We start from the raw sequence: 57,671 nt of genomic DNA on the forward strand, positions 1-57,671 counted from the left end.
CCGAGAAAAAAGTTACTCGCCTCGGATTGATAGTAATGCTTCTGGCCAGTATAGTAGGAATAATATTCGCCATAGATCCTCCTCAATTGATAGCTGTAATGGTCGGATGGGTGAGTGGCGCTATGCTTTCAGCTTTTGGATTTCCACTCGTTCTCGGATTATGGTGGAAACGAACAAATGTCCAAGGAGCATTGGCAGGAATGATCGGTGGAACTGTAGCATTTATAATTATGGCACTTCTGCCGTTTGCCCTGGTCTCTGAACACCTCGTGTCTGCACCTGTTTCCGCTGTGCTTACTATTGGAGTCAGTCTACTGACCGCTCCTCCTGCTGAAGCTGTCCAGCAGGAAGTGGATCGTTATCACACAAACATTGACGGGTAGGCAGGTGAGAAGATGAAAGCTGTTAAAGTTTTAGGCGAGGATACTATTGAAGAAAACGAAATAGCCGGGTGGGTGTACAAAAATTTAAAACCTGTGTTGAAAATGAATCGTTCTTTAAATACGGAAACAGTACAAAAAGGGATAAAACAACTGGAGAAGCTGTATTATCCCTTGTGGGCGATAAAAATTTTGGTCATCGCCGAACGGAAACCATTTCCGCCTAAAATTACGCCGAACATGATTTTTGTAGACGGAATCTCAGGTTATAGAGGTGTATTCACAAGTATACCTCCGACAGGTGAGAAAAACGCCCAGGAAGCATCGGTGCTTTCTCCTGTACTGTATGAGAAAGAAGTTAAAACTAAGTACGTGAAAGATGTGCAGGAGAAGCAGATAAACAGGAAGTACGTACTGAAAAAACCGAAATATCAAATGGAAGATATAGAACTTTTGTACCTACCCATATGGAAAACAAAGGTGGAGACAAGCTTCTTTTCGGATACATTCTATATCAATGGAAATACAGGGGAATCGGAAGATCTGCTTATGAAGCTGGCGGAATCTAAGGAATGGCTCATTTAGCGGATTTCCATTGGTAAGAAGGGCTTGTTTTACGTATCCAGCTTGGTAGAAAAAGGAAGAGCCTGAAGCTGTAAACAATGATAAAGAGATTATAACTTTTAAAAACGGAACTCTCGTGTCTGGAGAGTTCCGTTTTTAAAGTTTAATATTAATCTTTCTCAAAGAAGAAAAATTAAATAGTTTTGTATAAATAGAGTTTTATTCTTTGAAAGAAGTTAAAATAAAGGAAGGGGGGTATCGAAATGATTGAACTGAATGGAATAACACATAAATTCGGAAAAGAAAAAGTGCTGGAGGATGTCGACATATTCATCGATCGCGGGGAAATATTCGGATTACTGGGCCCCTCAGGATCCGGAAAGACGACACTCGTGCGCATTATGACGGGATTGATCATCCCTCAGGAGGGGGAAGTGAAGCTGAGGAACCAGCGAATGCCGAAACGTTCGCTTATGAAACGGTACGGTTATATGGCTCAGGAAAATGCTCTTTATTACGAACTGACCGCCTGGGAAAATCTTGATTTCTTTTCTTCCTTCTATCTCAGAAAACAAAAAAAAGAAAGAATGAAATATGTACTTCGTATTACCGGACTACTGGAATACAGAAACCGTTCCGTCGGCTCTTTTTCCGGGGGGATGCGACGAAGGTTATCCCTGGCGATAGCGATGGTTCACGATCCGGAAATTCTGATACTGGATGAGCCGACCACGGGACTTGACCCTGTAGTACGCCGCAGCATCTGGAAGGAATTTTACCGGTTGAAAGAACAGGGGACGACTATTCTGATCACTACTCACTCGATGGAAGAAGCCGAGAAATGTGACCGGCTGGCAATGCTGCGTGGGGGGAAAGTAATAGCTGCCGGAAGCCCGGATGCATGGAAGAGAGAATATCATACCCAGACTCTCGAGGATGTATTCCTTCATTTCGGAGGTGAGGAAGCTTGAACATTCTTATTGTAGCCAAAAGGATTTTACGCCAATTCCTGAGAGATAAGCGGAGTGTGGCCCTGATGGTAGTGGCGCCTGGACTTATATTATCCCTCTTATGGCTTGTACTCGATAATGACAGCCGGACGGCTGAAGTGGCTGTGGTGGAAGCACCGGAACAAATCTACGAACAGCTGGCTTCCGGAAAAATGGAAGTATCAATCCTCGACGAAAAGACAGCACAAAAACAGCTGAATGATGCGGAGATCGATGCTTTACTTAAGTGGGATGAAAATAGACCTCTGTTAATTCTTGAAGGTTCGGACCCGACAGACCATCAAATGATACGTACCTCTATTCAGGAGGCGATGGGAGTAGATAGAAAAGAAGCAGTGAGTATTCAATATTGGCATGGTTCAGAGGACATGAATTTCTTTGATTACACCGGTCCTGTACTTATCGGATTCTTTATATTCTTCTTTGTATTTCTCGTAGGGGGAGTTTCTTTTCTCCGGGAACGGACCCAGGGTACTCTCGAAAGGGTCCTGGCCACGCCAATCCAAAGGTACGAGCTGGTGGGAGGATATTTGCTCGGGTTTGGATTATTTACGCTCCTGCAATCTGTTCTGATTGTTCTCTATTCAGTATATGTGCTGGATATGTACATGGTCGGTGAGATGTGGATGGTATTGTTTATTACGATGCTTCTTGCCCTTACTGCTCTCAGTCTCGGTACTTTGTTGTCCACATATGCGAAAAATGAATTTCAGATGATCCAGTTCATACCCCTTGTTATCGTACCTCAGCTATTTTTCTCGGGACTTTTCCCGATAGAAGGATTAAGCAGCTGGGTGCAGGTGCTCGGCAAATTGATGCCTCTTACCTATGGTGCGGAAGCTCTGCGTGGGATCATGCTCAGAAATGAAAATCTCGGTGATCTTCAATGGCAGGTCTTTATGCTCCTTATGTTCTTCGCTATTTTCACACTCTTGAATGTCAAAGCCTTAAGGCGCCACCGTAATCTTTGATGGCGTCTTTTTTACGAAAACATATTCGGAACAGGAAGAAAAGGAAATGAAATATATTTCAGGTTTATTGACTTTATCGACCTGAAGTATTATCATTATCGTTGATAATCATTCTCATCGCTTCATCGAAAGGAGTGCCTGGCTGTGGGCCATATGCACATTAATAACCTGGACGCAGGTTATAGCGACGTTAATATAATCGAGGATATGAACGTAGATATTCCGAGTGGTCAGATTACTACAATTATAGGGGGAAACGGCTGCGGGAAATCGACTCTTTTGAAGACCATCGCCCGGATTCTTCCTGCTAAAGGGGGAGCGATAACCCTCGATGGTAAAAATATCAGTAAATACCCGACCCGGGAACTGGCAAAGCGAATGGCCATTTTGCCGCAGTCTCCCGAAGGGGCTCCGGGGCTTACGGTAGGAGAACTGGTCTCTTACGGAAGGTTTCCCCACCAGAAGGGATTCGGAAAGCTTTCGAAGAAAGACCATGAAGTTATTGACTGGTCCCTCGAGATGACAGGTGTGCTCGCTTACAAGTATGACGGCATAGACAACTTGTCGGGAGGTCAGCGTCAGCGAGTGTGGATAGCGATGGCTCTGGCTCAGGAAACGGAGACGATTCTGCTGGATGAACCGACGACGTATCTCGATATGGCGCACCAGCTCGAAGTACTCGAGCTTCTGGAACGGCTTAACAGGGAGGAAGGGCGGACAATCGTAATGGTTCTGCATGATATAAACCAGGCCGCCCGCTTTGCGGATAATATCATCGCACTGAAAGACGGAAAAGTTGTTAAGTCAGGGAATGCTCATTTTGTCATCCAGGCTGAAACGCTCCGGGACGTATTCAACATTGAAGCAGATGTCGTGCCGGAACCCAGAACAGGAAAGCCGATTTGCTTTACTTACAATTTATCCAGAGGAGAGAATACCATTGAAAAAAATAATACTGATGCTTCTGTTGATGGCGCTCGTCGCGCTTAGTGCCTGCAGTTCAGGAGAAAATAAGGAAAGCTCCGGGGAGAAAGAGCAGGGGGGAGAATCGTCTTCCGAAAGTTCTTCCATGCGTACGTATGAAAACGAAAATGGAGAGGAAGTAAAAGTTCCTGAGAATCCTGAACGTATCGTCGTACTTTCCACTTATGCAGGGAATGTTCTGAAATTGGATGGAAACGTAGTCGGAGTCGATTCATGGTCAAAAATGAATCCGAACTTCGAAGGTCAGCTTGAAGGTGTGGAAGAAGTATCCGCCGATAACCTCGAAAAAATTATCGAACTCGACCCGGATCTGATTGTAGGGCTTGCGAGCACTGAAAACGTAAGCCAGCTGAAGGAAATTGCTCCGACCGTTACATATACTTATGGAGAACTCGGTTATCTGGAGCAGCACGTGGAAATCGGAAAACTCCTGGGCAAAGAGAAGGAAGCTCGGAAATGGGTGGATGAATTCAAGGCTGAGGCCAAAGAGACCGGTGAAAAGATCAAAGAAAAAATAGGAGAAGACGCTACGGTGACCGTCATCGAGAATTTTGAAAAGGAATTGTACGTATTCGGTGATAATTGGGCCCGCGGTACAGAAATTCTCTATCAGGAAATGGGACTTAAAATGCCTGAAAAAGTAAAAGAAATGGCAATGGAACCGGGATTTTACGCTATCTCCCCCGAAGTGCTGCCTGAATATGCTGGTGACTATATTATTTTCAGTAAAAATTCCGATAATGAAACTTCGTTTGAACAGACGGAAACTTATCAGTCGATACCGGCTGTTAAGAACGGTAACGTTTATGAAGCGGATGCGAAAAAATTCTACTTTAATGACGCTATTTCTCTGGAATATCAACTCGATTTCTTCAAAGAGAAATTTCTTGGAGAGAAATAAAGGATTTCCCGTGCAATAGTTCGGACTTTGGAACAGATGATCGGGCCGGGTCATCTGTTCTTTAGTCTTTGAATTACCGGGTAACAAGTAGAACTAATACAGAAAAGTTGGGACAAATATGCGAATTGTGACGTGGATTTCAAGCGTCGTCTTGATGCTCATATCTTTTTTTATAGCGATGACCTTTGGCGCTGCTGACTCCGGTTTAAAAGAAGCTTGGCTTTCAATAACAGGATCTTCTTTAGAGGGTACGGCGCTGATTCTCAGAGAAATCCGTCTGCCTCGGGAAGTGGCCGCTATGCTTGTCGGTGCGGCACTCTCCGTGTCAGGGGCTATCATGCAGGGGCTGACCAGAAACCCTCTTGCCGACCCGGGGCTGCTCGGTTTAACTGCAGGAGCAAACGCAGCTCTTGCTTTTACCTATGCTTTCTTCCCGGATGCAAATTATCTGGGAATCACTTTCGGTTCTTTTATTGGGGCAGGTGTCGGTATGGCTCTCGTCTTCGGTGTGGGTACTATGAATAAAGGCGGGTTCTCCCCCTTCAGAATTGTTCTGGCCGGAGCGGCGATTTCTGCATTTCTATTCGGAATAGCCGAAGGGGTAAGCCTGATGTTCAAGATATCCAAAGATGTCTCCATGTGGACGGCCGGAGGACTGTCCGGAACGAGCTGGGGACAGGTGCAGATTCTTGCTCCCATTGTACTGCTGGGAATTTTCGTCGCTATGTTTTTTGCGAAACATTTAACGATTATGAGTCTGAATGAGGAACTTGCTATCGGCCTCGGTCAAAGAGTAACAAGAGTCAAATGGGCATTGTTTGTCATTATAGTACTTCTTGCAGGAGCAGCAGTAGCTCTTGTAGGAAATATGGCATTTCTCGGTCTTATGATTCCTCACATTGTCCGCCCGCTCATCGGGCACGATTACCGGAACGTGCTTCCGGCCTCCGCCATAATCGGAGCCGGTTTTATGCTGATTGCCGATACGCTCGCCCGTACGGTGAATGCTCCCTATGAAACGCCGGTCGCAGCAATCGTTTCCTTCATAGGCCTGCCCTTTTTCTTATTTATTGTACAAAGAAAGGGGCAGAGTTTCACATGATCCATCCATCCGTACTGCGCAAATTCAAAATTTACCTGACAGTTTTCAGTGCGCTGATCATCATTACAGCACTGCTCGGCATGGCTCTCGGCTATTCCTCGGTACCGTTTGCAAGGCTTCCTTCCGTAATAGCCGGCGAAGGTACTTTCAAAGAGAATTTCGTTTTCTTTCAAGTACGGCTGCCACGAATAATCGTTACGGTGCTTGCTGGTATGGCGCTTGCTCTGTCCGGTGCCATTTTACAGTCCCTGTCCAGAAATGATCTGGCAGATCCCGGTATTATCGGTATTAATGCAGGGGCCGGAGCGGCAGTAGCTCTGTTCTTTCTGTTTGCTCCACTTGAACCGGGCAGCTTCATTTACCTGTTACCGGCAGTGGCATTTCTGGGGGCGCTTGCGACAGCGGTTGCCATTTATCTGTTTTCGTTCGACAGACGGGCAGGATTCCAGCCGATTCGACTGATTCTGGTCGGTGTCGGGTTCTCCATGGCACTCTCGGGACTGATGATTATTCTGATATCATCAGCGGAAAGAGAAAAAGTTAACTTCATTTCCCAATGGCTTGCCGGAGATATATGGGGAGCGGACTGGCCCTTTATATTGGCACTGCTCCCATGGCTTCTGCTTTTAATACCCTTTACTTTTTATAAAGCGAACAGAATGAATATACTGAACCTCTCGGAGCCTGTGAGTATTGAACTGGGTCTCCCGCTCGGAAAAGAGAGATTCTCGATGCTTATGGCAGCAGTAGCTCTGGCCGCTTCCGCAGTTTCTGTAACGGGAGGTATATCTTTTATAGGCCTGATGGCCCCTCACCTGGCAAAAACTCTCATTGGTCCGAGAACACAACTGTATATGCCTCTGACTCTTCTGCTTGGAGGCTGGCTCCTGCTCACGGCAGACACAATCGGGCGGAACGTTCTTGAACCGGACGGTCTTCCGGCCGGGGTCATGACGGCTCTGATCGGAGCTCCATACTTTATATACCTTCTTACAAGAAAATAGGAAGGACGTTTGAATAAGTACAGGGAAGCCTCGAAGAAAATTTGGAAAGCCCGATCGATGTCGGTAAAGTCGGTCGGGTTTTTGCATTTTGAAGATGGAATTAATTTACTCAACTGGAACTTTCCGTTTTCTCTTCATGCCAATTAGGGTAATGAAAGAGAAAGGAGGGGCAACTATGAGTGAATACGAGTACCAGGCTTTACGGTCTGGACAGGACAATTACATATACAAAGGTACGTGGCTGCAATTGAGCAGACCCCTGACATGGAGCGGTACAATAGCGCCGGTGCTGGCAGGGAGCATTTTGGCAGCCGGGGATGGAGCATTTCGAGTGGACATTATGCTGGCGCTTCTAACAGCCACTCTTCTTATTCAAATAAGTGCCAATATGCTGAATGATTATTTTGATTTCAAAGGAGGTCAGGACAGGGAACGCTGGAGGGAAGCAACAGGTAAGGGGAAAGAAGGTCCTGCACACTCCCGGATACCGGTAGTGGTCAGTATCCTGCTGGCGGTATCCGTAGCGATCGGTTTATGGCTCGCCTTTTCCGTAGGCTGGTGGGTAATAATCGTAGGTACAGCCGGTATCACTGCAGCGATTTTTTATTCTGCCGGCAACAGGTCTCTTGCGTCTCTAGGATTTGGAGAATGCACCGCTTTTCTTTTCCTCGGAGTAGCTACGACTCTCCTGGGATACGCTGTTCAGACAGGAAGCATAAACTATGCTGCTACAGCTACGGCAGTAATTTTCGGTCTGCTGATCAGTATGATGATTCTGACTAACAACGTGCGTGATATCAAAAAGGACGAACAGCACAGGAGGACGATTGCAGTCAGATTAGGGAAGAAAAGAGTGACGAGAACGCTTTCGATTCTGGCCGTTCTCCCTTACGTTGTATTGTTGTGGATGGCAATTTCGAATGCTGCGACTCCATTTATTCTGCTCGCTCTCCCGGCCGTTTTTCTGGCTTTTAAGCTACCCCGGGCATTCGGGCGTAGTGGGACGAGGGAGAAAGAAATAGCAGTGATGAAGCAGGCGGCCCTCCACCACTGGAGTTTCGGATTTTTGTTTATAGCCGGATTACTCGTAGGGATAGTTGTACATTGAGTGGAGAAGAGCCGAAGAAAAATATAAATAGACACAAACACCGAAGGATTTGAAATCCGGTATTTGTGTCTATTTTTTAATAAATGAATAAGCTCGAAGGAAAGAGAGCAAAAAAGATTCGTTTTTCCAGTAGATCTATTTTTAAATTAAACAACGATTCTGGCCGTTTTTTTTACGTGTCAAAACATTCTTTTTACAGCCTTTTTCATGTCGGGAAGGTCCATCGTTCCGGTCTCGAAGAAGTTCTTGATGATATATTGAGAGTAATTCACGGCCGAAGCGTAATCAATATGACCCGGGAGCGGTGCCATATCCTCAATACAAACATCTATGACTGCAGGCTTGTCGGAGATGAACGCCTGCTGCATTTTCGTCTCCATCTCTTCGAATGTTTCAATACGATATCCTTCCCCTCCGCAGCTTTCTGCAAATTTAGCAAAGTTCATGGAACCGAGGTCCGTCTCTGCGTTCAGGTGTCCCATTTGCTGCTGTTCGTATTTGATCATACCAATTTTCTCATTGTTCAACACAATTACTTTTATCGGAAGCTGATACTTCACGGCTGTAACGAAATCCTGCATAGCCATGGAGAAACCTCCGTCTCCACAAATAGCGAGTACCTGCTTATCGGGGTGTGTGATCTGTGAAGCAATAGCTCCCGGGAGGCCGGCTCCCATAGTTGCCAACTGACCGGACACCAGGAATTTCTGATCGATAAACGGCAGAAAACGGGAGGTCCATACGGTGACGTTACCTACATCCGTTGAAACCACCGCTCCCGGTTTCATGTTCTTTTCTATCTGGTACATTACCTGAGGAGCCTGAATAGGAGTTTTCTCTTCGCGTTTCTCTTTTTGCAGGGCGATACGCCACTCATTCATCCTCTCCTGTTGTTTCTTCAGATAGGCGGTATCTTTCGTGCCGGTCAGAGAAGACGTCAGTTTATGAAGCGTGTCTTTAGCATCACCGGCCAGTCCTGCGGTAACGGGATAATACTTTCCGATATTTTCAGGCTTATTGTCTATCTGAATACCGGGCACGCCTTCTGGAAGAAACTCCGGATAAGGGAACTGGGTACCGATGAGAATGAGAAGATCCGTTTCTTTCATGGCGTGGTAGGCGGGTTTCGTACCTATTTGTCCATGGTGTCCTAAACAGTAGGGATGATTATCCGGGATAAGCCCTTTGCCGTGTAAACTTAGTATAATAGGTGAAGAAACTTTTTCAGCAAAAGAAAGAAGCTCTTCCTGAGCGCCCCTCGCTCCTTTACCAGCCAGAATAACGGGTTTTTCTGCCTGTTCTATAAGTTTCCTGGCTTTATTCATATCTTCCTGAACCGGAGCCATGTTAGGCCGGAAATAACCTGGAGCGGTAAGATGTCCTTCCTCTTTCTGTTTTTCGGCAAATAGATCGTCGGGAACAATTAAAACGGAGACCCCTTTCTCTGTATAAGCAGTGCGGATAGCCCGGTTCAGCAGGTCGGGAATTTGTTCTGCGGACTCAGCACGTTTATTGAATACGGCTACGTCTTCAAACATACGTTCCAAATTGATTTCCTGAAAAGCATCTGTCCCTACAGAGGTGCTGGTCACCTGTCCCACAATGGCAAGAACCGGAGCGTGGTCCCCCCTTGCATCATAAAGTCCGTTCAGCAAATGAATGGCTCCAGGACCAGTAATAGAAAGGCAGACGCCCAGATTGCCAGTCAGTTTCGCTTCTGCCGAAGCGGCAAGTGATCCGGTTTCTTCATGTCTTACCTGTATAAACCCGAGCTCATCTTCCTTTCTTATATCATCAATCAACTCATTAATAGAGTCCCCAGGAAGTCCGTAAATATGTTTCACTCCCCAGTCCAGAAGCTGGCGGGTCATTATTTCTCCTGTCCTTTTACTCATCTAATCTCTCCTTTTCGTCTTCTGTAACTGTTCATTCCCTGAAGAAAGGTTTATAAACGAAGAACCCCCTGCGCTGAGGGGGGGTTACTTTATGAGGCTTTCACCCAATAGGCGGCTTCCTGTTCGGAAGGCGCCGGGGGAAATGTGTCCCCGAGGGCCATTTCGACCATGGCATTGTCTTCACAAACATAACCATTTACCAGCCCGTCGATTTTATAAGTGCCGGGCAGTGGTGCTTTTTCTCCGGTTTTGTACCGTGTTTCCTTACTCATATCTTTCTATTACCTCCTTAAAATTTCCTTTGTTTTCAAATTTCCTTACCCGGAGAAGTTAAAACTTCAACAAGTAAAATGTAATGGAAATGAAATAAAATAAAAAATATTCAATCTTCACAATTTCTGCACAAAGTAAAGTTATAAAAGTTCATAGAGCCTCTCCATAAGTGCTCTGAATTAAATTTAAAGGAGGAATAACGAATGGCTGAAAAGCATTACGAAAACGCAATGAAAGCTCTTCATGAGTGTATGGAAGCCTGTAACTACTGTTTCGATTCCTGTCTGAAGGAAGACGACGTGAAGATGATGGCGGGGTGCATCCGTCTGGATCGCGAATGTGCAGACATGTGTGGATATCTCGAAGCAGCTATCTCAAGAAATTCACCTTATATTTCCGAACTTGCTTCCGTATGTGCGAAAATATGTGATGATTGTGCAGAAGAATGTGCAAAACACGATCACGATCATTGTCAGAAATGCGCTGAGGCTTGTCGTAAGTGCGCGGAAGAATGCCGTAAAATTGCCTGAACAAAATATATATCAGAAAAAGATCGGTCCCTGGCCGGTCTTTTTTAGATTAAATGGAAATATTCATAAATTCTGCACAAAAGGCAGGTAAAGTATTAATGGGTAAAGTTATAAATTTCATATGAAAGTCTCTTAAGACAGGAAAGGAGTGTGAAGTATGGGTGGAATGATGAACGGATACGGTATGGGGGGAGGCTTTTTTGGACTCGGGCTGATTTTTCTGCTTTTGATTATAGCTGTAATTCTTATTGTGGTCTGGATGGTAAGGCCTTCCGGGAGGAGAAGCGACGATGATCAGACCTCCGGACGTAATCATGAGGACATATTAAAATCCCGGCTGGCCCGGGGAGAAATCTCCGAGGAAGAGTATGACAGGTTGAAGAAGAAACTGGACGAGTAGTGTCTCTGAGAAAAATAGTTACCAAAAATTCGCACGGAAAGGGGAGAGAGGATTGACTGCACATAACCACGATTCCATGAATGAAGAGCATAAGCATTATGAACATGACAGCGGTGGGGAAGAGCATAGTCACGATCACTCCGGACATGACCACGGAGCCATGGTGGAAGACTTCAAAAAACGGTTTTACATCTCACTCATTATTACACTGCCTATTTTACTGTTATCACCGATGATCCAGGATTTTCTTGGCTTCAGTATTACATTTCCTTTTGATAAGTACGTGCTGTTCGGACTTGCCACTCTTATTTTCTTCTACGGGGGATGGCCCTTCATAACAGGAGCTATCGATGAGGGAAAGAATAAGAGTCCTGGTATGATGATGCTGATCGGGCTTGCTATCGTTGTAGCATACGTGTACAGTTCCATGGTCGTTTTCGGTTTTGAAGGTCGAAACTTCTTCTGGGAACTGGCTACCCTGATCGACGTCATGCTTCTCGGTCACTGGATCGAGATGAAATCAGTGATGGGAGCTTCGAATGCTCTTGAGGAACTTGTGAAACTGATGCCCGACAAGGCCCATAAAGTAAATGAAGATGGTTCAACGGAAGATATAAAAGTGGGGCAGCTTGAACATGGAGATCATGTCCTGGTAAAACCGGGGGAGAAAGTGCCGGTGGACGGTACGATAATTGAAGGAAAATCAGCCATAGATGAATCGATGCTCACCGGAGAATCCGTCCCTGTCGAAAAAGGTACGGAGGAAGAAGTTATCGGAGGGTCTATCAACAAAGAAGGCAGCCTGACGATTGAAGTGAAAAAACTGGGAGAAGATTCCTACCTGTCACAAGTAATTACACTTGTGGAAGAAGCACAGAATTCAAAATCACGGGCTCAGGATTTTGCGAACCGTGCTGCCAAGTGGCTGTTCTACCTGGCACTCGGTGCGGGGATTGCAACATTTGCAGTCTGGCTGGCACTTGGAAATCCGATAGATATGGCGATAGAACGTATGGTTACTGTAATGGTTATTACCTGCCCGCACGCTCTTGGCCTGGCAGCACCTCTGGTAGTCGCTGTGTCCACTTCCATTTCCGCCAAGCACGGTCTCCTTATAAGAAACCGTACTCAATTTGAAAATGCCAGAAACGTTGATGCTGTTATTTTCGATAAGACGGGTACGTTGACAAGAGGAGAATTCGGTGTTACGGAAGTTATAGCGAATGGTACGGAAGAAGAAGAGGTCCTGTACTGGGCGGCAAGTATTGAACAGAAATCCGAGCATCCTCTCGCCCAGGGGATAGTCGGCGAAGCCGAAAAGCGCGACATCACACTTGAGAACGCAGAGGATTTCGAATCGGTGACCGGACGCGGTCTCAGTGGTCAGGTAAAAGGAAGGAAAGTCCAGGTTATGAGCCCGGGCTATATGAGGGAGTATGGAATTGAATACGATACGAAAGCTTTTGGACGTATGTCGGAAGAAGGAAAGACTGTAGTATTCGTGCTCGTAGATGAAGAATACAAAGGAATGATCGCTCTTGCCGATATGGTACGAGAATCAGCGAAAGATGCCGTGGCGGATCTCAAAGAACAGGGGATACGTTCGGTTATGCTTACCGGAGATAACCGTAAAGTGGCTGACTGGGTGGCCGGACAAATCGGAATAGATGAAGTCCATGCAGAAGTAATGCCGGATCATAAAGCGGAAAAAGTGAAGGAAATTCAGGAAAAAGGATTGAGAGTAGCAATGACCGGTGACGGTATTAATGATGCGCCCGCTCTCGCCACAGCTGACGTGGGTATCGCTATCGGAAGTGGTACCGATGTGGCGGTAGAAACGGCCGATATTGTTCTTGTGAAGAGTGATCCGAAAGATATTGTCTCGATAGTTTCTCTCTCGAAGAATACGTACCGGAAAATGGTGCAGAACTTGTGGTGGGCTGCCGGGTATAACATTTTCGCTATCCCGTTGGCTGCCGGAGTGCTTGCCCCTATAGGTATTTTGCTCAGTCCGGCGATCGGGGCGGTCCTTATGAGTCTGAGTACGGTAGTCGTAGCTGTTAATGCCAAAATGATGAAAGCACCACAATAGAGTCAGGTGGTATATAGAATGGAAAGGTATTCAAGAGAGCCTGGGGAGAGATCCCCAGGCTCCCTGTATAGTGTATGAAGGTAACATAGGTTTTCGAACTATAATCAAAGATGGGAGAAGGGAAAGTTTATGAAAAAAATCACTGCATTTCTGACTGCTTTAGGACTGACATTCATTCTTTCGGCCTGCGGAGGGGAAGAAACGAAAGAAGGGATATCAGAAACGGAAAACAGCAAAAGTGAAAAAGACCAATCAGAGCAGGGGGAGCTAGAAAAATTTGAGGGTACTGTGGAACATGTTCACGGTTTAGGCTACACGGATGTAGACGGTGTGACATTTGCATCCCACGAGGGGTTGAAAATCTACAGGGAAGGACAATGGTGGGAAACTCCCTACCATAAAAACGATTATATGGGATTTAACGCCGTTAAAGGAGGAATGTATGTCTCCGGCCACCCGGGAGAAACATCGGATCTGCCTAATCCTGTCGGTCTTCAAAAAGGAAGAGCCGGGGAAGAAGGCCTTGATAACCTTGGCTTCCAGGGAGAAAGTGACTTTCATCTGCTCGGAGTCGGATATGTGAATGAAGCGGTTTATCTGATGAATGACAGACCGGACGAGGAACTTGACACAGGCTTTTATCGCAGTTTTGATAAAGGAGAGACATTTGAACCGTTTCGAGCTGAAAATCTTCCGGAAGATCTGTTTCAGTTGGCAGTCCATCCTACCCGGGAAAAAGTGGTGGCTGCCGCAGCGAAAACCGGAGTGTTTTTAAGTGAAGATGCGGGGGAGACGTTCAATAGAATTTCTGAAAAAGGTCAGGCTTCCGGTCTTACTTTTACGGAAAACAGCTTATACTTCGGTTTACTGCAGAATGGTGCCGCTTTTAAAAAATACGGACTTGCTTCCGAAGAAATGCAAACGGTACCTTTGCCTGAATTTGGAGAAGATGCAGTACTGTATTCTGCTCTCTCTCCCGGGGAGGATGTTATAGTAATATATACAATGAATGGAAGCAGTTACAGTACGGAAGAAGAAGGGGAGACGTGGAAACAATTTCTTGAAGAAGGGACGGTTACCCGCTAAAAGGACTGTTCCGCGGAACTGCCACAGGAATATGAATAAAGCTGTTTTCGAAGATATACAGGGGTGTGGAGAACTTATATGAGGGGAAAATTATCGGTAAAACTGGGTTTGTTGTTTTTTGTACTGATGCTCGTTATTGAAATAGCTTTGTTCTTCATTCTTTATATTACGATATCAAACCACAGGGTTTCGGAAGTGATGGAAGGGCTCCTCGCCCGCGGGGCCGGTCACAGGGACGTACTCGAAAACAACTACGATTACACTACACTTGAGCACGTCGTACTGATGGAATCGGAAGCCTCTACAGACGTTATCATTACAGATGAAAATGGAAACATCAAAGGTCGTTCCTCAGAGGAAGACGTAGAATTTCAGAGTAGCGTGGTCCGGGATATTGCCCCTGTGAAAGATAATGAAGATCGGATTATAGAGGAAAAATGGGCGGAACTGCCTTATGTAGCTACCGTCTCTCCGATATTTGTAGATGGCGTCCACAAGGGTGAAGTATTTATGTTCTCTCCTTCAGGGACGATCAGAGATACGCTCACTCACCTCTCCGAGCAGTTTTTACTGGTAATGTTGCTGATAGGAGCCGTTACCCTCGTAGTCGTTTTTGCTTTATCCCAGATCATCACCCGACCGCTTATCCGAATGCAGCAGGTGACCGAAAAACTGAGTGCAGGGAAAGCGGATCGTAAACTTGATGAGAGGCACAACGATGAACTCGGCTCGCTTGCTGTGTCTATAAATAGCCTTTCCGAAGACCTTGAACGTCTGAAAAAAGATCGCAATAACTTCCTTTCTTCAATAGCTCACGAATTGAGGACTCCTCTTACTTACATTAAAGGCTATGCCGAAGTGGCTTCGAGAAAAGGCACGAGTAATGAGGAACGGGTAGAGTATCTTGCTATTATAAGGGAAGAGATATACCACTTGACTTCCCTTGTGCAGCAATTGTTTCAACTTGCAAAAATGGAAGAAAATTCGTTCGTTATCGATCCTTCCGTGATAGAACTCACCACCCTCCTCGTGGATGTACGAAGTCAGATGCAGCCTCTTTTTGAAGAAAGGCAAGCCGGGCTCTCTATTTCCGTCCCGGAAGAAGTTTTCGTTTACGGAGACGCTGTGCGATTAAAACAGGTTTTTTACAATCTGCTGAACAATTCTGTTTTTTATGGTTTCGAAAGCCCTCAAGTCGAAATAAACGTCACTGTCATCCGGGGAGAGGTACATATTCTTGTAGCGGATAATGGGCCCGGAGTTCCGGAAGAAACTCTGCCTTATCTGTTTGAAAGACTGTATCGTGTGGAAAAAGCGAGATCTCGGAAATATGGAGGCAGTGGGCTCGGCCTTTCGATCGTGAAGGAAATTATAGAGAAACATGAAGGTACGGTCCAGGCTTTCAATGATAACGGATTATCAATACTTATTAAATTACCGGAGGAAAAAAACTATGGCTAAACTTCTAATGGTTGATGACGAGGAACGGATGCTGAATCTTTTGGAACTGTATCTCCGTCCTCACGGGTACGAGATTACGAAAGTTTCAAGCGGCCAGGAGGCGCTCCGGATGTTGCGGGAGAGGCCATTTGATCTCGTTCTTCTCGATATCATGATGGAAGGGATGGACGGTTTTGAGACGTGTCGGAGGCTCCGGACTTTCAGCGATCTTCCTGTACTTATGCTGACAGCAAAGGATCAGAAAGAAGATGTAGTGAAAGGACTGAAGATAGGAGCAGACGATTACGTTACGAAACCATTCGATGAAGATATACTGGTCGCCCGCATCGAAACGCTTCTTCGGAGGAACACACCGGCTTCCATAGAGATGAATGGTTTAATCTGGAAGGAAGAAAACTACGAGTTATCGTATGGAAAAGAAGCGATCGTGCTTACTCCTAAAGAATTTCAAATAATAGGTCTTCTGCTAAAACGACCTAACCACGTTTATGATCGTAATGATCTTCTGGATCTTGTCTGGGGGGTGGATTCGGATACGGGAGGCCGTACTGTGGATTCTCACATGCGTAATGTAAGGGAAAAGATAAGAAAAGCCGGGTTTCCCGTCGACGATCATCTGAAGACCGTGTGGGGAGTAGGGTATAAATGGATAAAATAATAGAACAACAACCTTTCCTCTGAAGGGATGAGCTGAACGGGAAAGAGCGGTGTTAACGGTTTTTGAAAAAAAAGGAAATTCGCGTTTCCGTTACGTCCACAGCGGGAAAAGATTTCAGAACCGTCCCGGCCGAAAAATGCTACCTGTAATGAACGGAAGGAAAGGAGGGCTGCTATGTGAATCAGGACGGAAAGAAAATAGGGATAGTCACTGCTCCGGGTTATACGAAAAGAATCGGGGAAGGACTGTATTATTCCCTACCCGGACTGCTGAGAGAGTACGTCGATGAAGGAGAGACGTGGGAAGTGGAGTCTCTGGAAAGTCCTTTGACCGGCTATACAGAAGAACCGGAGGAAGTATTGGAAGCCCTCCTGGAGAAGAAGCAGATACACGGCTGGGATATGGCTGTCTGTTTAACGGACCTCCCGCTTTTTCGGGGTAAAAAACTGATAGTGGCCGAAGCGAATTCTGCGAAAAGAGTCGGTCTTCTCAGCCTGCCCGGACTCGGTGCGGCTCCCTTGATTAAACGCATCCGTGAGTCCATTCTGCAGCTTTTGAGTGAAATGCATCACGGTTCTTCTTATGAAGACAGGGATAGAGTTCAGCTGAAAGCCGGTAGAAAAGGCAGAAAAAAAATAAATGCAAGGGAACTCGTGAAAAGACGGGGGATCGACAGATTTTCTCCTATTGTCAGGGAGAATTCGGAATCCGAAAAAGTGTCGGAGGTAAGGTTTACGGTGGATTCGAGACTGCGGGGAGCCCTTCGGCTTATCACCGGAATGGTGAGAGCGAACCGTCCATGGAGGTTATTTGAACAGTTTTTAAAAATACTGGCAGTAGCATTCACGACCGGGGCTTTCGGATTCATCATATTCTCGACTTTGTGGGAGGTAAGTAACCAGTATTCTCTCTGGCGGATGATTATGATTAATATTTTTGCCATTGTTCTCCTCGTGTTCTGGATTATGGCTGCACACAAGCTGTGGGAACGAAAAAGTGACCATTCAAGCGCCTATATTCGAAGGCTTTATAATAGCACGACCATTGTGACTCTGCTGACAGCGGTCAGTTTCTATTATACCCTTCTATTGATCTTCTTTCAGCTGCTCGTTCTCATACTGTTGCCGATCGGTGCTATAAACAGTCAACTGAACTCGGAGATGAATAATATCGGGTATTTCTACATTGCCTGGACCGCTACAAGCATTTCGACAATCATAGGAGCTCTCGGAACAACGATGGAGGACGAAGAGGTTGTGTTGTCAGGTACATATGGAAACCGGCAGCGCCAGCGTTACGAATTGATAAATGAAGCGGAACAGGAGAAAAAAGAGGCTGAAAAAGAGAAAGAGGAAGCAATTCAGGAGAAAAGGGAAGCAAGAAAGAATGGATAACAGGGAGACTTTATTACATTAATAAGGAATTCAATAAAAGATTTTTCTTTTTATTGGCGGCCGTACGTTTTCTTTTTTAAGCAGGGGGAATTTATTAACTATGCCAGCAAGGAAGGGAACGGAGGCTTATGCCCACTAAACGTGTGAAGAAAAGAAAGTGCCGAAAATGCCAAAAAATTTATCCCGCTGCTCATTTTCAGGAAAACAGGGTTACTCATCTATACTGTAATTTTTGCAGACAGTCCTCTTGGAAGGGTTGATTGTCCGTGGAAGGCCCCTGTATAAATCGTATATGTAATACATGGTTATAGCCCCCTGGCACTGCTAAGGGGGCTTTTTAATAGAGAAATATCTTCAGATGGTTTTTTCCAAAAGAAAAAGCCAGTATCGTGGCTCCTGGCCATGACACTGACTGTTCCCGCATTTCTTCAAAGAACCTGTACTTGTAGCTACTGTATTCTATTTTTTGGAATTTTTCTTTTTAGTGAAAAGCTTGCCGCTTCTCTTTTGTTTCACGTCTGTTTTTGGCTGCTCATTGTTTCGAACCGGAGATTTTTTGAAATCTTCATCGAAACCTTCGCGCGCTTTTACATACAGTAGTGTCAACAATTGTCCCTCCTTTAATTAAGTTCCAGGCGAAAGGGGGAACGTCGGCGTCATGACAATCCTAGGGGGGAGAAACATAATGCCGATCAGGACAACTCCCTTTCGTAATTAAAGTTTTCCTCGTGAACCTTCAGCTAAAACATAAAACGCCGATAAAATGGAAGAATGAGGATAAAGATTCACATTTTCGGGACTATAAACCCGCCTTTCAGTAAAGTTGATATACAATGACAGCACCGAAGTTTTTCCCGGTTCATAAGAGTAAGCGTTTCATCGTAAACATACATACAAATCATGGTAAAATGAAATCTTGAAGTCCATATCATCGAATGAAACATAAGTAGTAGAAGGAGGTATACATATGGCAGATTCCCATCCTGCACTAATGAACAAACCGGTTCGGAATGTTTTTTTTCAATATTTCTTCCCTTCTCTTGCCGGCATGATGCTTATGTCAGTAAATATTTTAACTGACGGGATTTTTGTCGGGAACGGAGTAGGAGAGGAAGCTTTGGCCGGAGTAAACCTCTCGATGCCCGTCTTCTCTCTCATATTTTCCATGGCACTCTGGATAGGTATCGGAGGAGGTACATTGTTTTCCGTACATATGGGAAGAGAAGAGAAGAAAGAGGCGAGGAGCGTTTTTTCTCTATCTGTCGTTTCTCTCCTCCTCATTCTCGGTCTCATAGGAAGCGTCGGGTACTTTTTTATCGAGGAAACCGCACGACTACTGGGCGCTAATGAAGATACTCTTTTTCACACGATGGAATATCTGAAAGTCCTTATGCTGTTCGGATGGGTTGTAGCGGTTCATGAAGCTCTAAGTATTTTCGTCCGCAACGATGGGAGCCCGATTCTGTCGATGGTTTCTCTTGGAGTAACCGCAATCGTCAATATTATCCTCAATTACTATATGATTTTTATACTCGGCCTCGGCGTGTTTGGAGCGGCACTGGCCACGGTTCTTGGAAGTGTCGCCGGACTTTTCGTTTTACTTATACACTTTCTGAATAAGAATTCGAATTTGAGTCGATTTGTTTTCGGCTGGTCCTTTGCATCTTTCAAAAAAATATTCAATATAGGGTTTCCGAGTTTTACGGCAGAAGCAGGGATGCTCGTATTCGTAGCGGGTTATAACCTGTCTCTAGTCCAGCTTCTCGGCACGGAAGGAGTAGCCGCTTTTTCCGTAGTGAATTACCTGCACGGATTTATGTTCCTTTCTTTCTTCGGAATTGAAACGGCACTGCAGCCGATGATCAGTTTTTATCACGGAGCCGGAGAAAAAGAAAGAATAAGACAGAGTGTGAAAATCGGGGAGAAAACCTCGGTCGTTCTTGGCGTACTTCTGCTTGGCATCGGAGCGGTTGCAGCTCCGGCACTCGTATCCCTCTTCGGGCTGGAGTCAAATGACGTGAGGGAACTGGCGATCGAAGGGATTCGTCTGTTCTTTTTCGCCTATCTGTTTATCGGTTTCAACTTCGTCTATATGACTTATTATCAGTCGATCGGCAATATCCGCTCTGCCATGATCATTATACTGCTGCGCAGTTTTGTGTTTATAGTGATTCTGCTGTGGGCGCTCCCTGCATTATTTGGAGCTTCTGCGGTATGGCTTTCCCTGCCGCTTGCAGAAATGCTGGTAGCAGCTCTTCTTTTCTTTTTGGCAAGGAAGAATGTTGTCCGTTAAGGCTGCAGGACATTATAAATATAGAGGTCCGGGATTCTCAAACAGAATTCTTTCTTCTTCCCTGTTAATCTGTGATAATCATAGGCATCGCTTATTTAGGGGGTAAAGAAATGACGAATGAGTCAACAGCAAAACCATTGTTTAAAACATTCAATAGTGATAAATTGAATCTTCCTAACCGTACCGTAATGGCACCTATGACCAGGGGATTCTCGCCAGGTAATGTACCTGACGAAAACGTCGCTGCGTACTACCGCCGACGTGCAGAAAATGAGGTGGGGCTGATTATTACAGAAGGTACAGGCATTAATCATCCATCTTCCGTTTCGGGTGCGGGGATTCCTTTGTTCCACGGAGAAGAAGCGTTGAGTGGATGGGCTGAAGTAGTGAAGGAAGTTCACGAAGCCGGCGGAAAGATCGCTCCGCAGCTTTGGCACGTAGGAATGACGCGCAGTAAAGGGGACGTGCCGAATGAAGAGGCGGAGCCTGTCGGGCCGAGTGGTCTGAATCTGGACGGAGAACAGGTGAATGAACCTATGTCTATCGGGGAAGTGGAAGAAATCGTCCAGTCTTACGCGGAAGCGGCAGCAGAAGCGAAACGTCTCGGTTTCGATGCTATCGAGATTCACGGGGCACACGGCTATTTGATTGATCAGTTTTTCTGGAAGCAGACGAATCAACGCACCGACCGTTATGGAGGTGACTTTACCGACCGGATGCAGTTTGCCGTGGAGATCGTAGAAGCGTGCAGACAGGAAGTTGGAGAAGATTTCCCTGTCATATTCCGATTTTCCCAGTGGAAAATGAATGACTATAAGGCAAAACTGGTTGATACCCCGGATGAACTCGATCGTTTCCTGAAAAGACTTACAGAAGCAGGGGTGGATATTTTCCACTGTTCGACCCGCCGGTTCTGGGAACCCGAATTCGAAGGGTCTGATCTGAATCTTGCAGGCTGGACGAAGAAATTATCCGGAAAACCGGTCATTTCCGTAGGTTCCGTAGGGCTAGACGGAGTATTTACGGATTTCTCCGGTGCAGGAAAAGCGAATCTCGACGGTCTGGTTGATAAAATCGATAATGAAGAATTCGACCTTGTAGCTATCGGTCGTTCCTTGCTGATGGATCCGGAATGGGTGAAAAAAGTACAGGAAGGAAGAACAGACGACCTGTTAGCTTTCAGTAAAGATGCATTGCATAAACTTTATTAATGACTACCTGAAAGAGGAATGGTGAAAGAATGGAAAAACACCACGACGCTGAACTTTACGTTCGGTGTCGTGGTGTTTTTTATTCATATTTCTGATAAGAAGTCAGTAAGCAAACTGCACTTAATTCAGAAGGAGAGCCTCAGAACTTGCAGCGCTGATTTCAGCAAGAAGATCCGGATGATCCTCAAGATCAATGCCATATGAAGGAATCATTTCTTTGATTTTCGGTTCCCACTGCTCCAGGTAGTGAGGAAAACATTTCTCTATAACCTCCAGCATGATAGAAGCTGATACGGATGCGCCCGGAGATTCTCCGAGGAGAGCGGCGAGAGTCCGATCTCCGGAGTGGATCAGTTTTGTCCCGAACTGAAGGGCACCTCTGCCGCCTTCTTCGGTATCTTCAATAAGCTGCACCCGCTGTCCGGCCACGAGAAGTTCCCAATCTTCATCTTTTGCCGTAGGAACAAAATCGCGCAACTGCTCCACCCGTTCTTCTTTGGACATTGTCAGCTGTCCGGCCAGATATTTGATCATAGACATATTCTTCGAAGCTGCAGCAAGCATGCTTATTAAGTTATCCGGTTTCACGGAACCGGGAAGGTCCAGATAAGATCCGGCCTTCAGAAATTTCGGTGTAAATCCGGCGAATGGCCCGTAAAGTAAGGTGTCCTTCCCGTCGATATGCCTTCTGTCCAGGTGAGGAACCGTCATGGGAGGAGTTCCTTCCGGTTCTTTTCCGTAAACTTTGGCGTGGTGTCTTTGTACTGTTTCAGGATTATCACAGACGAGAAACTCTCCGCTGATCGGGAAGCCGCCGATGTGTTTACTTTCGGGAATCCCCGTTTTTTGAAGCAATGGCAGTGCGCCTCCTCCGGCTCCGATGAACGCGAAGGAAGAAGCATGCTCTTCGAGGGTATCCTGTTTGAAATTCCGGACTTTTACTTCCCACGTTCCATTTTCTCTCTGTTTGATGTCTTTCACGTTACAATTATAATGCACGGTTACGTTATCTTTACCAGAAAGGTTTTCCAGCATTTTTCTGGTCAGTTCTCCAAAGTTTACGTCTGTCCCCTTGTCCGACTTGGTCGCGGCTACCGGCTCTTCTTCACTGCGTTCCTTCATCATTAAAGGAATCCATTCAGCGAGATGTTCGGGATCTTCCGAGTATTTCAAATCGGTGAACTGGGGATGTTGCGTCAGCGCATCGAAACGTTTCTTCAGAAAGTTCACATTCCGTTCCCCGTGGACGAAACTGATGTGGGGGAGGGAGCGTATGAATTTTTCGGGATTTTGTATATCACCGTTCTTAACTAAGTATGACCACAGCTGGGTGGAGGTGTGGAACTGTTCGTTTATTTCTACAGCTCTTCTTATACTTATGTCCCCGTTTTCATCTTCAGGAGTATAGTTCAGTTCACAGAGCGCTGCGTGACCGGTTCCGGCGTTGTTCCATTCGTTGGAACTTTCATTTCCTGCGGAATCCAGTTTCTCGAACAGGGTAATACTCCACGTGGGTTCGAGTTTGTGAAGAATCGTAGCCAGTGTGGCGCTGACGATCCCTGCCCCCACGAGGATAACGTCCGTAGTCGTTCCCTCTCTTTTCTTTACATCTTCGGCAGTTGTTGTGTGATTATTCATGGAAACTCTCCTTTCTGCAAATCCAATCTTCCTCAATTGTACACTTCTTTCTATTAAAATGCTCCCCCTGAAGTTATTTTAACTTATTCAGCAGAGTTATTTCACGGATGGGTCTGCCAGTCTCCTCCTCCGTGAAAAGCGGGTAGCCTGTTTTACACGAAAATGAGGAAAGTGATGACCGACAGAACTACCGAAGTGGCAGTCATAGCCAGTAGAGGTTTCCAGGCTTTTCTTCGCAGCTGTTTCAAGTCCACTTTCAATCCGAGTCCTACCATGGCAGCCGTCAGAAGGAAAGTGGTGAGCACGTCTGTTGCGTTCAGTATTCCATCGGATACCGGGAGAACAGGTCCGATTACGTAAGTTCCGACTATACTCATAATAATGAAACCGAGCAGGAACCAGGGGAAAGTGACTTTTGCTTCTCCGGTGTCTTCTCCTTTATATTTTCGTTTCATTACATATATAAGAACGAGACAGAGAGGGATAAGCAGAAAGACACGGCCCAGTTTCGCGAGCAGGGCCATCGCAAGGGGCCCTTCTCCAGCAGGAGCAGCAGCCAGTGCCACCTGGGCCACTTCATGGATGCTTACACCTACCCAGCTTCCGTAAGCGATATCTGACATAGGGAGTACGGGGCGCAGTATCGTATAAACAATTGCAAAAAAAGTTCCCATCAGAGCGATGATTCCTACTCCTATAGCCGTATCTTCTTCTTTCGCTTTCACAATCGGAGCGGTCGCGGCGATAGCGGCGGCACCGCATACTCCGGTACCGATTCCGATAAGCAGAGAAATAGAACTGTCGGCTTTCAAAAGCTTCGCCATCCATACAGTGAATAAAATAGCAAAAATCACTACGCCGATGTCCAGCAGAAGAAGGCCGAGTCCGTCTGAAATGACGGTACCTATATTCAGCTTAAGCCCGTACAGAATAATTGCTGCCCGGAGCAGCCGTTTCGAGGAAAATTCGATCCCCGGCTGAATACTTTCAGGATAACCGAGAAAGTGTCTGTACGTAACAGAAATTACTATGGCGGAAGCCAAAGGTCCTACGAGTGAAAATCCCGGTACGAGCGCAAGAAGATAACCGAGAGCTGCAATCAGAAACGTAAACCCTACACCTGCGAGCCAGCTCTTTTTGAAATTTTTGTTGTAATTCGTTTCATTATGAAGCAGTTGTACCTGAACCATCGTAACGTCCCCTTCTAAAAAAAGTTCTTTCTAAAGCTTACTTTTTCTTTTATGATAAGAAAAATAATGATTTTTAATTATAATGATAAGTTACTACTTATCGAAAGGAGAGTAGTGTGGACAGTCAACTGGAGGTATTCGTCACAGTAGCCGAACTGGAAAATTTTTCACGCGCCGCAGAACGTCTGCATATGACTCAACCGGCGGTCAGTCAGTATATAAAAGTGCTGGAAAAGTCAATGGATGCCCGGCTCTTTGACCGAAGCAACAAATATGTCCGCCTCACACAGGCAGGGAAGATAGTGTATCACCATGCGAAAGAAATTATCGGTCTTTATACGAGTATGCATGCTCTTATTGATGATTTGACTAATAAGGCAAGCGGCACGATTTCCATAGGAGCAAGCTATACTTACGGGGAGTATGTATTACCGGAAGTTCTGAAACGACTGAAAGAAGAGGCTCTGGAGATAACCCCGTCCGTAACGATCGGTAATACGAAAGAGATCTGCAAGCTGATTTCGGATTACCGGCTCGATATCGGAATTGTGGAAGGGGAGGTGAAAGATGAAAATATTACGGTGGAACCGTTTGAAACGGATGAACTCTACGTTGTTTCTTCTCCCGAGTTATTAACTTTAAGGGAAGGAAACTTTTCTCCGGAAGAGTTGGAGGGAAAGACATGGATCGTGAGAGAGGAAGGGTCGGGAACGAGGAGAATATCAGAGAAGTTTTTCAGTTCCGTTGGTATCCGGCCGGTCTCCCGTCTGGAATTCGGAAGCACACAGCTTATAAAAGAAGCGGTGGAGGCGGGGCTCGGCATTACTCTTCTATCCCGCTGGACTTTCAAAAAAGAAGTGAAAGCCGGAGACTTAGCGATTGTGAATGTGGAAGGATTACCCGTACAAAGAAAATTTTCCTTAATTTCAAGATCTCTGTTCCGCTCGAAAGCTCTCGAGATATTCGTGGAAAAAGTAAAGAGAAGCGAGAAGTGAAGCTGTCGTGAGAAGAACCCGGTCAAAATAAAAACCTTCCCCCCATCAATTACTGATGGGGGGAAGGTTTTTTCTACTATTGAATGGATTTTGCGCCGATATACTTGTTTTCCCAGTAATCGTCCTCCATATCTGAAACTTCTACTCCGTCACTGCCGGCGTGAATCATTTTATTTCCGCCGATATAGATACCACTGTGAGTGGCAACTCTGTCCACGCTGTACGTGTTTTCGAAGAATACAACGTCTCCGACGCTAGGAGAGTCGACAAAAACACCGTCGCTTGCCCACATGCCGGCGTGCGTACGGTTTACATCCGTACCCGCTTCTTCCATTACGAGGTTGATGAAACCACTGCTGCCAAGAGCTGCGCGTGTTTCTCCGCCGTACTGGTAAGGAACACCGATAAGGCTTTCCGCAGCGTTAACGATGTCCGCATTGCTGGCTGATCCGGTCGAAGCGGATGCCGTGGAAGCGGTGGAAGCAGAAGCAGCTTTTACTGCTGTTGCTCTTTCTTCCGAATCGTCTGAATCAGACTGTGTCTCTTCTGTTTCATTGTTAGAAGAAGTATCAGGAGCCGGAGCTACTGAACCGGAAGCCAGGCTCGCTTGCGTATTAGGACCTGCAATACCGTCTACTGCCAGACCTTGCTGTTTCTGGAATGCAATAACCGCATTTTTCGTGATCGGTCCGTACTTGCCGTCCACGTTATAGCCATAGTAGCCGTAAGATGCAAGTTTGGACTGTAGAGAAGAAACGGCCTGGCCGCGATCTCCTGCAGTAAGAACGTTGCTTTCTGTTATTTGAACGGATGATCCGTTATCTGTAGAAGCATTTGACTGTGCCGAAACACTGGATCCTACAAGCGGAGTCAAAGCCAAAGACGTGACAAGAGCTGTGGAAACAACGTACTTCCTAAGCGGATGTACTGGTTTGTTCATGTCTGATTCCTCCATTTGAATGTTTTTAGATGAAGCAAGATGTAGCGTATGTACAACTTCTTCAAGCCAATTAACATTGTATCAGTCTGCATACCCTTATAGGTTATGAGAAGGTTACAGTTCTATTATGATTGTTTAACAGGAAGTGACGAAGTTGTAATTTTACGTGAATGGAAAGTCGTGGGCGTTAATGCTTATATCATCTCTCCGAGCTTGTGCCGCAACCGCTCAGACCACTGTTAGTTTTATTACAACATGTTAGAAACCCGGCTGAAAAACAGCCAGGTTTTGTAAAATAAAAGTATTTTATTAATTCCCGATTCTTTTATCGGATTTTTTATCGAAGTTTGTCTTATTTTCAATGAAGAGAAATATTCATGGCTGTAACGGCAGGTTTCGTCTCCACGATGACTTCTCCGTGCCTTATGGAATATAAGACTCCTGCCTGCGTACGGATCGCTTCGTAATCAGAGAAGGCATCGAGAACGATGAGGTTCGCGTCGCTGCCTTCCTTCAGACCGTAATCGCCGAGGGCCAGAGTCCGCGCTCCGTTCACGGTAACGAGGTCAAGAGCCTTCGTAATATGATCATAATCGGTCATGTGGCAGGCGTGAAGACCGATATCAACGACAGACATAAGATCCCCGTTCCCAAGCGGATACCACGGGTCCATAATTGAATCCAGCCCGAAACATACGTTGATCCCTTCTTTCCACATCTCCTTAACTCTTGTGACCCCCCGGCGTACGGGATGACTGTCGAAACGTCCCTGAAGGTGAAGGTTCGCTTTAGGTAGAGCGATGAATTGGACGTCTGCTTTCTTCAGAGTCTGGAACAGTTTATAAGTATAGGCATCGTTGTAGGAAGCCATCGCAGCCGTATGACTGGCCGTAACTTTTCCTTGCATGCTATTCCTGATGGTCAGGGCAGCCAGCGTTTCCAGGTACCGTGCCTGTTCATCATCGATTTCATCGCAATGGATATCAACGAGCTTTCCGTATTCTTTCGCAAGAGCTATAGAAGTTTCAAGTGACCGGATACCATCTTCACGGGTCAATTCGTAATGAGGGATGCCGCCGACAACATCCGCGCCCATATCAAGTGCTTTACGTAAAAGATTTTCTCCGTTTTCTTTCGTATACATGCCTTCCTGAGGCAGAGCGACGATTTGCATATCCATCCAGTCCTTAACTTCTTCCTTAAGTTCCAGTAATGCTTTCAGGCCTGTCAGTTCGGGGTCACTTACGTCCGCATGCGTGCGCACGTGCTGAATACCGTGGCGCAATTGCATTTCAACCGCCTTTTTGGCGCGTATCTTAATATCTTCTTTCGTTTCTTTCATCAGACTGCGACGTTCGCTCCAAATTTCGATCCCCTCGAACACAGATCCTGATTCGTTCCAGCGCGGCGTTCCGGCTGTCAGTACATAATCAAGATGTATGTGAGGTTCGACATAAGGCGGAAGCACAAGCTTCCCTTCGAGGTCTATCACCTGTTCTTCTCTCGAGCCGGTCACGTTACCGGCAGGTGCGATGGTACGGATTGTACCGTCCCGGAGAGAGAGGTCCTTCAAGTCCTCCCCTTTATAAAGTTTGGCATTTTTTAATAGCATCGTTCTCCCCCTTATCCTTTATAGTTACTAGTATATGGTATCAAATACTAAGAGAAAGAGTAAGCGGAACCCTCATCTTGCTTCAAGAATCAGTAATACGCCGAGGATGAAAATGAGGGTATAGACAATAAAACTGAAACGATGAGCCGGTATCCGCTCAAACAGTCTGTTTCCTGTGAACACAGCAACTGCCTGTACAGGAAGACTCAGCAGGAAAAGCATAAACAATGGGCGGGACCACAACCCGCCGAGAGCCTGACCGATTACAATGAAGAAACCTGAAAACAGGAACTGAGCCTGAAGAGTACTTCTGAACTGCAGTGGATCCATTTTCCTCAGTGTGGCATATACAGCTACCGGGAGGCCGTTGAAGTTGTAGGCACTTCCAAGCATTCCTGATAAAAAGCCGAAAGGGAGAGCCCAGGAAGGATGCTCGAACCGGGAAGCGGAGGTCGGCAGTACTTTAAGGGAAAGTATATATACAACGAGCAAAATACCAAGAGCGAGCTTAACCGATTGGGCAGGAAGTAAAAGGATAAGGAAAATCCCCGCAGGAATGCCGGAAAGCGTCATAATTCCGAGACGGAAAAGTACAGGTTTATCGACATTCTGAAAATTCCCGGATAACGACATGGCTGCTGCAGTAAGTCCTGATAAACCTGCAAGTGAGATACTCAAAGATAGATCTATGGGCAGCAGAGCCAGAAGAGGCATGCTTACCATAGCATCGCCGAATCCGAATGTGGCGCGCATAAGAGCGCCCAGAAATAGTGCTGTAAGGATCAGAATAATAAGAGAAACCGGCATTTTCTTCCCTCCTTCTGTACAAAATGACGTTGACCTTACCGTATCACAACGGAACTTGTGTCGCCCGCGAACTGAGAAAATATGTCTGCGAGCTAAAAAACCGGCAGAATTTATATTCTGCCGGCAGTAGTCATACTATTCACAAGTTTCTTTTGTTTATTCTCTTCAACCGGGCTGCAGTACCGATTTGCGTTCCTGTCTGCTGTAAAGAGCAGCCTGGGCAGCGGCAAGGCGTGCGGCCGGGACACGGAACGGGGAACAGCTTACATAATCGAGACCTTTGTCGAAACAGAACCGGATCGCATCTTTGTCACCACCATGTTCTCCGCATATTCCTGTTTTTAACTGAGGATTCGTCTGTTTACCGAGTGACACTCCTGACTCCACCAGTTTACCTACCCCTTCCTGGTCGAGCTTCATGAACGGGTTGTCGGGGAGGGTGCCGTTTTCAATATAGTATTGCAGAAACTTCCCTTCTGCGTCATCCCTGCTGAAGCCGAACGTGGTCTGCGTTAAATCGTTCGTTCCAAATGAGAAGAAATCGGCTTCTGACGAGATTTCATCAGCAGTTAATGCAGCTCTTGGTGTCTCAATCATCGTACCGGTGAGATAATTGAGGGAAATTCCGTTCCTCCCGCCGATTTCCTTAGCCACTTTATGCACAAGTCCGCTCATTTCCCGGAGCTCTGCCACGTGACTGACAAGAGGAATCATGATTTCCGGATTTACATCGATACCTTTATTCAGCACACCTGTCATAGCTTGGAATAAGGCAGTGATCTGCATTTCATATATTTCGGGATGCACCATACCGAGGCGGCACCCCCGTAACCCAAGCATCGGGTTGGATTCCTCCAGCAGACGTACGGAGCGGAGAAGCTTTTGTTTTCTTCCAAGTTCTACGCTTTCCGGTTCTGTAAGTTCCAGTCGCGTGATATCGACAAGCAGTTCCTCGACATTAGGAAGGAACTCATGGAGCGGCGGGTCAAGCAGACGTATGGTGACCGGGCGTCCGCGAAGCGTTTCGAAAATACGTTCAAAATCCTGCTGCTGCATAGGGAGCAGTCTATTAAGAGCTTTGTTCCGTTCTTCTTCACTCTCCGCAAGAATCATTTTCTGTACGGCAGGGAGCCGTTCAGAATTCATGAACATATGTTCTGTACGACAGAGACCGACTCCTTCCGCTCCGAGTTCCACGGCTTTTCGTACGTCCTCGGGCGTGTCGGCATTCGTCCGCACGCCGAGAGTAGAAGTGTTATCTGCCCAGCCGAGAAGCTGCCGGAATACGTCAGACATCTCCGGCTCGATGGTTGCGATCTCCCCGAGATAAATATCTCCGGAAGCTCCGTCTACCGTAATAACATCTCCTTCCTCAACGATAGTATCTGCAACGGTGAATCGGCCGGATTCAAGATCGATATTTATCGACCCGCAGCCACATATGCAGGCTTTACCCATGCCGCGGGCCACAACAGCGGCATGACTGGTCATCCCACCGCGGCTGGTCACGGTAGCTTTGGCAGCTACGATACCATGAATATCTTCCGGAGTAGTTTCCGGTCTTACAAGGATGACGTTTCTCCCTTCGTTACTCAGAAGTTCGGCTCTGTCCGCATCGAAAACGACTTCTCCCGTAGCGGCGCCGGGGGAAGCAGGCAGTCCGGTGACCAGCTTCTGTGACGTATGTTCGGGATCAATGTGTTTGTGCAGCAGCTGACTGAGCTGATCAGGGTCCACGAGTAGAAGCGCTTCTTCTTCACTCACTATTCCTTCATTAACCATTTCTACTGCTATCCGAACAGCCGACTGGGCCGTTCTTTTTCCATTTCTCGTCTGCAGGAAGAAGAGTGCACCGTTTTCTATGGTAAATTCGATGTCCTGCATATTTTTGTAATGCTTCTCAAGGAGATTGCACATTTTCACCAGTTCACCGTACAAATCAGGCATTTCTCTCTTAAGTTCATTTATCGGCTGCGGGGTGCGAATTCCTGCTACTACATCCTCTCCCTGGGCGTTAATCAAATACTCTCCATACAAATCAGACTCACCGGTGGACGGGTTGCGGGTAAAAGCTACGCCGGTACCGGAATCATTTCCCATGTTTCCAAACACCATGCTTTGCACGTTCACCGCAGTCCCCAGATGACCCGGAATATTGTGCAGACGACGGTACAGAACTGCACGCTTATTATTCCATGAATCGAACACAGCGCGGATACTTAAAAAAAGCTGTTCGTAAGGATCCTGGGGAAAAGTGCGCCCTGCAGCTTCCCTGGTGATTTTTTTGTACGCTTCGATAATCTCTTTCCAGTCCCCGGCTGTCATCTGTACATCAGAGGTGTAGCCGCTGGACATGCGGTAGTTTTCAAGGTGATTCTCATACAAAGAATTATCCAGCCCGAGCACGACATCTCCAAACATCTGAATAAATCGTCTATAGGAGTCATAAGCGAATCTGGGATTATGAGTAAGGTCTGCAATTGCTTTCACTGTCTCGTCATTCATCCCGAGATTCAGAACGGTATCCATCATTCCCGGCATAGAATGAACGGCTCCGGAACGTACAGAGACGAGCAGAGGATTGTTCGTGTCTCCGAGGGATTTTCCGGTCCTTTTTTCCAGCTTTTCCATAGATCTTTTGATTTGCAACGTTGCCGCCTCCGAAAGCTGTTCGCCCGCTTCGTAGTAAGCGTTACAGGCTTCCGTGGTAACAGTGAAACCGTAGGGGACGGGCAAGCCGAGACGGGTCATTTCAGCAAGATTCGCGCCTTTTCCTCCCAGCATTTTTTTTCCGACTGCCTTCTCATGGTCGAACATAAATACAAATTTCTGTTCCATCGTCAACGATACCTCCTGATAATATGGAATTACAGATAAGCTATGCATAGTGAAAGTTTGTCGTGGTGATTATGACACACTAATAAGTATTTTTATTAAATTGTGTCATACTAATACAAATTATAGTATCACTAATTATTGCAGATTACAATATTAAAAAAACACCGGATTCCTCCCAGGATCCGGTGCGTAAACTATTTTTATACAGAAAATAATGGTGAGATATTTCTTAATTCCTATTACTGACAGGTTAGTGAAATTTTTTTCCTTTTGACAGAAGGGGGGATATTCAACAGTTCACGATATTTCGCTACCGTCCGCCTGGAAACGTGATATCCGTCCCTTACCAGCAGATGTACCAGTTTCTGATCGGAAAGAGGGCGGAGAGGGTCTTCTTTTACTATGAATTGTTGAAGGCTGCTTTTAATTGCGGCTGAGGACGAGCCCAATTTCGTCCGGGAAGGAAAAAACTCCTCCAGATAAAAAGTTCCTGAGGGCGTTTGTATCACTTTGTTGCGAACAGCTCTGCTCACCGTAGATTCATGAATGCCGAGCCGGCTGGCAACTTCTTTCCTCGTGAGCGGGGACAGGGACCTGGTGCCCTCGGAAACCATCGTTGGCTGACACCGGAAAACTTCTTCAGCGATTGCCAGTATTGTCCATTGTCTCTGTTCCACACTTTTTTTGAGCCACTGAAAGGTTCTGTATTTCTCTTTAAGAAAAGAAACGGCTTCTTTATGAGCCTTCATCATTTGTTTGTATTCCTCATTCATATTCAGTTCCGGCACGATCTGCCGGTTCAAAGAAATATGGTAGTCGTCCTCTTTCGTGATATAGATGTCGGGAATGAGAACGTCTGACCGCGCAGACCCGATCGCAAGCCCGGGTTTAGGATGAAGGGATTTCAGCCGGTCGAGACACAGGTCCAGCTGCCTCCAATCGAGGTTCAATAGAGTTTTGAGACGTGCGGGCTCTTCGGCAGCATAAGGGAGGTACCGGGAAATGAGAATGGAAAGTTCCCTGTCTTCCGGAAAAAAGCGACGCGCCTGCAGTGATAGACATTCCTGCAATGTACGAGCTCCGATACCGGCGGGTTCCAGCGTTTGCAGCAGAGTGAGGCAATTTTCGACGGACTTTCCAGTAATTTTGTATTCCACAGCAAGGTCATCTGATGATTCCTGTAGATAGCAATTGTCATCCAGATGAAAAATGAAGTGTCTTATCAGCTTTTTTTCCTTCTCGTTACAGGGGAGAAAAGGGAGCTGTTGCAGTAAATAATCGTGAAGACAAGGCTCCGGTTCGTATTTGTATAAAGGGTAATTATTCCAGTCACCGGGAGGGGAAGCGGCATAGGAAGGCTCCCGCAGATCAATCCACGGATTCTCCATGGCTTCCTGTTCAATATATTCCCTAAGATCCTGGGAGGACATTTGCAACAGGTGCAGGGACTGCTGCAATTGAGGTGTCATTTTCAGCTGATTGGTCTGTTTCATTTCTAAGAGGAGCTTCATTTGTCCTCTCTCCGTTTCTATTTCTGTACTTTTTGAAGGACGGTCGCTTATTTGAAGTCGTTTTCATTCTTTCATATAAACAGTTATTAGAAAACAGGCAAGCTCGTTTATTTACGGGTAAATTGCATGAGAAAATATTAACAGTTTATTTTAGTACCAAATGTCGTCGACAACATCCCCGTCCGGCCGATAAACGTAACACTCGGCCGTATTATGAAACGTCCGGTGCCAAAGTTTTGCAAAAAGTGTGTACAACGACATATTATTCACTTATACAGAGGATGTCCTAATAAATAAAGTTTGAGGTGAAGACAATGAGTAAAAAAGAAGTGGAAGACTACGTGCAGGAAGGTATATACGGGAGTCCGGAAACAAAACCAGGGGAACGCAGGAGATACCTCGGTACTCTTCGTGAACGAATCGTTCTTGTGTTGACGAAAAGTCAGGTGATGCAGAAAAAAGGAATAGCGGAAATTGAAAAAGAAATGCGGAGTTATGACAGGGCGACGCTACTTTTGAACGGGAAAATAAGTTACAGGTTTCGAAAACCTTATTCCCGGCTCGCCCGTAAGTACGGTGTGCATACAAAATCCGTATCGGATCAGCAGAAAGAAACGGAAATCGGAGCTGTTTTAACCGTGGATTATCCTTTGGAAAAAGAAGAGATAAAAGTGGACACTGGTACATCTGCAAAGAAAGAGAAAACAAAGCAGAAAAAAGGAATGAGAGAATTATTGAAGAAACTGTTCAAACCGGTCAAATGAAAACGCCGAGGTTATTCAACCTCGGCGTTTGTGTTGTCTTAGTCAGTAATCGTGCTGGACCAGACGACTGTGAAGCTTTCCGCAGTTTATACATTGAAGCCAGAGAGTTTCCACAACTCTATCAGTGAATTCTTTGGAAACTACTTCGACGACTTTCTGTTCGTTACTGAAACAGTTCAGACAATGATCATGGACGCGGCTGCCTATTTCATAGTTTTTCATTACATGCCTCCTCTCTAAAGGAGGGAGGCAACAGTAGGAGTTTTATCTTAAGACAAAATAAAGGAAATTTCAAACGTGCCGCAAGTAAAGCCATTAAACAAAAAGAATTGCACATTAAAAGTTGACTCGGGGAAACAAAAAAAGTAGAATAACCATATCGATGAAATTTGCCTGAGGGCAAAAATGATGAGGTGAGGAATATTTTTGAACAATTAGGTAATATAAATCCCGTGATTCTGGCTTTGCTGGGCTCTTTATTCACTTGGGGGATGACTGCTCTCGGAGCAGCCCTCGTTTTCTTAATAAAAGGATCGAGTCAAAAGTTTCTGGACAGTATGCTCGCGTTCGCAGGAGGAGTCATGATTGCAGCCAGTTACTGGTCGCTGCTCGCTCCGGCTATAGAGAGAGGGGCGGAAGGTCCGCTGCCCTCCTGGTTTCCTGCTGTCGTAGGTTTTCTTCTCGGTGGGTTTCTGCTTCTCTTTATCGATCGTGTCATACCATTTGTAGACCTCGATAAGTACATGTACGACATTAAAAATAAAAGAGCGAAGAGTCGTACGGCACTGCTAATGTTCTCGATGACCCTCCACAATATCCCGGAAGGATTAGCGGTTGGTGTGGCTTTCGGTGCTGTAGCTTCGGACGGGTCCGGTGCGGCTCTCGGTGGAGCGATAGCTCTTGCGATTGGTATCGGTATACAGAACTTCCCGGAAGGAGCGGCAGTTTCCATGCCTCTTTACCGGGAAGGTATGAAGAAAAAGAAAAGTTTCATGTTTGGACAGTTTTCCGGAATGGTAGAACCTATTTCCGCAGTAGTGGGGGCGGCTGCCGTTATAATTATAGAACCGGTCCTGCCTTACGCCTTAAGCTTTGCGGCTGGAGCCATGATTTTCGTGGTAGCTAAAGAAATTATCCCGGGCTCCCATGAAAAGGGGAATGTCAACATTGCTTCTATGAGTCTAATGTTCGGTTTCGCCCTTATGATGACGCTAGATGTTGCGCTCGGTTAAGGATTATAAAAAAAAGAGGAGATGTCTGAACACATCTCTCTTTTTTTATGCACAAATTTCATGGAGAGTCGAGAATCGAAAAGCGGGAATGCTGATTGACAGATCGAATCGTTTGCAGGATAGTGGAAGGGAGGGGATCTCCCCTCAACAACTGAATACGTCCGGTGGTCACAACATCTGTGTTAAAAGGGAAGCCCGGTAGAATCCGGCACGGTCCCGCCACTGTAAAGGGGAGCTTCGTATCAATCCACTGTCTGAAAAAGACGGGAAGGCGTACAGAGTGAGGAACCTGAGTCAGGAGACCTGCCACCGGAAAGAACATGAAATCCTACGGGAGAATAGGAGGATGTTACGTGAAATATCTTAAACCGGGACGCCGATACGGGCCTGGACCGTCGATACTTTCTTATCCGCCTTCCTGCTAGCTGACGGGAAGGTATTTTAATGGAGTCAAGGTGAAAAGAGACCTTTCCTGTGGTCGTTATCGCAGCGATAAAAGAGGAGGAAGAAACGATGGATCAGATACCTGTACGTTGTTCAAAAGTAACCCAGACAAGACTTATATTTCCCCCGGACACTAACCATCTTGGAACGATTTTCGGAGGGAAAGTCCTTGCATATATCGACGAAGTTGCTGCCCTTACCGCAATGAAACACTCCAATGCTATCGTAGTGACGGCTTCGATCGACTCCGTGAATTTCATATCTACTGCCAGAGTGGGAGAAGCTCTGACGATTGAAGCCTGTGTAACGAAGACAGGTCGGACTTCTATGGAAGTGTATGTGAAAGTATTCGCAGATGATCTGCTCAGTGGAGAGCAGAAAATGACGACCGAATCATTTCTTACAATGGTGGCAATGGACGAAGAAGGGCGCCCGAAACCAGTCCCCCACGTCATTCCGGAAACGGAAGAAGAGAAAGAACTGAACAGAACGGCTGCCGCGAGAAAGAAACAGCGGGAAGAAAAAGCTGAGCTGCGAACCTGAACCGCATGACAATACGGGACCCGCTGAGGGCCCCGTATTATTTATGAACATTATTCTTTTAAGTCTTTTTTGCAGAAGTACCAGTCTACACACTCATAGGAATCGTCGTTTTCTCTTGCGCGGGCATCTTCAACTGTTGTTGGAGGAGATGCGACAACTTTGTTTCCTTTCGTCCAGTCAGCCGGAGTGGAAACTCCGTGTTTGTCGGTAGTTCTGAGAGCCTCGACGAGCCGTACGATTTCACCCATATTCCGGCCGGTAGTGAGCGGATAATATATGAGAGAACGGATTGTTCCTTTGTCATCAATCACAAAAACGGCACGGGAAGCTTCAGTACCGCTGCTTTCCGGCATAATCATACCGAACTTGGTAGCCACCTGTTTATCAAGGTCGGCGATTACCGGGAACTCGATTTTCGTATCGAAATTTTCTTCAATATTCCGTATCCAGGCAATATGGGAAGTGATGCTGTCCACACTCAGTCCGAGGAGTTCTGTGTTCATTTCCCGCAACTGATCATAAATCCCCTGAAACGCTACGAATTCTGTCGTGCATACAGGTGTAAAATCTGCCGGATGGGAAAATAGAACGAACCATTTTCCTTCGTAATCATCGAGAGAAAGCTCTCCGTGTGTCGTCTGAGCAGTGAAGTCAGGGGCTTTTTCACCGATACGCGGCAAGCCATAGTGTTTCTGTTCTTCTGTATTATGCTGCTCTTCCATCATTCAAATCCCTCCTGTTACATATTCCGTCCGTCCTGAACGGTCCTCTGTTTTTATTTCCCGTTCAGTTTTTCATTCAACCACATAGTACGTGAGGCAATACCGCCAAACGGGGTAAGGGGGATATTTGTACCCCCTTTTCCTAAGAGAAGGTATGGTATAATGTTAAGTAAATAAATTTGGTGAAGGAAGGGTCGTTTGTGTTGAAAGACCAGCGTATTTTGGAATTAATCAAAGAAAATCCGTTCATCACCCAGCAGCAGCTATCGGAAAAATTAAATCTTTCACGCTCGGCAGTAGCCGGATACATCTCAACGCTTACAAAAAAAGGGGAGATTGTAGGAAGGGCCTATGTTCTGAAAGAGGAGTCGAAAATCTTCTGTATTGGAGGGGCGAATATCGACCGGAAGAACCGCACGCTTTCACAGGTGCAATACGGAACTTCCAACCCTGTTTCCTCTCTTCAGAGCCTTGGGGGTGTAGCCAGAAACGTGGCTGAAAACCTCGGGAAGCTGACCTGTGATGTTTCTCTTATTGCACTTACCGGAGAAGACCAGGACGGGGAATGGCTTATGAAACAAACGAAACAGCAGGGAGTGGACGTTTCGCAGTCATTTGCTCTGAATGGAGAAAAAACAGGAGCCTACACTTCTATCCTCGATTCGTCCGGAGAACTGGTGCTGGCAGTGGCAGATATGGAATTGTATGACCGCTTCACCGCCGGGCTTCTTGAAGCGAAGTGGCCGCATATTGCTTCTTCGGAAGTGATTTTTGCAGATACGAACCTGCCAGAAGCCACACTTTCCTATTTGATTCAGCGGGCAGATAAAGAAGACCGTCACCTTTGGATACATACGGTTTCTACGACGAAAATGAAGCGACTGCCGGAAGACTTAAGCGGAGTCGGTGTGTTATTCATCAACCGGGAAGAAGCAGCGGAACTTACGGGCGTGCATGGAGGAACGAAGGAAAAATGGAGGGAAGCCTGTGAGCTCATGATCAGACGTGGTGTCTCAAAGGTTGTCATCCACCTTGATACGGACGGAGTATTTGTAAGAACGGATACGGGGGAAGAAGAGTACGCGGCACCGTACCCGCATACTGTGGAAGATGGTACCGGGGTTAAGGAAGCTTTTATCAGCGGCATGCTTTTCGGCTATACCCATGAGGAATCGTTTCGCGATTCGATTCTGCTCGGAATGGCGGCGGCTGCCGAGGCGTGGCAGAGTAAAGAAACCGTCGCCGCTCTTTCCAAGGAAAAACTGTATAATCAACTGCAAAGTTAGGGGGAGAGACTTATGGAAACGTTCGAAGAATACCTGGAAACGCTCACCGTACCTGAAGCGAGGGAGCGGATAGAAGAAGTGCTCATGTGGGTTAGGGAAGAATTTCCGCAGCTTAATGGAAGAATCGCGTGGAACCAGCCTATGTTCACAGATCACGGCACATATATCATCGGATTCAGTGCGTCCAAAAAACATATGGCTGTCTCGCCGGAGAAAGAAGGCATTATCCATTTTTCGAAAGCGATAGAAGACGCAGGATATAGACATACGAAAATGCTGTTGCAGATTCCCTGGTCAAAGCCTGTAGACTATGATCTTTTAAAGCGAATGATTTCATATAACATAGCTGAAAAAAAGAACTGTACTTCCTTTTGGAGATAAACGAAAACATCTGTAACATCCATATTTTCCGAAAATTCGAGTATCATTGAGGAAATCGGTATCATTACCATTTCGTTTTGGTCAGAAAGTAACACGAAAGGTTTTGCTCCTGATAATGAAGGGATTTACACGTTGATAAGACTTCGGATTACGCGTACATTTACAATTGTGTTTCAAAAAAGGATCGTTTATTAAAGGAGCTGTAAAATGTATGTGGAAATCTTTGAGAAAGAACGTAGGAATAGTGTCTTTCCTGTCTGTGTCCCTGCTGATGTCGGGCTGTGGAAGCGACAGTGAACAAGCTTCTTCAGGCGGTGAAACAAACGTCAGTGAAGAAGTGGAACATACTATTGTCGGAATAGAACCGGGAGCAGGTGCAACGGTAGCTACCGAAGAGGCCGTGGAGACCTATGACTCCCTTAACGGTTGGGAACATGAAACAGCTTCGACAGCGGCTATGCTCACTTCTCTCGGAGATGCTATCAAAGCGGAAGAACCTGTAGTCGTGGTCGGATGGTCACCTCACTACATGTTCGCAAAATGGGATCTGAAGTACCTTGAAGATCCGGAGGGGGCTTACGGCGGGTCAGAACAGATTACTACACTGGCCCGGACAGGTTTTAAAGAAGAGTACCCGGGCGCTTACCAGATTCTTGAAAAAATAGGCTGGGATATTTCAACTCTTGAAGAACTGATGCTTAAAGCACAGGAAACTCCTATTGAGGAAGTAGCTCAGACGTGGGTTGATGAAAATCAGGATAAGGTCGATGAGTGGATCGCCGAAGCACCGGAAGGCGAAGGGAAGTCGATGGAACTTGTCATGACTCCGTGGGATTCTGAGCGACTGACAGGTAATATGACAAAACGTGTCCTTGAACAAAAGGGGTATGAAGTGACGTTGACTCCCGTAGATCCGGCTATCGTGTTTGAAGCTTTAGCTCAGGGAGATGCCGACGCTACTCTAGCTGCCTGGCTGCCCAAAACGCACGGTAGTTTCTACGAGGAACATAAAGATAACCTCGTCAAGGTAAATGAAGCCATCACAGGAGCAAAAATTGGCCTGGCGGTACCGGAGTATATGGACATCGAGTCCATTGAAGATCTGGAACTGGCTGAATAATAGTATCAAAGCGTGGAGCCTGACAAAGCTCCACGCTTTATTTTGTCTTTTTCAAAAAAAGATATGGTACCCTTAAAAGTAGAAGATTGAATAGGAGGCATCATGCGTTGGCTAAAAATAAAAAGAAGAATCGGAAGAAACCTCATAACAGACCGGCCCCTTCCGGAAAACCGCATTCATTGAAACAGGAGCAGCCTAAAACGACGGAAGTGACCTGTACAGGACTTACGGACGATGGAAAAGGGATAGCGACGTGGAAGGGAAAACGTCTCGAGATTCCGCACCTCCTTCCGGGTGAAAAAGCGGAAGTGGCCGTTCCAAAGCGAGGACCGGCTGAAGTCGTCCGGGTGACAGAAAAGAGCGAAGTGAGACAGGAGGCTCCCTGCCCTTACTTTTACGTGTGTGGCGGGTGTCAGATACAACATATGACTCCGCTTGCCCAGAATGATTTTAAACAAAGTATAGTCGACCGGCTTATGCAGCCGTTCGGGAAGCCTGAGCGGATTATGACTATGGACCACCCTTTTGATTATCGCAATAAAAATACGATGACTTTCGGTGAAAACAGGAAACGTCAGATTATTGGAGGACTGTACGCGGCCAACTCTCATGATCTGATCGAAATCGATCGTTGTCTGATCCACGATCCGAAAGCGGACGCCATCATTGCCACCATCAAGGAACTGCTGGTCTCTTTTAAACTTCGGCCCTATAATGAAGATACAAATCGGGGGTTTCTCCGTCACGTACTGATAAAAACAGGTAAAACAAGCGGAGAAGTGATGGTGGTACTCGTCACCGGCACTCCCGAATTCAAAGGGAAGAATAATTTCCTCAAAGCTCTTCGGCGTGCTCATCCGGAAATTTCAACGATTATCCAGAATATCAATACGCGCAGCGACAGCATGGTACTTGGTAAACAGGAAAAAGTTCTGTTCGGTAAAGGGTATATCACGGATACAATCGGAGGTATGGAGTTTGAAATCTCTGCAAAATCTTTTTACCAGATCAACCCGGTACAGACGGAGAAACTGTATGGAAAAGCAGTGGAACTTGCCGGTTTGACCGGGAAGGAGACAGTGATCGATGCCTACTGCGGCATCGGCACTATCGGATTGCTTGCCAGCAAACAGGCGGGTAAAGTGATCGGAGTAGAGATGAATAAAGGAGCAGTCAAAGATGCCATCCGCAACTCCAGGCACAATAAAGTGACCAACGCCCGCTTTTACGAGGGAGATGCCGGGAATTTTATGATGAAAATGGCTGCGGAAGGCAAAAAAGCGGACGTAGTTATTCTTGATCCCCCGCGAAGCGGCAGTGATGAGGCTTTTCTGTCGAGCGTCGTGAAACTCGGACCTGAGCGGGTAGTGTATGTTTCGTGTAACCCGGAAACTCAGGTGAGAGATCTTCATTATTTGAAGAAACACGGGTATAAAGTACAGGAGATCCACCCGGTGGATATGTTTCCTCAGACTTATCATGTGGAGACGGCAGTGCTGTTGGAGAAAAGTGGCCGATAAGCCCGGTATTTTACCGGTGCTTATTTTTTTCTTGCACTTTGAAACACTTCCCCTTAGAGTATATAATGTTAAAATATTATTCAGTTCAGAAAAACCGTAAAAGAAACAGGAAATATAATTCTCTAGTGCAGCATGAATAGTGCTGGAAAGAAAGGGTTCGGATATATTATGAAAGATAATTTCTGGAAGGAGTTACCAAAACCTTTTTTCGTACTTGCTCCCATGGAGGCAGTCACGGATGTCGTATTTCGGCACGTCGTCAGTGAAGCGGCCCGGCCGGATGTCTTCTTTACTGAATTCACTAATACGGACAGCTATTGTCATCCCGACGGAAAAAGCAGCGTACGCGGCCGTCTGACTTTCACCGAAGACGAACAGCCGATTGTCGCTCATATATGGGGGGACAGACCGGAACATTTTCGTGAAATGAGCATCGGTATGGCTGAAATGGGCTATAGAGGGGTGGATATCAATATGGGGTGTCCCGCCCCCAATGTAGCGACAAAAGGGAAAGGATGCGGGCTGATCAGGCGCCCGGACGTCGCAGCAGAAATCATTCAGGAAGCGAAAGCCGGAGGTTTGCCGGTCAGTGTCAAGACAAGACTCGGATATACGAGAGTGGATGAGTGGAAGACGTGGCTGAAACACCTTTTGGAACAGGATATAGCCAATCTGTCCATCCACCTCCGCACAAAAAAAGAAATGAGCAATTACGATGCCCACTGGGAACTGATTCCGGAGATTAAAGCACTGAGGGATGAAGTTGCCCCTCATACCCTGCTTACGATCAACGGAGATATTCCGGATCGGCAGAAAGGGTTGGAACTCGTAGAGAAATACGGAGTGGACGGAGTAATGATAGGCCGCGGTATTTTCCATAACCCGTTTGCTTTTGAAATGGAAAAAAAAGAGCATACGAGCGAAGAACTGCTTGATCTTCTTCATCTGCAGCTCGATCTTCATGATAAATATTCGGAAGAACTGGAGCCGCGGATATTCAAGCCGCTCCGCCGGTTCTTTAAAATATATGTCAAAGGCTTCCGTGGGGCCAGTGAGTTGAGGAACAAACTGATGAGCACGGAATCCACAGACGAAGTGCGGGAGCTCCTGGAGGAGTTTCGCTCTGAAAAAAGAGAGCAGAATACTGCCGCCTCTACATCAAAATAAAAGATTTAACATCAAGAAGCACCGGAGAGCAATCCGCAGTGCTTCTTTTTTTTACCGGTTGTGCCGGGAAATATAGAGAAGAATCTGGGAAACTGCCGCGAGCACGGGCAGTTCGAGTAAAGGTCCTGTAATCAGTGCCAGTGCGACAAGAGGTCTGTCAGGAAATGCGGTCATTGCGACAGCAAGCGCCACGGGAGAATTTCTCGCAAGTGTGGTCATGGTCAGACTCGTCCTCCACGATTCGGGGAAGTTCATGATGTTGCCGGCCCATCTCCCTATGAAAAAATTGATCAGGAAGAACAGGACAATAGGCACGAAAATAATCCATAAAACATGCAGATTCTCAAGGAGGACACGCCCTTCCGAAGCGAACATGGCGGCTATAGCCAGACTCAGAAAAACGATCGGAAGAGGGCCGGCCCCTGACTGAAGACTTTTCATCATGCGGGGAGTTTTTTTCAGCAGAAGTCTGAATAAAATCGCAATCAGAAAGGGTAAAAACAGTACCATTACCACACTTTTTATAAGAAAAGCAGGTTGAACCATCCCCCCTGTCCCGGCGAAAAGAAACAGATACACCGGAAGCAGTAACAGTTGCAACAGTAGGTTCACGGGAAGAATAGCGGTCGATAATGCTACGTCTCCCTTAGCAATACCGGTAAATACGAGATACCAGTCCGTACAGGGGGTGATCATAAGCATGATGAATCCTATATATAAAGAAAGGTGATCGGAAAGGAAAACAAAAGCCAGCCCCCAGGCCAACAGAGGTGACCATAAAAAGTTGATTACCAGGGTGGCCAGGGTAAAGGTGGTGCGGGTAAAAGCCTGCTTCACTTCACGCAGGGGAACCTGAAAGAAAGTGAGAGTCAGCATAACCATCAGCAAGGGTAAAATAGCGTGGCCGGCGATGTGTTTGACGGAACTGACCTGGCTAAAAGAGATGCCTAGCAGGGCAGCCGTTAAAATAAGAGGCGTGTATATTTTTTCGAACATAGTCATTTATATCGGACCTTTCCGAGGGAATTGTTACTGACGATGATATCACAATAAAAACAGCATAAATCTGATTAACGACCGAAATTACTAAATGTACAAAAATAAATGTTTTCTTTTACAAACAATTGTCTTTGTGTTAAACTTTTGTTTAAAGAGGAGGCGATTACATGAGTCAGTCGGCCCGGCCCATCGTTTGTGTAGGCGGCGCCAATGTTGATAAAAAACTTTATGCTAAAAATGAAATCGTTCCCGGGACTTCAAACCCTGTGTCTTCTTCGACTTCCGTTGGCGGGGTAGCCCGGAACATAGCAGAAAACCTGGGCAGAATAGGAGAGGAAGTCGTTCTTCTTACAACGAAAGGAAACGACGCAGAGTGGCTGGCCATTGATAAAGAATGCAGCCATTACGTGAACCTGGATTATGTTTTCGAAATCCCCGATGCTTCCACAGGCTCTTACACTGCCGTACTTGAATCTGACGGCAACCTTTCCTGTGCGTATGCGGACATGGACGTTTTCGATGAACTGACTAAGGAGAAGATTACCGGGGAACTTCCGGTTTTAGAAAAAGCGGCATGTATAATTGCAGACTTGAACTGTCCCGCGGAAACCGTGAAATTCTTACAATCTTTTGCCCTGGAAAACGGTATACCTTTCGTTATCATTCCCGTCTCTTCTCCGAAGATGGATCGTCTCCCTTCCGATCTTACAGGGGTGGAATGGCTGATTGTGAATCAGGACGAGACCGAAACGACTCTCGGCACGAAGATTGACACTGATGAAGATTGGGAGGAGTCCGTTTACAGATGGATGGATAAAGGTGCAGCTCATGTAATAGTAACAGGAGGAGAACGGGGAGTTATGGCAGGGGGCGAAAAAGGAGTTTATTTCTTTCCATCACTGGAAACACGAGTAACAGATGTGACAGGAGCCGGCGATTCTTTTTGTGCCGCAGTCGTTTATTCATGGCTGCAGAAGGAATCTTTCCGGAAGAGTCTCCAGGCCGGTCTTGTGAATGCCCGCAAAACGATTATGTCAAATACGACAGTGAGACAGGATTTGTCTGAAGAACAACTAAAACAGGACAGGGAGGAATTTTTTAATGGAACAGTATCTTGAATACTCGCAGGAAGTAAGAGACGCTAAAATTAACGATAAACCGATAGTAGCCCTCGAATCCACAATCATTTCCCACGGTATGCCCTACCCGCAGAACGTGGAAATGGCCAGAGAAGTTGAACAGATTGTACGTGACGAAGGAGCGGTACCGGCGACGATAGCCATTATGGACGGAAAAATCAAAATAGGTTTAAGTGATGAAGAACTGGAAAAATTCGGGAATAGTGAAGGGGTAGCCAAAGTTTCAAGGCGCGATCTTCCAAACGTCGTTGCTATGAAGAAACTGGGAGCTACGACCGTAACGACGACGATGATCTGTGCTGAAATGGCGGAAATCGAAATGTTCGTGACCGGTGGTATCGGAGGAGTACACCGCGGAGCTGAAAAGACGATGGACATTTCTGCCGACCTTGAAGAACTGGCAAAGACGAATGTAGCTGTCGTTTGCGCCGGCGCTAAATCCATACTCGATCTCGGACTGACGATGGAGTATCTGGAAACGAAAGGCGTACCTGTAATCGGTTATCAGACGGAGTATCTTCCTGCTTTCTACACAAGAACGAGTGAGTTCAAGCTGAGCTTCCGTGCCGAATCGGAAGAGGAGATAGCAGAAACTCTCAAAGCCAAGTGGGACCTTGGTCTTCAGGGCGGGGCCGTTATTGCTAACCCTATCCCTGAAGAAGACGCGATGGATGAATCATACATCAACGGAATCATTTCCCAGGCCGTCAAAGAAGCGGAAACGGATAAAATCTCCGGAAAAGACAGCACCCCTTATCTGCTTGGAAGAATCAAAGAACTTACAAACGGAAAAAGCCTGGACGCAAACATTGCCCTTGTTAAACACAACGCCCGCGTAGGCTCACGGATTGCGCTCAGTCTCGAAGGGAAAATTGAAAAAGAAGTGTAAGTGAAATCTTTACGAACAGCCCCTGAATTTCAGGGGCTGTTTTTTATGACTCTTTGATTCGGTCAATCTTAAAGCCATTCAATCAAATATATATTTGATTGAATGGTTGAATTTTGTGTCCGAAAAGAATATGGTATAATCAAATCAACTTTTGAATGAGGTGGCTGTAATGGCAGAGGAAGCTATAAAAAAAAGAACGAATGATACGTGCGAGACGTTTTGTTACGACGAAAAGCTCGTAGCAGATCTCAAACCCCGGGTGGAAAGAATCTCCGGTGTCGAGCAGATTTTCAAGGCGCTTGCCGATGAGAGACGTGTGAAAATCGTCTATGTTCTTACGCTCGAAGAAGAATTATGTGTCTGTGATGTGTCCAATATTATAGGCTGTACTACGGCGACCGCTTCTCATCATTTACGTCAGTTGAAAAAAATGAATCTGGCCAAACATAGAAAAGAAGGAAAGCTCGTATTCTACTCCCTAAGAGATGAACACGTAAGGCAATTAGTATCTATAGCGCTTGCCCATTCGGAAGAGGAGGTTCCTTCATGATTACGAAGGAAAAAGAAAAAGACGTCTGCTGTTCAGGCAAAAAGGAGGAAGTATCCGAAGGTACGGCCTGCTGTAGTGGTGGAGAAGCTTCTTCTGCAGGAACGCCGTTTGCTTCATCCGAAAAAGGTGAAACGAGAGAATTTTATATCCGCGGTATGGACTGCCCATCCTGTGCCGCAACTGTTGAAAAAAGTTTAAATAGAAATCCCGGCATACGAGCCGCCACAGTGAGTTACGGCACCGGAAAGCTTGCGGTGGGCGCATACGAGCCCGCGGTGTATAAAACAATTCCGGACGATGTTAAGAAATTGGGGTTTGAAGCAGTTCCGGCCCGGCAGGATCACGGGTACGAGACGTACCGGATAGCCGGAATGGACTGCGGTTCCTGTGCTATGACGATAGAAAAGCATATGGGCCGTCTCTCTTCGGTAGAGGACGTCCAGGTGAACTTTTCTACCGGTAACATGCAGGTCCTGCATGGGTTAACGCAGGAACAAATCTTGAAAGAAGTGAAAAAGTCCGGATTCGAAGCTTATCCGGAATCTGTTCCTGAAGAAGAAACACCCGCCTGGAAGAAAGGAAGTTTCGTAACCGTCATTTCCGGTGTCTTTCTGGCGCTCGGCTTCATTGGTTCGTTTACTGGTGTTCCGGCTATTCTGGTTACCCTGATGTATGCAATTTCTATTGCCACCGGAGGTTTCAAACCGGTAAAATCAGCTTACTACGCCGTTCGAAGCAAATCGCTCGATATGAACGTGTTAATGGCCTCCGCTGCAATCGGAGCAGCCATCATCGGCGAGTGGTTCGAAGGAGCCATGGTCGTATTCCTGTTTGCGGTCGGCAACCTTCTTCAGGACCGTTCCATGGAAAAAACGAGAGACTCTATAAGGAGTCTGATGGATTTGACGCCGGCCAAGGCTCTTGTGAAAACGGAAAACGGCTTAGAAGAGAAAAATGTTGGAGACGTGGGAGTCGGAGAGGTGCTCGTCGTCCGCCCCGGGGATAAGATACCGATTGACGGGAAAGTGATTTCGGGTACGACAAGTATTAACGAAGCTCCGATCACAGGGGAATCCATCCCTTCCGATAAAGATATAGGGGATGTCGTTTACGCAGGTACTCTTAACGGACACGGGGCTCTCGAAATCCGAGTGAGCACTTTGTCAGAAGATACGGCGATTGCAAAAATCATCCATATGGTGGAAGAAGCTCAGGAGAAAAAAGCTCCTACGGAAGCATTGATCGACCGGTTCGCGGCTGTTTACACTCCCGTTGTGTTCATTCTGGCTCTTCTCGTCATGGTAGTACCTCCTCTTACAGGTTTTGGAACCTGGGGCGAGTGGGTCTACAAAGGTCTGGCTCTATTAGTGGTAGCCTGTCCGTGTGCACTCGTCATCTCTACTCCGGTAGCGATCGTCTCGGCTATCGGAAATGCGGCAAAACAAGGAGTTCTTATTAAAGGTGGTACGTATCTTGAGAAGGCAGCAGCCGTTAAATCAATAGCATTCGATAAAACAGGAACGCTTACTGAAGGAAAGCCTAAAGTGGCAAAAACGGTTGTCTTCAGTGGAAATGAGGAAGAGCTCATTTCACAGGCTGCGACTATAGAGTCCCAGTCCTCGCACCCTATTGCAGAAGCGATTCTTACGTACGCAAAAGGCAAAGGAATTACATTGCAGGAAGGGGAAGATTTCCAGACGATGGCCGGTCAGGGAGCGAAAGGTGTCATTGAAGGCCGGGAGGTTTTCGTAGGGAAACCGAAACTTTTTGAAGATATGCATACAGACTTCCGTAATGTTCAGGATGAGATTTCCCGGCTTCAGGAAGAAGGAAATACCCTTGTCCTGGTAGGTACGCGCGAGAGTATCAGCGGAGTCATAGCCGTGAGAGATACCATACGCGAGGTTACGGTACGGGCGATAGAGCGTCTGAAGAAAAATGGCATGAAAGATATGGTGATGCTGACCGGAGATAATGAAGGTACAGCAGTGAATATCGCCGGAGAAGCCGGAGTGACCCGTCATTTTGCGGAACTTATGCCTGAAGATAAAGTGACAGCTATCCAGAAACTTCAAAATGAAGGAAAACAGGTAGCCATGGTCGGGGATGGTATCAACGACGCCCCGGCTCTTGCGACAGCTGACCTAGGAATTGCTATGGGGGGTGCCGGTACGGACACTGCCATGGAAGCGGCAGATATTGTTCTGATGGCCGACAACCTTGAAAAACTTCCTGAAACGATTAGTCTCAGTAAGAAAGCATTGAATATAATCAAACAGAATATCTGGTTCTCTCTGCTGACGAAAGCCGCAGCGCTCATCCTCATATTCCCTGGAATATTAACATTGTGGATGGCTGTGCTGAGTGATACAGGTGCGGCTCTGATTGTTATATTGAACAGTATGAGACTTCTCAGAAATAAATAAAGAGACAAGTAAAACCTCCCCGCCGCGTAGGCAGGGAGGTATTTTTTCATGGCCTCTTTAAATAGTGTTATCCCGATCTTCGTTGATGATGGAAACGAAATCTTTCAGAATCTGCGCGGTGAGCCCCCAGATCACTTTATCTTCAAAGTAGTAAAAGTTCTCTTCATAAGGAACTGTCTGCCACTCATAGGTTTTCCCATTCGCAATATCTTCGTGGGGAAAGCCCTCTCTTGGACGTACCTCTATATCTATATAGTGTACAACCGGGTCATTATTCAGGAAGTATGACAGAGGGACGGTAAACGATTCATGAACTTCGGCCGGGTTCTCGGTGAACTTTTCTTCTCTCTTGAGAAACCCTGCGTAAGCATGAATTTTTGGACCGAATGGAGAGAATAAAGTGCCGATTTTCCATATATCTGTAACTTCTTCCGGCCGGGTGCCGAGTTCTTCACACGTTTCTCTTATAGCAGTATCTTTGAGATGGCCGTCTTCCTCATCTGCCATCCCTCCGGGGAAACACACCTCTCCCGGCTGACGCCGCATATGAAAAGACCGGACTTCGAATACGACGTGAAGTTCACTTTCTTTCTCTACGAGAGGGAGGAGGACTGAGAAGTTGACAGGCCTGGCCCGTCCAATATAGTGAGGGGTGTGTCTTGTAAGCTTGTCGCGAATGGATGCTAATTTCATTTCTTTCACCTCTGATTTACAGTATACCAAATTCTTGAATTCAAGGCAGCTGAAATGTGTTAAAGTGGAATAGAAAAGGGGTGATATATATGGCAGGAAATATGAGGAAAGATATAAAAGCAGGTCAGAAAGTATCTATCGTGTTGAAAAAAGATCAGCGTTCCGGAGCACTTACCGAGGGAGTAGTGAAAGATATTCTTACAAAGTCTCCCGAGCATCCGCACGGTATCAAAGTACGTCTTGAAGATGGCCAGGTGGGTCGTGTGAAGGAGATTCACTGATGCCCTATTTTCTGTTGATCCTCGTAGTAATAATGTTTTCAGGGAATATTATAATCGGCAAAGCCATTAATGATCTTCCTCCCTACACTATAGCCTTCCTGCGTCTTGTCGTCGCTTTTATCGTTCTGTTACCTATCGGTCTGCGCTCAGCCCGTCAGTATAAAGAAACTTTTTTCACGTACAAAAAGCCTTTTCTTATTATGACTCTCACAGGTATTACTTTTTTTAATACCTTTATATATGCATCGCTCCAGTTTACGACCTCAACCAACGTCTCGGTCCTTGAAACGATTATACCTGTCGTAACAGTTATTCTGAGTGCTTACATATTGAAAGAAAAGATATACAAAATCCAGTGGCTCGGAGTATTCGTTTCACTTTTGGGGGCAATGTGGGTGGTGATGGACGGAAACATCTATCAACTAGCCGCCATAGAGTGGAATATTGGCGATGCGATCATGATCGGAGCTATTGCTACGTGGGCGATTTATTCTATTTTTGTAAAACAGTATATGCCGCTTTTTCCAAATTACGGAGCTCTTCTCGTGATGAGCGGCCTTTCAGTATTGGTACTTTTGCCTGTTGTGATACTGGAGTGGATTATCCTCGGTGTTCCTGTGTTCGATACAGGTAATATAGCTGGCATTTTCTATTTGGGTGTGTTTCCGTCGTTCCTTGCGATTTCTATGTATAATACGGCGGTCGATAAAGTGGGAGCTTCCAAATCTTCTATATTTCTGAATCTGCTGCCGGTATTTACGATGACCGGAGCGTGTGTGTGGCTAGGCGAGGATGTGACTCTCACTCAAGTTGGCGGAGCAATTACAGTCATCGCGGGTGTTATTGTTACTACGCAGGGAGACCGTCTTTCCAGACGAAGAATCTAATAGGCGGTACTTATGTCTTTAATAGCAGGAACAGACAATTGCAGAAAAAAGGTGTGAATTCAGGTTGGATTTTCTTAATAATGAGAACGTGTGTTCTCATACAGGCTCTGCTATGTTATGATATAAACAGCCCCTTTCAGAAAGGGGGTGAGGGTTATGACGGAATGGGTGTTTTTGGCCGCTGCGATCATTAATCTGTTAACGGCGCTCGTCGATTTCAGGAAAAGAGTTCGATCCAGAAAAAGGTCAAAAAAAGAAGAAGACCTCCGCTCGGACAAGCGAAAGTCTTCATAAAACCTAACCGGAAGGAGGAGGTACAACTCTTCCTTCCCCTCATAATATAATCTGTTTCCAGTATAGCGTACTTGTGAATGATTCTCAAGCAAATCAGCGTCTTTATTGCGATGGGATCTGCGGTGATTTTCCAGTACTTAACGCTCTTTTTCCTTCGGCTTAAGAACGATTTTTCCATTCTCAATGCCGATATCCAGAACGTCTTCTTCAGAGAATCCTGCTTTTTCCACAAGGTTTTTGGGAAGTTCGATACCTGCGTCTCCTTCTTGCTGAGGAAATGCTTTCCTTCTTACTGCCACTGAAAACCCCTCCCGGATATCTATTTTGGTTATTGTAACACAACAGGTCAGTGAAAAGTAGTCGTGTTTTCTGATGTTTTCTTTTCGTTGCCCGAGGGAAGTACGGGAAGAGATTGTTCAAGGAGGCAACGATTATGGTAAAAGCATTTGTGTTCGACGCGTATGGTACTCTCTTTGACGTGCATTCGGTCAAAGAGGAGTGTAATAAATGGTTCCCGGAAAAAGGGGATGCCATCAGTACAACATGGAGGGAGAAACAGCTGAATTACTTTTTCTTAAGACAGTTGATGGAACGGTACGAGCCCTTTGACCAGATAACGCGGGAATCTCTCAAATACGCCTGCAAAGCGAACGGAGCGCAGCTCACAGAAGAATCGGAACAAGCTTTAATGGAAGCATATCTGAACCTGGAGCTTTTCGAAGAAGTGGGAGAAATTCTGTCACAGCTGAACGACAAAAGGCTTGTCGTCTTTTCAAATGGCTCTCCCGGCATGATAGACCCGCTTGTGGGTCGTTCGGATATAAGCGGTAACATTGATGAGGTGTTGAGTGCGGACGGTATTAAGCAGTACAAACCGGTTCCTGCAGCTTATTATTATGCTCAGCAGGAACTCGAGCTCGAGAAGGAGGAGATTCTCTTTATGTCCTCCAACCCATGGGACATTACGGGCGCTTCAAGTTACGGGTTCCATACCGCCTGGATAAACCGGAAAGGACTTCAGAGAGAAGAATTCGACATCCAGCCTGAGGTGGAGTACGACGACCTGAAAGGGCTGCTCGAGTGGAAATAGGCTAAGATTCATAAAGTTTTGTTAGCCAGAAAGGCTTCAGCTTGCACTGCATGCACAGAGAAGGGTGTCTTCCCGTGAAGATATCCTTCTTTTTTTAATGTACTTATAGTGGAACTGATTGTTTCTCTTGTCGATCCTACCATGTGGGCCAGGTCTTTATGGGTGAGCTCAGCTTCCACTGTCTGCCATTCGCCCTGACGATGCCCGGTCTTCTCGCTTAAGATAAGAAGAAGGTAGAGGGATCTGTGCTTCACGTCGGAAAGAGCCATTTTTTCGGAGAAATTCTGAAGTTCTTTCAATCGTTCGGTTAATAGACTGATAAGCCGAAGGGCGGTAGCGGGGTTGTCTTCAAGAAATGCTTCCATATTTTCCTGCTTTACGACGCAGATATAGGAATCTGTCATTGCTTCCGCATAAGTGGCGTCGTCCGAAAGACTGAGAGAAGAAGTCTCTCCGAAAAGGTTTCAATCAACGAGCACATCTATAGTGAACTGTTTACCTTCCTCATTCACCCGGTAAAGACGAACTTGTCCCTGTTTCAGGAAATAAAGCACTTCCACAGGAGTGTCAGGCGTGTAGATTAATGTACCTTTTTTCACCGTGGTCATTTGTGTGATCATGTCTATTTCTTTTAATTTATTATCGGGCATTTCTTCGAAAAGGCTGATTTCCGAAAGTAAACGTAATTTATTCATAACAGGCTCCCTTTGTCAGCAATAGATAATACATTATTTTATCATGAATGATGCAGGAACAGATAAAGGAAGACCTTTAAGATCAGAGAACAATGGGGCAATCCCTTGATTTATAAGCGGTTATATTTTATAGTAATAAAACCAAGTAAATTAATCAGCAAAGGGTGTTTTATAAATGAACGTAAAAGTACAGCCTGTCGAAGAAGTTAAAGAACCTGTAGAAAAGGAAAAAAGAGCACTGGACAGTCCTCAAACGAATCTTATAGCCGGGGGTGCAGCAGTGGGTGCAGCTTTACTCATTTATCTCTTTGCTACTCAAGCGATTTCCCAGCCGATTCTTCTGCTTATCGGGTTGGGACTCGGCTACACACTGTTCCATGCAAGGTTCGGTTTCACTTCCGCTTTCCGTAAACTAATGGCTGTTGGAAACGGGGAAGCGCTCAGGTCCCACATGGTAATGCTTGCGGTCGCCGTTACATTATTCGCTCCTATACTCGCTTTTGGAGTATCTTTTTTCGGAGGAGAAGTATCAGGTTATGTATCTCCCGTCGGAGTGAGTCTGTTCGTTGGGGCTTTTATGTTCGGAATAGGAATGCAGCTCGGTGGCGGCTGTGCTTCGGGCACACTTTACGCTGTCGGTGGCGGCAGGTCTATTATGTTTGTCACCCTTCTGTTTTTCATTATAGGTTCCACCGTCGGAGCTTATCATCTTCCTTTCTGGACCGAAGAGATGCCTTCATTTGAACCGGTCTCCCTGGCGACTTCGACCGGACTCGGTTACGGAGGGGCGTGGGTGCTGTCTCTCGCAATATTCGGGTTAGTAGCACTGATCACTCTCTGGTTGGAGAAGAAAAAACGTCCGCCTAAACAGGCCCCTGTACCTTCAGCGGGAGGATGGAAGCGTATCCTCAGAGGGTCGTGGCCATTGTTCGCCGCTGCAATTATACTTGCGGTTCTTAACGCCCTTACGCTTATGACGCGCGGATCTCCATGGGGCGTAACCAGTGCTTTTGCCTTATGGGGGTCAAAAGCGGCTATGTTCTTCGGTATTGATGTAAGCAGTTGGGGATACTGGCAGGGGGCCAACGCCGAAGTGCTCCAGTCCTCTATATTTGCAGATTCTACTACAGTGTTGAATCTGGGGGTTATTCTCGGGGCATTTCTTGCTTCCGCTGCGGGCGGTCTGTTCCGGTTTACGCGAATTACGCTGCGGAATTTCATGGCATCAGTCATCGGTGGTCTTATGCTCGGGTACGGGGCGCGTCTTGCATTCGGATGTAATATCGGAGCTTATTTCGGCGGTATTGCGTCCTTCAGTCTGCACGGATATATATGGGGGATACTGGCACTTGCCGGTACATTCGTCGCATTATTCCTGCGCCCATTCTTCGGTCTTTCGGTACCGAAACCGAAAGATACATTCTGTTAGGATTTTGGATGAAAGGCTCTCCGGAACAATATCCGGGGAGTTTTTTTATGTATCGAAAGTTGACACCCCACCCGTTTCGGATAAAATGGAAGGGACCCCTGTCAGTAGTGGAGGCTGATTCGAGATGAACGACAGGCAAATGGATCTATTACACAAATTGTTACTTCAATCGGGTGATTTTACTTATATAAAGGCTCTGGCAGGTGAGCTTGGCTGTTCGGAGAAGACGATTCGCAATGATTTGAAAGAAGTCGGTCTGTTTCTTGAAACACATTCCCGCGCACAACTGATCAGGAAGCCGGGAGCCGGTGTCCAGGTGTCAGTCGGGGAAGAAGAAAGAGAACGTATTTTTAAGCTGTTGCACACCGGTTCCGACAAAGACACAAAACGGCGCCAGGAGATCGGTTATCGTTTGTTAGTGGAAAAGAATCCGCTGACTGTCAGCAGGTTGACCAGGGAATTTTTTGTTTCTGTGAAAGAAATCAAAAAAGACTTGTCCATTATTTCCGACTGGCTTATCTCTTATAATATTGAACTGATATCCAGGCAGCGACGTGGAGTGACTGTCACAGGGGAGGAACTCAGCAGGAGGAATGCTCTTGCCCATTTATATGAACTGAGCTCCCGGCAATCAGGCACGCCCCGCTCGCTTCTGATGTTATTCCCGGATCACGAAGTGACATACGTCAATAAGAAGATCTCTGACCTTATGGATGAGTGGAATTGGAAAATTTCTTCGGATGAACAGGAGAACCTTTTGATTCACCTTCTGATCATACTAAAAAGGGTCAGGCAGTCCTCTGCAATCCTGATGAAAAATGATGAAGTAGTCCAGGTGAGAGGGACACGGGAGTATACCATGACAGAAGAGCTGTCTGAAAGAATCAATGATCAACTGAAGGTGTCTCTTCCGGTGTCAGAGAAAGTATACTTTACTCTTCATCTACTCAGCTATTCTGCAGGAGATTCGCTTCAAAAAGATGAGCACATCGACAGTCTGGTACATGAACTTGGAGCACAGTTGACAAATCAGCTGCAGATTATGACTGTAGTGCCTTTCGACCAGGACGACATTTTGGAGGAAGGGCTTCATGTACATCTCCCTTCTGCTGTCCACCGGGTCGCCAATGGTCTGACCATCAGAAATCCGATGCTTGAGGAAATCAAAAATATGTATCCTTATATGTTCAGTATGGTTGTCATGGCGCTGGAAGAAGTGAATAAACGTCACTCCCTTTCCGTTCCGGAAGATGAAGCTGCCTATCTCGTGCTGCATTTCCAGGCTTCGTTGGAAAGACTGAACAAAAAGCGGGATGCCAGAAAAAAAGTGGTGATCGTTTGTGAACTTGGTATCGGAATGTCTCATCTTTTGCAGGCGAAACTTGAACAATCCTACCAGGATATGGAGGTCGTCGGAAGTATAGGGACGGGGGGACTGGAGGGGATGATTACTGATCATCACGTTGATTTCATTATATCTACGAGGGAACTTGAAGAGCCCCGTCTTCCGGTAGTAGTGATATCCCCTTTATTGAAGGCGGAGGATCGCAGAAAAATAGACCGGTTCCTTCACGTGAAGGAAACAGGACCGATAGATTCGCCTTCCATAAACGCCTGGCTCGAAGAAGGGGAGATAGAATTGGGGATTGACCCGGTTCATCGCTATGAGTTAATAGAAGAACTGGGCAGAAAACTGGTTCAAAAAGGGAAGGTATCGTCACAGTTTCCTGCGAAGGCGGTGATGAGGGAGAAGATGTCTGCGACAGAGATAGGGAATGGCATAGCCATCCCCCACGCCCCGCCTGAAGAAGTTTATCAATCTTCAGTTTCTCTCGCAGTTTTCAAAGAACCGGTGTTATGGAGAAAAGAGAAGGTCTCTGTCGTTTTTCTTCTGGCTATTTCCAATAAAGACCGGGAAAGTATGAAACCGCTTATGAATATGATCTCCAGGCTGGGAGCAGAAACGCATCTGCTGGAACAGCTGAAGAACGCAACAACATTCGAAATGGTAGAAGATGTATTAAAATAATCGCTTTCTTTGCCGCAGTACCGGTAAAAGAAGTGATTATTTTTTAGTTTTGCGCATTTATAATTAAGACAGAACTCGATCAGAGGAGGAAAAGATATGAAGGTACTTGCGGTCACAGCATGTCCTGTCGGGATAGCGCATACGTATATGGCAGCTGAAAATCTCCAGAAAGCCGGAGAAGAACTAGGCATAGATATCAAAGTGGAAACTCAGGGCTCCATCGGAGTGGAAAACGAATTGACGAAGAAAGATATAGCTGAAGCAGACGGTATCATCATCGCCAGTGATAAAGAAGTATCGAAAGAACGGTTTGAAGGCAAGCCGCTATTAGTGGTCGGTGTACAAAAAGGAATACGTGAGCCGAAGAATCTTATCGAACGCGTTATGGAAGGTGACGTACCCGTATACAAAGGCGCGATGCCTGATGCGGAAACAGTGAAAGCGAAAAAGAAAGATAAAGAGAACCCGGTATACAAACATCTGATGAACGGAGTATCGTACATGATTCCGTTTATCGTGGTGGGCGGACTGCTGATTGCCATCGCTTTGGCCTTCGGAGGTGACCAGACTCCGGGAGGACTGCAGGTGCCCGAGGATTCTTTCTGGAAACAGATTGAAAATATCGGAGCGGCTTCATTCAGCTTTATGGTCCCTATTCTTGCAGGCTTTATAGCTGTAAGTATTGCAGACCGTCCCGGTCTTGCACCTGGTATGATCGGAGGGTACATTGCAGCGAACGGAAGTTTTTATGGAAGTGAAGCGGGAGCAGGATTTCTCGGTGGTATCCTTGCCGGTTTCCTCGCAGGGTATGTAGCGCTCGGTATTAAAAAGATTAAAGTTCCTAAATCTGTACAGCCTGTCATGCCTATCATTTTCATCCCGATTCTTGCATCACTGGTTGTCGGGGTCCTTTTCATTCTTGTCATCGGGGCACCGGTAGCAGGCATTTTCGAAGGGCTGACCCAGTGGCTCGAAGGCATGCAGGGGGCCAGTTCCATAGTTCTCGCCCTGATTTTGGGTGCCATGATTGCCGTAGATATGGGTGGTCCTTTCAACAAAGTCGCCTTCCTTTTCGGAGCTGCAATGATCAGTGAAGGGAACTATGAAATAATGGGGCCTATCGCCGCGGCTATTGCCATCCCGCCGCTCGGTATGGGACTGGCAACATTTATGAATAAGAAAAAATATCATCAGGCTGAACGAGAGACCGGCAAGGCGTCCTTCACCATGGGTTTCTTCGGAATTACAGAAGGAGCGATACCTTTCGCAGCCCAGGATCCGCTCCGCGTCATTCCGAGTATCGTTGCCGGATCGATGACAGGTTCCGTAATAGCTATGCTTTCCGGTGTCGGAGACCGTGTGGCTCATGGAGGGCCGATCGTAGCCATACTGGGAGCCGTCAATAACGTACTGATGTTCTTTGTAGCCATTATCGCAGGTACGATAGTGACAGCCCTGCTGATAAACTTTCTGAAGAAAGATGTAGCTGTTGAAACAGATATGTCTGAAGAAGAATCTTCTGATATTACAGTAGCTGATACCGGAAGCAGAGAACAGGAAACAACAATCAGCCGGAATGAAAACAAACCGATTCATCAGCTGGAGGATATTATGACTCCCGAACTTGCAACTATTTCTCTCAAAGGAGAGAAGAAGGAATCAGTCGTGGATGAAATGATCGATATGCTTGATAAAGCCGGGTTGTTGAGTTCAAAGGCGGAATTCCGGGAAGCTATTATAGCCAGGGAAGAACAGAGCAGTACCGGTCTTGGCATGGGAATCGCCATCCCTCACGGAAAATCCGAAGCAGTAAACGAGCCGGCCGTAGTGTTTGGAAGGCAGAGTAACGGTGTCGACTGGAACAGTGCCGATGGAGAAGAAGCAAAACTTATTTTTATGATCGCCGTTCCGAAAGGTCGGGAAGGAGAAGATCACTTGAAAATACTGCAGATGTTATCCAGAAAACTGATGGATGAGAGCTACCGGGAACAGCTGTTGAAAGCCGAATCGGATAAAGAAGCTTATGAACTTCTGAGAACTATCCGGTAGCACACGACCGTCATAGTGCGACAAGACCCCCCTGTACAGGCAGAGGGGTTCTTGTTAATGATAAAATCAGTATATGGCGGAGGACTTGAGTAACTGATAACAGAATACCGGAGGAGGATGTCCGTAATGGAAACGAAAGAGTATCTGGAAGACTGGAAACGTACACTGAGAAGAGATCTGGATGATACGACCAG

Annotated in this window: 56 protein-coding genes and 1 riboswitch (2 of these 57 cut by a window edge); of the genes, 39 read left to right on the plus strand and 17 right to left on the minus strand. The window is 46.3% G+C overall.

All coding sequences use genetic code 11. The annotated features are described in order from the left end of the window. From BW931_RS00920 to menA, 9 genes are all read left to right on the plus strand, one after another. Positions 1 to 383: the final stretch of a sodium:solute symporter family protein gene (locus BW931_RS00920; RefSeq protein ID WP_234972547.1), read on the plus strand. Its footprint begins 1,045 nt before the window's first position; only the last 383 of its 1,428 coding nucleotides appear in the window; its start codon lies beyond the left edge, outside the window; the stop codon is at positions 381 to 383. Between the two features lie 12 nt (positions 384 to 395). Beyond that, entirely contained in the window at positions 396 to 965 is a 570-nt protein-coding gene (locus BW931_RS00925) for a hypothetical protein (protein ID WP_076569208.1), read from the plus strand. Positions 966 to 1,207: 242 nt separating this feature from the next. After that, the gene (locus tag BW931_RS00930; RefSeq protein WP_076569210.1) at positions 1,208 to 1,915 is read left to right on the plus strand and encodes an ABC transporter ATP-binding protein; all 708 of its coding nucleotides are present in this window, start codon (positions 1,208 to 1,210) and stop codon (positions 1,913 to 1,915) included. Further along, complete coding sequence (locus BW931_RS00935) at positions 1,912 to 2,925, plus strand: ABC transporter permease (RefSeq protein WP_008590006.1); 1,014 nt, start codon at positions 1,912 to 1,914, stop codon at positions 2,923 to 2,925. Before BW931_RS00930 ends, BW931_RS00935 begins: the two co-directional genes overlap by 4 nt. A 144-nt stretch (positions 2,926 to 3,069) precedes the next feature. Next, positions 3,070 to 3,915: an ABC transporter ATP-binding protein gene (locus BW931_RS00940; protein ID WP_093105379.1), complete on the plus strand. Its 846-nt coding sequence runs from the start codon at positions 3,070 to 3,072 to the stop codon at positions 3,913 to 3,915. After that, positions 3,866 to 4,810: an iron-hydroxamate ABC transporter substrate-binding protein gene (locus tag BW931_RS00945; RefSeq protein ID WP_076569212.1), complete on the plus strand. Its 945-nt coding sequence runs from the start codon at positions 3,866 to 3,868 to the stop codon at positions 4,808 to 4,810. Before BW931_RS00940 ends, BW931_RS00945 begins: the two co-directional genes overlap by 50 nt. 118 nt (positions 4,811 to 4,928) lie before the next feature. Further along, a complete protein-coding gene (locus BW931_RS00950) occupies positions 4,929 to 5,912 on the plus strand; it encodes a FecCD family ABC transporter permease (protein ID WP_076569214.1) in 984 nt (327 codons plus the stop codon). Beyond that, a complete protein-coding gene (locus BW931_RS00955) occupies positions 5,909 to 6,916 on the plus strand; it encodes a FecCD family ABC transporter permease (RefSeq protein ID WP_076569216.1) in 1,008 nt (335 codons plus the stop codon). The genes BW931_RS00950 and BW931_RS00955 overlap by 4 nt, the downstream gene beginning before the upstream one ends. A 175-nt stretch (positions 6,917 to 7,091) precedes the next feature. Further along, positions 7,092 to 8,024, plus strand: coding sequence for a 1,4-dihydroxy-2-naphthoate octaprenyltransferase (gene menA, locus BW931_RS00960; protein ID WP_076569218.1), 933 nt, complete (start codon positions 7,092 to 7,094; stop codon positions 8,022 to 8,024). Positions 8,025 to 8,203: 179 nt separating this feature from the next. On the opposite strand, the gene BW931_RS00965 is transcribed toward menA, so the two are convergent. Beyond that, complete coding sequence (locus BW931_RS00965; protein WP_076569220.1) at positions 8,204 to 9,919, minus strand: pyruvate oxidase; 1,716 nt, start codon at positions 9,917 to 9,919, stop codon at positions 8,204 to 8,206. Between the two features lie 89 nt (positions 9,920 to 10,008). Then, positions 10,009 to 10,191 (minus strand): YjzC family protein, encoded by a 183-nt coding sequence (locus BW931_RS00970; RefSeq protein ID WP_008589990.1) that lies wholly within the window; start codon positions 10,189 to 10,191, stop codon positions 10,009 to 10,011. Positions 10,192 to 10,395: 204 nt separating this feature from the next. Between BW931_RS00970 and BW931_RS00975 the strand changes: the two genes are divergently transcribed. The 7 genes from BW931_RS00975 (at position 10,396) to BW931_RS01005 (ending at position 17,813) form a co-directional block, all read left to right on the plus strand. Next, positions 10,396 to 10,722: a four-helix bundle copper-binding protein gene (locus BW931_RS00975; RefSeq protein WP_076569222.1), complete on the plus strand. Its 327-nt coding sequence runs from the start codon at positions 10,396 to 10,398 to the stop codon at positions 10,720 to 10,722. A 157-nt stretch (positions 10,723 to 10,879) separates the two neighbouring features. Then, positions 10,880 to 11,122 carry an SHOCT domain-containing protein gene (locus tag BW931_RS00980; protein WP_076569224.1) on the plus strand — a complete coding sequence of 81 codons (243 nt, stop codon included), beginning with the start codon at positions 10,880 to 10,882 and terminating at the stop codon, positions 11,120 to 11,122. 76 nt (positions 11,123 to 11,198) lie between these two features. Next, positions 11,199 to 13,214 (plus strand): heavy metal translocating P-type ATPase, encoded by a 2,016-nt coding sequence (locus tag BW931_RS00985; protein WP_076569626.1) that lies wholly within the window; start codon positions 11,199 to 11,201, stop codon positions 13,212 to 13,214. Between the two features lie 129 nt (positions 13,215 to 13,343). Then, positions 13,344 to 14,300, plus strand: coding sequence for a F510_1955 family glycosylhydrolase (locus tag BW931_RS00990; RefSeq protein WP_084193818.1), 957 nt, complete (start codon positions 13,344 to 13,346; stop codon positions 14,298 to 14,300). A gap of 111 nt (positions 14,301 to 14,411) precedes the next feature. Next, positions 14,412 to 15,761: a sensor histidine kinase gene (locus BW931_RS00995; RefSeq protein ID WP_159435653.1), complete on the plus strand. Its 1,350-nt coding sequence runs from the start codon at positions 14,412 to 14,414 to the stop codon at positions 15,759 to 15,761. After that, positions 15,754 to 16,419 carry a response regulator transcription factor gene (locus BW931_RS01000; RefSeq protein ID WP_076569228.1) on the plus strand — a complete coding sequence of 222 codons (666 nt, stop codon included), beginning with the start codon at positions 15,754 to 15,756 and terminating at the stop codon, positions 16,417 to 16,419. The genes BW931_RS00995 and BW931_RS01000 overlap by 8 nt, the downstream gene beginning before the upstream one ends. Before the next feature lie 176 nt (positions 16,420 to 16,595). Continuing rightward, positions 16,596 to 17,813 carry a hypothetical protein gene (locus tag BW931_RS01005; RefSeq protein ID WP_076569230.1) on the plus strand — a complete coding sequence of 406 codons (1,218 nt, stop codon included), beginning with the start codon at positions 16,596 to 16,598 and terminating at the stop codon, positions 17,811 to 17,813. A gap of 459 nt (positions 17,814 to 18,272) precedes the next feature. Here the strand turns inward: BW931_RS01005 and BW931_RS13600 are convergent, their stop codons facing one another. Beyond that, a complete protein-coding gene (locus BW931_RS13600; RefSeq protein WP_176765382.1) occupies positions 18,273 to 18,419 on the minus strand; it encodes a hypothetical protein in 147 nt (48 codons plus the stop codon). Positions 18,420 to 18,780: 361 nt separating this feature from the next. Here BW931_RS13600 and BW931_RS01010 point away from each other — a divergent pair, with 361 nt between their 5' ends. Beyond that, on the plus strand, positions 18,781 to 20,106 hold the full coding sequence (locus BW931_RS01010) for an MATE family efflux transporter (protein WP_076569231.1): 1,326 nt from the start codon (positions 18,781 to 18,783) through the stop codon (positions 20,104 to 20,106). A gap of 110 nt (positions 20,107 to 20,216) precedes the next feature. Beyond that, positions 20,217 to 21,317 (plus strand): NADH:flavin oxidoreductase, encoded by a 1,101-nt coding sequence (locus BW931_RS01015; protein WP_008589969.1) that lies wholly within the window; start codon positions 20,217 to 20,219, stop codon positions 21,315 to 21,317. A 120-nt stretch (positions 21,318 to 21,437) separates the two neighbouring features. On the opposite strand, the gene mqo is transcribed toward BW931_RS01015, so the two are convergent. Further along, positions 21,438 to 22,955 (minus strand): malate dehydrogenase (quinone), encoded by a 1,518-nt coding sequence (mqo, locus tag BW931_RS01020; protein ID WP_076569234.1) that lies wholly within the window; start codon positions 22,953 to 22,955, stop codon positions 21,438 to 21,440. Positions 22,956 to 23,107: 152 nt separating this feature from the next. Continuing rightward, a complete protein-coding gene (locus BW931_RS01025; protein WP_076569236.1) occupies positions 23,108 to 24,145 on the minus strand; it encodes a YeiH family protein in 1,038 nt (345 codons plus the stop codon). Between the two features lie 116 nt (positions 24,146 to 24,261). On the opposite strand from BW931_RS01025, the gene BW931_RS01030 reads away from it, so the two are divergent. After that, positions 24,262 to 25,140, plus strand: coding sequence for a LysR family transcriptional regulator (locus BW931_RS01030; protein WP_076569238.1), 879 nt, complete (start codon positions 24,262 to 24,264; stop codon positions 25,138 to 25,140). 76 nt (positions 25,141 to 25,216) lie between these two features. On the opposite strand, the gene BW931_RS01035 is transcribed toward BW931_RS01030, so the two are convergent. From BW931_RS01035 to rpoN, 5 genes are all read right to left on the minus strand, one after another. Then, positions 25,217 to 26,080 (minus strand): C40 family peptidase, encoded by an 864-nt coding sequence (locus BW931_RS01035; RefSeq protein WP_076569240.1) that lies wholly within the window; start codon positions 26,078 to 26,080, stop codon positions 25,217 to 25,219. Positions 26,081 to 26,438: 358 nt separating this feature from the next. Beyond that, on the minus strand, positions 26,439 to 27,692 hold the full coding sequence (codA, locus tag BW931_RS01040; RefSeq protein WP_076569242.1) for a cytosine deaminase: 1,254 nt from the start codon (positions 27,690 to 27,692) through the stop codon (positions 26,439 to 26,441). 72 nt (positions 27,693 to 27,764) lie between these two features. Continuing rightward, positions 27,765 to 28,499, minus strand: a complete 735-nt coding sequence (locus BW931_RS01045; protein ID WP_076569243.1) for a sulfite exporter TauE/SafE family protein — start codon at positions 28,497 to 28,499, stop codon at positions 27,765 to 27,767. Positions 28,500 to 28,664: 165 nt separating this feature from the next. Next, entirely contained in the window at positions 28,665 to 31,337 is a 2,673-nt protein-coding gene (ppdK, locus tag BW931_RS01050; RefSeq protein ID WP_076569244.1) for a pyruvate, phosphate dikinase, read from the minus strand. Positions 31,338 to 31,576: 239 nt separating this feature from the next. Then, entirely contained in the window at positions 31,577 to 32,830 is a 1,254-nt protein-coding gene (gene rpoN / locus BW931_RS01055) for an RNA polymerase factor sigma-54 (RefSeq protein ID WP_159435654.1), read from the minus strand. Between the two features lie 332 nt (positions 32,831 to 33,162). Between rpoN and BW931_RS01060 the strand changes: the two genes are divergently transcribed. Next, on the plus strand, positions 33,163 to 33,612 hold the full coding sequence (locus tag BW931_RS01060) for a YueI family protein (protein ID WP_076569248.1): 450 nt from the start codon (positions 33,163 to 33,165) through the stop codon (positions 33,610 to 33,612). A gap of 42 nt (positions 33,613 to 33,654) precedes the next feature. On the opposite strand, the gene BW931_RS01065 is transcribed toward BW931_RS01060, so the two are convergent. Next, positions 33,655 to 33,834 carry a hypothetical protein gene (locus BW931_RS01065; protein ID WP_040609345.1) on the minus strand — a complete coding sequence of 60 codons (180 nt, stop codon included), beginning with the start codon at positions 33,832 to 33,834 and terminating at the stop codon, positions 33,655 to 33,657. A gap of 269 nt (positions 33,835 to 34,103) precedes the next feature. On the opposite strand from BW931_RS01065, the gene BW931_RS01070 reads away from it, so the two are divergent. Continuing rightward, entirely contained in the window at positions 34,104 to 34,844 is a 741-nt protein-coding gene (locus BW931_RS01070; RefSeq protein ID WP_082409516.1) for a ZIP family metal transporter, read from the plus strand. A 148-nt stretch (positions 34,845 to 34,992) separates the two neighbouring features. After that, positions 34,993 to 35,169: riboswitch (cobalamin riboswitch) on the plus strand. Between the two features lie 188 nt (positions 35,170 to 35,357). Beyond that, complete coding sequence (locus BW931_RS01075; protein ID WP_040609373.1) at positions 35,358 to 35,831, plus strand: acyl-CoA thioesterase; 474 nt, start codon at positions 35,358 to 35,360, stop codon at positions 35,829 to 35,831. A gap of 50 nt (positions 35,832 to 35,881) precedes the next feature. Here the strand turns inward: BW931_RS01075 and BW931_RS01080 are convergent, their stop codons facing one another. Next, positions 35,882 to 36,556, minus strand: a complete 675-nt coding sequence (locus BW931_RS01080; protein WP_076569250.1) for a peroxiredoxin — start codon at positions 36,554 to 36,556, stop codon at positions 35,882 to 35,884. A gap of 197 nt (positions 36,557 to 36,753) precedes the next feature. Between BW931_RS01080 and BW931_RS01085 the strand changes: the two genes are divergently transcribed. The 5 genes from BW931_RS01085 (at position 36,754) to BW931_RS01105 (ending at position 42,027) form a co-directional block, all read left to right on the plus strand. Then, positions 36,754 to 37,839, plus strand: a complete 1,086-nt coding sequence (locus BW931_RS01085; RefSeq protein WP_076569252.1) for a carbohydrate kinase — start codon at positions 36,754 to 36,756, stop codon at positions 37,837 to 37,839. 12 nt (positions 37,840 to 37,851) lie between these two features. Next, positions 37,852 to 38,220: an iron chaperone gene (locus tag BW931_RS01090; RefSeq protein ID WP_008589942.1), complete on the plus strand. Its 369-nt coding sequence runs from the start codon at positions 37,852 to 37,854 to the stop codon at positions 38,218 to 38,220. 211 nt (positions 38,221 to 38,431) lie between these two features. After that, positions 38,432 to 39,340, plus strand: a complete 909-nt coding sequence (locus BW931_RS01095) for a glycine betaine ABC transporter substrate-binding protein (protein WP_076569253.1) — start codon at positions 38,432 to 38,434, stop codon at positions 39,338 to 39,340. Positions 39,341 to 39,447: 107 nt separating this feature from the next. Beyond that, entirely contained in the window at positions 39,448 to 40,860 is a 1,413-nt protein-coding gene (gene rlmD, locus BW931_RS01100; protein WP_076569255.1) for a 23S rRNA (uracil(1939)-C(5))-methyltransferase RlmD, read from the plus strand. A 168-nt stretch (positions 40,861 to 41,028) separates the two neighbouring features. Further along, complete coding sequence (locus BW931_RS01105) at positions 41,029 to 42,027, plus strand: tRNA dihydrouridine synthase (protein ID WP_076569631.1); 999 nt, start codon at positions 41,029 to 41,031, stop codon at positions 42,025 to 42,027. Positions 42,028 to 42,078: 51 nt separating this feature from the next. On the opposite strand, the gene BW931_RS01110 is transcribed toward BW931_RS01105, so the two are convergent. Further along, on the minus strand, positions 42,079 to 43,029 hold the full coding sequence (locus tag BW931_RS01110; protein WP_076569256.1) for an arsenic resistance protein: 951 nt from the start codon (positions 43,027 to 43,029) through the stop codon (positions 42,079 to 42,081). 164 nt (positions 43,030 to 43,193) lie between these two features. Between BW931_RS01110 and BW931_RS01115 the strand changes: the two genes are divergently transcribed. From BW931_RS01115 to BW931_RS01130, 4 genes are all read left to right on the plus strand, one after another. Continuing rightward, complete coding sequence (locus BW931_RS01115) at positions 43,194 to 44,144, plus strand: carbohydrate kinase family protein (protein WP_076569258.1); 951 nt, start codon at positions 43,194 to 43,196, stop codon at positions 44,142 to 44,144. After that, on the plus strand, positions 44,128 to 45,054 hold the full coding sequence (locus BW931_RS01120) for a pseudouridine-5'-phosphate glycosidase (protein WP_076569260.1): 927 nt from the start codon (positions 44,128 to 44,130) through the stop codon (positions 45,052 to 45,054). Before BW931_RS01115 ends, BW931_RS01120 begins: the two co-directional genes overlap by 17 nt. Before the next feature lie 169 nt (positions 45,055 to 45,223). Further along, positions 45,224 to 45,604 carry an ArsR/SmtB family transcription factor gene (locus BW931_RS01125; RefSeq protein WP_076569263.1) on the plus strand — a complete coding sequence of 127 codons (381 nt, stop codon included), beginning with the start codon at positions 45,224 to 45,226 and terminating at the stop codon, positions 45,602 to 45,604. Continuing rightward, positions 45,601 to 48,030, plus strand: coding sequence for a heavy metal translocating P-type ATPase (locus BW931_RS01130; RefSeq protein ID WP_076569266.1), 2,430 nt, complete (start codon positions 45,601 to 45,603; stop codon positions 48,028 to 48,030). Before BW931_RS01125 ends, BW931_RS01130 begins: the two co-directional genes overlap by 4 nt. Before the next feature lie 57 nt (positions 48,031 to 48,087). Here BW931_RS01130 and BW931_RS01135 read toward each other — a convergent pair whose 3' ends face one another. Beyond that, positions 48,088 to 48,723 (minus strand): NUDIX hydrolase, encoded by a 636-nt coding sequence (locus BW931_RS01135; RefSeq protein WP_076569268.1) that lies wholly within the window; start codon positions 48,721 to 48,723, stop codon positions 48,088 to 48,090. A gap of 89 nt (positions 48,724 to 48,812) precedes the next feature. Here BW931_RS01135 and BW931_RS01140 point away from each other — a divergent pair, with 89 nt between their 5' ends. From BW931_RS01140 to BW931_RS13430, 3 genes are all read left to right on the plus strand, one after another. Then, positions 48,813 to 49,004 carry a YwbE family protein gene (locus BW931_RS01140; RefSeq protein ID WP_076569271.1) on the plus strand — a complete coding sequence of 64 codons (192 nt, stop codon included), beginning with the start codon at positions 48,813 to 48,815 and terminating at the stop codon, positions 49,002 to 49,004. Beyond that, positions 49,004 to 49,891, plus strand: coding sequence for a DMT family transporter (locus BW931_RS01145; RefSeq protein ID WP_076569274.1), 888 nt, complete (start codon positions 49,004 to 49,006; stop codon positions 49,889 to 49,891). Before BW931_RS01140 ends, BW931_RS01145 begins: the two co-directional genes overlap by 1 nt. A gap of 156 nt (positions 49,892 to 50,047) precedes the next feature. Further along, positions 50,048 to 50,185 carry a hypothetical protein gene (locus BW931_RS13430; protein ID WP_156330876.1) on the plus strand — a complete coding sequence of 46 codons (138 nt, stop codon included), beginning with the start codon at positions 50,048 to 50,050 and terminating at the stop codon, positions 50,183 to 50,185. 137 nt (positions 50,186 to 50,322) lie between these two features. On the opposite strand, the gene BW931_RS13340 is transcribed toward BW931_RS13430, so the two are convergent. Continuing rightward, entirely contained in the window at positions 50,323 to 50,484 is a 162-nt protein-coding gene (locus tag BW931_RS13340) for an AbrB/MazE/SpoVT family DNA-binding domain-containing protein (RefSeq protein ID WP_143023806.1), read from the minus strand. Between the two features lie 134 nt (positions 50,485 to 50,618). Between BW931_RS13340 and BW931_RS01150 the strand changes: the two genes are divergently transcribed. Next, positions 50,619 to 51,275, plus strand: coding sequence for a haloacid dehalogenase type II (locus BW931_RS01150; protein WP_076569277.1), 657 nt, complete (start codon positions 50,619 to 50,621; stop codon positions 51,273 to 51,275). A gap of 8 nt (positions 51,276 to 51,283) precedes the next feature. On the opposite strand, the gene BW931_RS13655 is transcribed toward BW931_RS01150, so the two are convergent. After that, entirely contained in the window at positions 51,284 to 51,679 is a 396-nt protein-coding gene (locus tag BW931_RS13655) for a Crp/Fnr family transcriptional regulator (protein WP_234972550.1), read from the minus strand. A gap of 60 nt (positions 51,680 to 51,739) precedes the next feature. After that, positions 51,740 to 51,970, minus strand: coding sequence for a Crp/Fnr family transcriptional regulator (locus BW931_RS13660; protein ID WP_234972551.1), 231 nt, complete (start codon positions 51,968 to 51,970; stop codon positions 51,740 to 51,742). A gap of 175 nt (positions 51,971 to 52,145) precedes the next feature. Between BW931_RS13660 and BW931_RS01160 the strand changes: the two genes are divergently transcribed. The 4 genes from BW931_RS01160 to BW931_RS01175 all read left to right on the plus strand — a co-directional run. Next, positions 52,146 to 53,399, plus strand: a complete 1,254-nt coding sequence (locus BW931_RS01160) for a YeeE/YedE family protein (protein WP_076569280.1) — start codon at positions 52,146 to 52,148, stop codon at positions 53,397 to 53,399. Between the two features lie 124 nt (positions 53,400 to 53,523). Further along, positions 53,524 to 55,428: a BglG family transcription antiterminator gene (locus BW931_RS01165; protein WP_076569283.1), complete on the plus strand. Its 1,905-nt coding sequence runs from the start codon at positions 53,524 to 53,526 to the stop codon at positions 55,426 to 55,428. 96 nt (positions 55,429 to 55,524) lie between these two features. Further along, entirely contained in the window at positions 55,525 to 57,477 is a 1,953-nt protein-coding gene (locus BW931_RS01170) for a fructose-specific PTS transporter subunit EIIC (RefSeq protein ID WP_076569286.1), read from the plus strand. Between the two features lie 126 nt (positions 57,478 to 57,603). Next, positions 57,604 to 57,671: the beginning of a hypothetical protein gene (locus BW931_RS01175; RefSeq protein ID WP_076569289.1), read on the plus strand. Its footprint extends 247 nt past the window's final position; only the first 68 of its 315 coding nucleotides appear in the window; its start codon is at positions 57,604 to 57,606; the stop codon falls past the right edge of the window.

It is taken from the genome of Salimicrobium salexigens (assembly GCF_900156705.1).
Taxonomy (GTDB): Bacteria; Bacillota; Bacilli; order Bacillales; family Halobacillaceae; genus Salimicrobium; species Salimicrobium album.

What these genes read in the sequence shown, in the direction of transcription:
- BW931_RS00925 (WP_076569208.1), top strand. Translation starts at nt 396, where the DNA reads ATGAAAGCTGTTAAAGTTTTAGGCGAGGATACTATTGAAGAAAACGAA.
- BW931_RS01010 (WP_076569231.1), top strand. Translation starts at nt 18,781, where the DNA reads ATGGCAGATTCCCATCCTGCACTAATGAACAAACCGGTTCGGAATGTT.
- BW931_RS01060 (WP_076569248.1), top strand. Translation starts at nt 33,163, where the DNA reads ATGAGTAAAAAAGAAGTGGAAGACTACGTGCAGGAAGGTATATACGGG.
- BW931_RS00970 (WP_008589990.1), bottom strand. Translation starts at nt 10,191, where the DNA reads ATGAGTAAGGAAACACGGTACAAAACCGGAGAAAAAGCACCACTGCCC.
- BW931_RS01090 (WP_008589942.1), top strand. Translation starts at nt 37,852, where the DNA reads ATGGAAACGTTCGAAGAATACCTGGAAACGCTCACCGTACCTGAAGCG.
- BW931_RS00980 (WP_076569224.1), top strand. Translation starts at nt 10,880, where the DNA reads ATGGGTGGAATGATGAACGGATACGGTATGGGGGGAGGCTTTTTTGGA.
- BW931_RS13655 (WP_234972550.1), bottom strand. Translation starts at nt 51,679, where the DNA reads ATGACAGATTCCTATATCTGCGTCGTAAAGCAGGAAAATATGGAAGCA.
- rpoN (WP_159435654.1), bottom strand. Translation starts at nt 32,830, where the DNA reads ATGAAACAGACCAATCAGCTGAAAATGACACCTCAATTGCAGCAGTCC.
- BW931_RS01025 (WP_076569236.1), bottom strand. Translation starts at nt 24,145, where the DNA reads ATGGTTCAGGTACAACTGCTTCATAATGAAACGAATTACAACAAAAAT.
- BW931_RS01000 (WP_076569228.1), top strand. Translation starts at nt 15,754, where the DNA reads ATGGCTAAACTTCTAATGGTTGATGACGAGGAACGGATGCTGAATCTT.
- ppdK (WP_076569244.1), bottom strand. Translation starts at nt 31,337, where the DNA reads ATGGAACAGAAATTTGTATTTATGTTCGACCATGAGAAGGCAGTCGGA.
- BW931_RS00985 (WP_076569626.1), top strand. Translation starts at nt 11,199, where the DNA reads ATGAATGAAGAGCATAAGCATTATGAACATGACAGCGGTGGGGAAGAG.
- BW931_RS13430 (WP_156330876.1), top strand. Translation starts at nt 50,048, where the DNA reads ATGACGGAATGGGTGTTTTTGGCCGCTGCGATCATTAATCTGTTAACG.
- BW931_RS13660 (WP_234972551.1), bottom strand. Translation starts at nt 51,970, where the DNA reads ATGAATAAATTACGTTTACTTTCGGAAATCAGCCTTTTCGAAGAAATG.
- mqo (WP_076569234.1), bottom strand. Translation starts at nt 22,955, where the DNA reads ATGAATAATCACACAACAACTGCCGAAGATGTAAAGAAAAGAGAGGGA.
- BW931_RS01160 (WP_076569280.1), top strand. Translation starts at nt 52,146, where the DNA reads ATGAACGTAAAAGTACAGCCTGTCGAAGAAGTTAAAGAACCTGTAGAA.
- BW931_RS01070 (WP_082409516.1), top strand. Translation starts at nt 34,104, where the DNA reads ATGACTGCTCTCGGAGCAGCCCTCGTTTTCTTAATAAAAGGATCGAGT.
- BW931_RS00990 (WP_084193818.1), top strand. Translation starts at nt 13,344, where the DNA reads ATGAAAAAAATCACTGCATTTCTGACTGCTTTAGGACTGACATTCATT.
- BW931_RS01015 (WP_008589969.1), top strand. Translation starts at nt 20,217, where the DNA reads ATGACGAATGAGTCAACAGCAAAACCATTGTTTAAAACATTCAATAGT.
- BW931_RS01080 (WP_076569250.1), bottom strand. Translation starts at nt 36,556, where the DNA reads ATGATGGAAGAGCAGCATAATACAGAAGAACAGAAACACTATGGCTTG.
- BW931_RS01145 (WP_076569274.1), top strand. Translation starts at nt 49,004, where the DNA reads ATGCCCTATTTTCTGTTGATCCTCGTAGTAATAATGTTTTCAGGGAAT.
- BW931_RS01075 (WP_040609373.1), top strand. Translation starts at nt 35,358, where the DNA reads ATGGATCAGATACCTGTACGTTGTTCAAAAGTAACCCAGACAAGACTT.
- menA (WP_076569218.1), top strand. Translation starts at nt 7,092, where the DNA reads ATGAGTGAATACGAGTACCAGGCTTTACGGTCTGGACAGGACAATTAC.
- BW931_RS01105 (WP_076569631.1), top strand. Translation starts at nt 41,029, where the DNA reads ATGAAAGATAATTTCTGGAAGGAGTTACCAAAACCTTTTTTCGTACTT.
- BW931_RS00975 (WP_076569222.1), top strand. Translation starts at nt 10,396, where the DNA reads ATGGCTGAAAAGCATTACGAAAACGCAATGAAAGCTCTTCATGAGTGT.
- BW931_RS01140 (WP_076569271.1), top strand. Translation starts at nt 48,813, where the DNA reads ATGGCAGGAAATATGAGGAAAGATATAAAAGCAGGTCAGAAAGTATCT.
- BW931_RS01135 (WP_076569268.1), bottom strand. Translation starts at nt 48,723, where the DNA reads ATGAAATTAGCATCCATTCGCGACAAGCTTACAAGACACACCCCTCAC.
- BW931_RS01115 (WP_076569258.1), top strand. Translation starts at nt 43,194, where the DNA reads ATGAGTCAGTCGGCCCGGCCCATCGTTTGTGTAGGCGGCGCCAATGTT.
- BW931_RS01095 (WP_076569253.1), top strand. Translation starts at nt 38,432, where the DNA reads ATGTGGAAATCTTTGAGAAAGAACGTAGGAATAGTGTCTTTCCTGTCT.
- BW931_RS00930 (WP_076569210.1), top strand. Translation starts at nt 1,208, where the DNA reads ATGATTGAACTGAATGGAATAACACATAAATTCGGAAAAGAAAAAGTG.
- BW931_RS01110 (WP_076569256.1), bottom strand. Translation starts at nt 43,029, where the DNA reads ATGACTATGTTCGAAAAAATATACACGCCTCTTATTTTAACGGCTGCC.
- BW931_RS01150 (WP_076569277.1), top strand. Translation starts at nt 50,619, where the DNA reads ATGGTAAAAGCATTTGTGTTCGACGCGTATGGTACTCTCTTTGACGTG.
- BW931_RS01120 (WP_076569260.1), top strand. Translation starts at nt 44,128, where the DNA reads ATGGAACAGTATCTTGAATACTCGCAGGAAGTAAGAGACGCTAAAATT.
- BW931_RS00955 (WP_076569216.1), top strand. Translation starts at nt 5,909, where the DNA reads ATGATCCATCCATCCGTACTGCGCAAATTCAAAATTTACCTGACAGTT.
- BW931_RS01165 (WP_076569283.1), top strand. Translation starts at nt 53,524, where the DNA reads ATGAACGACAGGCAAATGGATCTATTACACAAATTGTTACTTCAATCG.
- BW931_RS01065 (WP_040609345.1), bottom strand. Translation starts at nt 33,834, where the DNA reads ATGAAAAACTATGAAATAGGCAGCCGCGTCCATGATCATTGTCTGAAC.
- BW931_RS01170 (WP_076569286.1), top strand. Translation starts at nt 55,525, where the DNA reads ATGAAGGTACTTGCGGTCACAGCATGTCCTGTCGGGATAGCGCATACG.
- codA (WP_076569242.1), bottom strand. Translation starts at nt 27,692, where the DNA reads ATGCTATTAAAAAATGCCAAACTTTATAAAGGGGAGGACTTGAAGGAC.
- BW931_RS01130 (WP_076569266.1), top strand. Translation starts at nt 45,601, where the DNA reads ATGATTACGAAGGAAAAAGAAAAAGACGTCTGCTGTTCAGGCAAAAAG.
- BW931_RS00965 (WP_076569220.1), bottom strand. Translation starts at nt 9,919, where the DNA reads ATGAGTAAAAGGACAGGAGAAATAATGACCCGCCAGCTTCTGGACTGG.
- BW931_RS01125 (WP_076569263.1), top strand. Translation starts at nt 45,224, where the DNA reads ATGGCAGAGGAAGCTATAAAAAAAAGAACGAATGATACGTGCGAGACG.
- BW931_RS00950 (WP_076569214.1), top strand. Translation starts at nt 4,929, where the DNA reads ATGCGAATTGTGACGTGGATTTCAAGCGTCGTCTTGATGCTCATATCT.
- BW931_RS01045 (WP_076569243.1), bottom strand. Translation starts at nt 28,499, where the DNA reads ATGCCGGTTTCTCTTATTATTCTGATCCTTACAGCACTATTTCTGGGC.
- BW931_RS01035 (WP_076569240.1), bottom strand. Translation starts at nt 26,080, where the DNA reads ATGAACAAACCAGTACATCCGCTTAGGAAGTACGTTGTTTCCACAGCT.